General features: G+C 64.1%; 61 protein-coding genes (1 of these 61 running past the window's edge). 29 read left to right on the top strand and 32 right to left on the bottom strand.

All coding sequences use genetic code 11. From position 1 onward, the window contains the following. The 4 genes from FFS60_RS12165 to FFS60_RS12180 form a co-directional block, all read left to right on the top strand. Positions 1-413, top strand: the end of a protein-coding gene (locus tag FFS60_RS12165) for a PA5502 family lipoprotein (RefSeq protein ID WP_137822107.1). The gene continues 433 nt to the left of window position 1, outside the view; 413 of the gene's 846 nt are visible here — the last part of the coding sequence; its start codon lies beyond the left edge, outside the window; it ends in the stop codon at positions 411-413. Between the two features lie 164 nt (positions 414-577). Next, positions 578-1585 carry a methionine ABC transporter ATP-binding protein gene (locus FFS60_RS12170; RefSeq protein WP_028627075.1) on the top strand — a complete coding sequence of 336 codons (1008 nt, stop codon included), beginning with the start codon at positions 578-580 and terminating at the stop codon, positions 1583-1585. Next, a complete protein-coding gene (locus tag FFS60_RS12175) occupies positions 1585-2250 on the top strand; it encodes a methionine ABC transporter permease (protein WP_028627074.1) in 666 nt (221 codons plus the stop codon). The genes FFS60_RS12170 and FFS60_RS12175 overlap by 1 nt, the downstream gene beginning before the upstream one ends. Before the next feature lie 52 nt (positions 2251-2302). Next, the gene (locus FFS60_RS12180) at positions 2303-3079 is read left to right on the top strand and encodes a MetQ/NlpA family ABC transporter substrate-binding protein (protein WP_137822108.1); all 777 of its coding nucleotides are present in this window, start codon (positions 2303-2305) and stop codon (positions 3077-3079) included. A gap of 283 nt (positions 3080-3362) precedes the next feature. On the opposite strand, the gene FFS60_RS12185 is transcribed toward FFS60_RS12180, so the two are convergent. The 5 genes from FFS60_RS12185 to FFS60_RS12205 are packed head-to-tail and all read right to left on the bottom strand — an operon-like array spanning position 3363 to position 7292. Then, entirely contained in the window at positions 3363-3998 is a 636-nt protein-coding gene (locus tag FFS60_RS12185; protein WP_137822109.1) for an SCO family protein, read from the bottom strand. After that, on the bottom strand, positions 3995-4900 hold the full coding sequence (gene cyoE / locus FFS60_RS12190) for a heme o synthase (RefSeq protein ID WP_137822110.1): 906 nt from the start codon (positions 4898-4900) through the stop codon (positions 3995-3997). The genes FFS60_RS12185 and cyoE overlap by 4 nt, the downstream gene beginning before the upstream one ends. Positions 4901-4923: 23 nt before the next feature. Continuing rightward, positions 4924-5970: a heme A synthase gene (locus FFS60_RS12195; protein ID WP_137822111.1), complete on the bottom strand. Its 1047-nt coding sequence runs from the start codon at positions 5968-5970 to the stop codon at positions 4924-4926. Positions 5971-6007: 37 nt separating this feature from the next. Continuing rightward, positions 6008-6589, bottom strand: coding sequence for a hypothetical protein (locus tag FFS60_RS12200; protein WP_371926414.1), 582 nt, complete (start codon positions 6587-6589; stop codon positions 6008-6010). Next, complete coding sequence (locus FFS60_RS12205; RefSeq protein ID WP_137822141.1) at positions 6564-7292, bottom strand: SURF1 family protein; 729 nt, start codon at positions 7290-7292, stop codon at positions 6564-6566. Before FFS60_RS12205 ends, FFS60_RS12200 begins: the two co-directional genes overlap by 26 nt. A 69-nt stretch (positions 7293-7361) precedes the next feature. Here FFS60_RS12205 and FFS60_RS12210 point away from each other — a divergent pair, with 69 nt between their 5' ends. Then, a complete protein-coding gene (locus FFS60_RS12210; RefSeq protein WP_137822112.1) occupies positions 7362-7565 on the top strand; it encodes a twin transmembrane helix small protein in 204 nt (67 codons plus the stop codon). Between the two features lie 30 nt (positions 7566-7595). Here FFS60_RS12210 and FFS60_RS12215 read toward each other — a convergent pair whose 3' ends face one another. From FFS60_RS12215 to coxB, 4 genes are read right to left on the bottom strand one after another with little or no spacing between them, the layout of a single operon-like run. Further along, positions 7596-8483: a cytochrome c oxidase subunit 3 gene (locus FFS60_RS12215; protein WP_137822113.1), complete on the bottom strand. Its 888-nt coding sequence runs from the start codon at positions 8481-8483 to the stop codon at positions 7596-7598. A 25-nt stretch (positions 8484-8508) separates the two neighbouring features. After that, the gene (locus tag FFS60_RS12220) at positions 8509-9060 is read right to left on the bottom strand and encodes a cytochrome c oxidase assembly protein (protein ID WP_028627066.1); all 552 of its coding nucleotides are present in this window, start codon (positions 9058-9060) and stop codon (positions 8509-8511) included. A 1-nt stretch (position 9061) separates the two neighbouring features. Continuing rightward, positions 9062-10651 carry a cytochrome c oxidase subunit I gene (gene ctaD, locus FFS60_RS12225; RefSeq protein ID WP_028627065.1) on the bottom strand — a complete coding sequence of 530 codons (1590 nt, stop codon included), beginning with the start codon at positions 10649-10651 and terminating at the stop codon, positions 9062-9064. A gap of 29 nt (positions 10652-10680) precedes the next feature. Further along, a complete protein-coding gene (gene coxB / locus FFS60_RS12230; protein ID WP_028627064.1) occupies positions 10681-11808 on the bottom strand; it encodes a cytochrome c oxidase subunit II in 1128 nt (375 codons plus the stop codon). 385 nt (positions 11809-12193) lie between these two features. On the opposite strand from coxB, the gene FFS60_RS12235 reads away from it, so the two are divergent. Further along, a complete protein-coding gene (locus tag FFS60_RS12235; protein ID WP_028627063.1) occupies positions 12194-12853 on the top strand; it encodes a hypothetical protein in 660 nt (219 codons plus the stop codon). 151 nt (positions 12854-13004) lie between these two features. Here the strand turns inward: FFS60_RS12235 and FFS60_RS12240 are convergent, their stop codons facing one another. The 5 genes from FFS60_RS12240 to prlC all read right to left on the bottom strand — a co-directional run bounded on the left by FFS60_RS12240 (position 13005) and on the right by prlC (position 18080). Further along, positions 13005-13712 (bottom strand): carbonic anhydrase, encoded by a 708-nt coding sequence (locus FFS60_RS12240; protein WP_028627062.1) that lies wholly within the window; start codon positions 13710-13712, stop codon positions 13005-13007. Positions 13713-13823: 111 nt separating this feature from the next. Further along, positions 13824-14882 (bottom strand): PA0069 family radical SAM protein, encoded by a 1059-nt coding sequence (locus FFS60_RS12245; RefSeq protein ID WP_137822114.1) that lies wholly within the window; start codon positions 14880-14882, stop codon positions 13824-13826. 88 nt (positions 14883-14970) lie between these two features. Beyond that, entirely contained in the window at positions 14971-15747 is a 777-nt protein-coding gene (locus tag FFS60_RS12250; protein WP_137822115.1) for a DUF1835 domain-containing protein, read from the bottom strand. 21 nt (positions 15748-15768) lie between these two features. Next, on the bottom strand, positions 15769-16035 hold the full coding sequence (locus FFS60_RS12255; protein ID WP_028627059.1) for a YheV family putative zinc ribbon protein: 267 nt from the start codon (positions 16033-16035) through the stop codon (positions 15769-15771). Then, on the bottom strand, positions 16032-18080 hold the full coding sequence (gene prlC, locus FFS60_RS12260) for an oligopeptidase A (protein WP_137822116.1): 2049 nt from the start codon (positions 18078-18080) through the stop codon (positions 16032-16034). Before prlC ends, FFS60_RS12255 begins: the two co-directional genes overlap by 4 nt. Before the next feature lie 112 nt (positions 18081-18192). Here prlC and FFS60_RS12265 point away from each other — a divergent pair, with 112 nt between their 5' ends. The 3 genes from FFS60_RS12265 to FFS60_RS12275 are packed head-to-tail and all read left to right on the top strand — an operon-like array spanning position 18193 to position 20261. Beyond that, positions 18193-18738, top strand: a complete 546-nt coding sequence (locus FFS60_RS12265) for a gamma carbonic anhydrase family protein (RefSeq protein WP_137822117.1) — start codon at positions 18193-18195, stop codon at positions 18736-18738. A 36-nt stretch (positions 18739-18774) separates the two neighbouring features. Further along, complete coding sequence (dinD, locus tag FFS60_RS12270; protein ID WP_137822118.1) at positions 18775-19617, top strand: DNA damage-inducible protein D; 843 nt, start codon at positions 18775-18777, stop codon at positions 19615-19617. Beyond that, positions 19617-20261 carry an HAD family hydrolase gene (locus FFS60_RS12275; protein ID WP_137822119.1) on the top strand — a complete coding sequence of 215 codons (645 nt, stop codon included), beginning with the start codon at positions 19617-19619 and terminating at the stop codon, positions 20259-20261. Before dinD ends, FFS60_RS12275 begins: the two co-directional genes overlap by 1 nt. 290 nt (positions 20262-20551) lie before the next feature. Here FFS60_RS12275 and FFS60_RS12280 read toward each other — a convergent pair whose 3' ends face one another. Then, the gene (locus FFS60_RS12280) at positions 20552-20785 is read right to left on the bottom strand and encodes a DUF1161 domain-containing protein (RefSeq protein ID WP_028627054.1); all 234 of its coding nucleotides are present in this window, start codon (positions 20783-20785) and stop codon (positions 20552-20554) included. 58 nt (positions 20786-20843) lie between these two features. Continuing rightward, positions 20844-21920 carry an aminopeptidase gene (locus FFS60_RS12285; protein WP_137822120.1) on the bottom strand — a complete coding sequence of 359 codons (1077 nt, stop codon included), beginning with the start codon at positions 21918-21920 and terminating at the stop codon, positions 20844-20846. Positions 21921-21972: 52 nt separating this feature from the next. On the opposite strand from FFS60_RS12285, the gene FFS60_RS12290 reads away from it, so the two are divergent. Both FFS60_RS12290 and FFS60_RS12295 read left to right on the top strand, forming a co-directional pair. Continuing rightward, entirely contained in the window at positions 21973-22389 is a 417-nt protein-coding gene (locus FFS60_RS12290) for a hypothetical protein (RefSeq protein WP_137822121.1), read from the top strand. A 53-nt stretch (positions 22390-22442) separates the two neighbouring features. Further along, a complete protein-coding gene (locus tag FFS60_RS12295; RefSeq protein WP_137822122.1) occupies positions 22443-22868 on the top strand; it encodes a hypothetical protein in 426 nt (141 codons plus the stop codon). Between the two features lie 6 nt (positions 22869-22874). Here the strand turns inward: FFS60_RS12295 and FFS60_RS12300 are convergent, their stop codons facing one another. The 4 genes from FFS60_RS12300 to FFS60_RS12315 all read right to left on the bottom strand — a co-directional run bounded on the left by FFS60_RS12300 (position 22875) and on the right by FFS60_RS12315 (position 25575). Next, positions 22875-23873, bottom strand: coding sequence for an LLM class flavin-dependent oxidoreductase (locus FFS60_RS12300; protein WP_137822123.1), 999 nt, complete (start codon positions 23871-23873; stop codon positions 22875-22877). A gap of 168 nt (positions 23874-24041) precedes the next feature. Next, complete coding sequence (locus tag FFS60_RS12305; protein WP_028627049.1) at positions 24042-24266, bottom strand: DUF1161 domain-containing protein; 225 nt, start codon at positions 24264-24266, stop codon at positions 24042-24044. Positions 24267-24409: 143 nt separating this feature from the next. Continuing rightward, the gene (locus FFS60_RS12310) at positions 24410-24625 is read right to left on the bottom strand and encodes a dodecin (RefSeq protein WP_028627048.1); all 216 of its coding nucleotides are present in this window, start codon (positions 24623-24625) and stop codon (positions 24410-24412) included. 59 nt (positions 24626-24684) lie between these two features. Then, positions 24685-25575: a LysR family transcriptional regulator gene (locus tag FFS60_RS12315; protein WP_137822124.1), complete on the bottom strand. Its 891-nt coding sequence runs from the start codon at positions 25573-25575 to the stop codon at positions 24685-24687. Positions 25576-25724: 149 nt separating this feature from the next. Here FFS60_RS12315 and trpB point away from each other — a divergent pair, with 149 nt between their 5' ends. The 3 genes from trpB to FFS60_RS12330 all read left to right on the top strand — a co-directional run bounded on the left by trpB (position 25725) and on the right by FFS60_RS12330 (position 28347). Then, entirely contained in the window at positions 25725-26933 is a 1209-nt protein-coding gene (gene trpB, locus FFS60_RS12320) for a tryptophan synthase subunit beta (RefSeq protein ID WP_028627046.1), read from the top strand. Further along, on the top strand, positions 26930-27739 hold the full coding sequence (gene trpA, locus FFS60_RS12325; RefSeq protein ID WP_028627045.1) for a tryptophan synthase subunit alpha: 810 nt from the start codon (positions 26930-26932) through the stop codon (positions 27737-27739). Before trpB ends, trpA begins: the two co-directional genes overlap by 4 nt. Before the next feature lie 83 nt (positions 27740-27822). Further along, the gene (locus FFS60_RS12330; RefSeq protein ID WP_028627044.1) at positions 27823-28347 is read left to right on the top strand and encodes a transposase; all 525 of its coding nucleotides are present in this window, start codon (positions 27823-27825) and stop codon (positions 28345-28347) included. Between the two features lie 73 nt (positions 28348-28420). Here FFS60_RS12330 and FFS60_RS12335 read toward each other — a convergent pair whose 3' ends face one another. Continuing rightward, the gene (locus tag FFS60_RS12335) at positions 28421-28789 is read right to left on the bottom strand and encodes a DOPA 4,5-dioxygenase family protein (protein ID WP_137822125.1); all 369 of its coding nucleotides are present in this window, start codon (positions 28787-28789) and stop codon (positions 28421-28423) included. Continuing rightward, on the bottom strand, positions 28786-29739 hold the full coding sequence (locus FFS60_RS12340; protein ID WP_137822126.1) for a LysR family transcriptional regulator: 954 nt from the start codon (positions 29737-29739) through the stop codon (positions 28786-28788). The genes FFS60_RS12335 and FFS60_RS12340 overlap by 4 nt, the downstream gene beginning before the upstream one ends. A gap of 111 nt (positions 29740-29850) precedes the next feature. Here FFS60_RS12340 and betC point away from each other — a divergent pair, with 111 nt between their 5' ends. The 3 genes from betC to FFS60_RS12355 all read left to right on the top strand — a co-directional run bounded on the left by betC (position 29851) and on the right by FFS60_RS12355 (position 33983). Then, positions 29851-31356 carry a choline-sulfatase gene (gene betC, locus FFS60_RS12345; RefSeq protein WP_137822127.1) on the top strand — a complete coding sequence of 502 codons (1506 nt, stop codon included), beginning with the start codon at positions 29851-29853 and terminating at the stop codon, positions 31354-31356. A 24-nt stretch (positions 31357-31380) separates the two neighbouring features. Further along, positions 31381-32307 carry a choline ABC transporter substrate-binding protein gene (gene choX, locus FFS60_RS12350; protein ID WP_137822128.1) on the top strand — a complete coding sequence of 309 codons (927 nt, stop codon included), beginning with the start codon at positions 31381-31383 and terminating at the stop codon, positions 32305-32307. Between the two features lie 71 nt (positions 32308-32378). Further along, positions 32379-33983: a SulP family inorganic anion transporter gene (locus tag FFS60_RS12355; protein ID WP_137822129.1), complete on the top strand. Its 1605-nt coding sequence runs from the start codon at positions 32379-32381 to the stop codon at positions 33981-33983. A 121-nt stretch (positions 33984-34104) separates the two neighbouring features. Here the strand turns inward: FFS60_RS12355 and aroE are convergent, their stop codons facing one another. Continuing rightward, on the bottom strand, positions 34105-34929 hold the full coding sequence (gene aroE, locus FFS60_RS12360) for a shikimate dehydrogenase (protein ID WP_137822130.1): 825 nt from the start codon (positions 34927-34929) through the stop codon (positions 34105-34107). Then, the gene (gene hemF, locus FFS60_RS12365; protein WP_028627037.1) at positions 34929-35849 is read right to left on the bottom strand and encodes an oxygen-dependent coproporphyrinogen oxidase; all 921 of its coding nucleotides are present in this window, start codon (positions 35847-35849) and stop codon (positions 34929-34931) included. The genes aroE and hemF overlap by 1 nt, the downstream gene beginning before the upstream one ends. 135 nt (positions 35850-35984) lie before the next feature. Between hemF and FFS60_RS12370 the strand changes: the two genes are divergently transcribed. Next, positions 35985-36962, top strand: a complete 978-nt coding sequence (locus tag FFS60_RS12370) for an NADPH:quinone reductase (protein WP_137822131.1) — start codon at positions 35985-35987, stop codon at positions 36960-36962. On the opposite strand, the gene FFS60_RS12375 is transcribed toward FFS60_RS12370, so the two are convergent. From FFS60_RS12375 to FFS60_RS12385, 3 genes are all read right to left on the bottom strand, one after another. Further along, a complete protein-coding gene (locus FFS60_RS12375) occupies positions 36952-37506 on the bottom strand; it encodes an L-threonylcarbamoyladenylate synthase (RefSeq protein ID WP_137822132.1) in 555 nt (184 codons plus the stop codon). The two genes, FFS60_RS12370 and FFS60_RS12375, sit on opposite strands and share 11 nt — an antisense overlap. 42 nt (positions 37507-37548) lie before the next feature. Next, complete coding sequence (gene dprA / locus FFS60_RS12380) at positions 37549-38643, bottom strand: DNA-processing protein DprA (RefSeq protein ID WP_028627034.1); 1095 nt, start codon at positions 38641-38643, stop codon at positions 37549-37551. An 84-nt stretch (positions 38644-38727) separates the two neighbouring features. Continuing rightward, a complete protein-coding gene (locus tag FFS60_RS12385) occupies positions 38728-39753 on the bottom strand; it encodes a LysM peptidoglycan-binding domain-containing protein (protein ID WP_028627033.1) in 1026 nt (341 codons plus the stop codon). A 141-nt stretch (positions 39754-39894) separates the two neighbouring features. Between FFS60_RS12385 and def the strand changes: the two genes are divergently transcribed. The 6 genes from def to FFS60_RS12415 all read left to right on the top strand — a co-directional run bounded on the left by def (position 39895) and on the right by FFS60_RS12415 (position 45362). Next, complete coding sequence (gene def, locus FFS60_RS12390) at positions 39895-40401, top strand: peptide deformylase (RefSeq protein ID WP_028627032.1); 507 nt, start codon at positions 39895-39897, stop codon at positions 40399-40401. A gap of 54 nt (positions 40402-40455) precedes the next feature. After that, positions 40456-41400, top strand: coding sequence for a methionyl-tRNA formyltransferase (gene fmt / locus FFS60_RS12395; protein ID WP_137822133.1), 945 nt, complete (start codon positions 40456-40458; stop codon positions 41398-41400). Next, positions 41397-42710, top strand: a complete 1314-nt coding sequence (gene rsmB / locus FFS60_RS12400; RefSeq protein WP_137822134.1) for a 16S rRNA (cytosine(967)-C(5))-methyltransferase RsmB — start codon at positions 41397-41399, stop codon at positions 42708-42710. The genes fmt and rsmB overlap by 4 nt, the downstream gene beginning before the upstream one ends. A gap of 11 nt (positions 42711-42721) precedes the next feature. Beyond that, complete coding sequence (trkA, locus tag FFS60_RS12405) at positions 42722-44095, top strand: Trk system potassium transporter TrkA (protein ID WP_028627029.1); 1374 nt, start codon at positions 42722-42724, stop codon at positions 44093-44095. Positions 44096-44106: 11 nt separating this feature from the next. Continuing rightward, a complete protein-coding gene (locus tag FFS60_RS12410) occupies positions 44107-44430 on the top strand; it encodes a tetratricopeptide repeat protein (protein ID WP_137822135.1) in 324 nt (107 codons plus the stop codon). A gap of 185 nt (positions 44431-44615) precedes the next feature. After that, positions 44616-45362, top strand: a complete 747-nt coding sequence (locus FFS60_RS12415; RefSeq protein ID WP_137822136.1) for an SDR family NAD(P)-dependent oxidoreductase — start codon at positions 44616-44618, stop codon at positions 45360-45362. A gap of 42 nt (positions 45363-45404) precedes the next feature. On the opposite strand, the gene FFS60_RS12420 is transcribed toward FFS60_RS12415, so the two are convergent. Further along, a complete protein-coding gene (locus FFS60_RS12420; protein WP_028627026.1) occupies positions 45405-46112 on the bottom strand; it encodes a cysteine hydrolase in 708 nt (235 codons plus the stop codon). A 149-nt stretch (positions 46113-46261) separates the two neighbouring features. On the opposite strand from FFS60_RS12420, the gene FFS60_RS12425 reads away from it, so the two are divergent. Next, positions 46262-47128, top strand: a complete 867-nt coding sequence (locus tag FFS60_RS12425; RefSeq protein WP_137822137.1) for an AraC family transcriptional regulator — start codon at positions 46262-46264, stop codon at positions 47126-47128. Here the strand turns inward: FFS60_RS12425 and FFS60_RS12430 are convergent. From FFS60_RS12430 to FFS60_RS12440, 3 genes are all read right to left on the bottom strand, one after another. Further along, entirely contained in the window at positions 47125-47391 is a 267-nt protein-coding gene (locus FFS60_RS12430; RefSeq protein ID WP_137822138.1) for a PilZ domain-containing protein, read from the bottom strand. The two genes, FFS60_RS12425 and FFS60_RS12430, sit on opposite strands and share 4 nt — an antisense overlap. Positions 47392-47518: 127 nt before the next feature. Beyond that, positions 47519-48406, bottom strand: a complete 888-nt coding sequence (locus FFS60_RS12435) for a lysophospholipid acyltransferase (protein ID WP_028627023.1) — start codon at positions 48404-48406, stop codon at positions 47519-47521. Between the two features lie 48 nt (positions 48407-48454). After that, entirely contained in the window at positions 48455-49006 is a 552-nt protein-coding gene (locus FFS60_RS12440) for a DNA-3-methyladenine glycosylase I (RefSeq protein ID WP_028627022.1), read from the bottom strand. A gap of 82 nt (positions 49007-49088) precedes the next feature. Here FFS60_RS12440 and glyQ point away from each other — a divergent pair, with 82 nt between their 5' ends. From glyQ to FFS60_RS12460, 4 genes are all read left to right on the top strand, one after another. Further along, complete coding sequence (gene glyQ / locus FFS60_RS12445; protein ID WP_028627021.1) at positions 49089-50036, top strand: glycine--tRNA ligase subunit alpha; 948 nt, start codon at positions 49089-49091, stop codon at positions 50034-50036. Continuing rightward, positions 50033-52078 (top strand): glycine--tRNA ligase subunit beta, encoded by a 2046-nt coding sequence (glyS, locus tag FFS60_RS12450; protein WP_137822139.1) that lies wholly within the window; start codon positions 50033-50035, stop codon positions 52076-52078. Before glyQ ends, glyS begins: the two co-directional genes overlap by 4 nt. Positions 52079-52143: 65 nt before the next feature. Further along, the gene (gene gmhB / locus FFS60_RS12455) at positions 52144-52680 is read left to right on the top strand and encodes a D-glycero-beta-D-manno-heptose 1,7-bisphosphate 7-phosphatase (RefSeq protein WP_171016519.1); all 537 of its coding nucleotides are present in this window, start codon (positions 52144-52146) and stop codon (positions 52678-52680) included. A 14-nt stretch (positions 52681-52694) separates the two neighbouring features. Beyond that, positions 52695-53459: a 1-acyl-sn-glycerol-3-phosphate acyltransferase gene (locus FFS60_RS12460; protein ID WP_028627018.1), complete on the top strand. Its 765-nt coding sequence runs from the start codon at positions 52695-52697 to the stop codon at positions 53457-53459. 133 nt (positions 53460-53592) lie between these two features. On the opposite strand, the gene FFS60_RS12465 is transcribed toward FFS60_RS12460, so the two are convergent. Beyond that, positions 53593-53787 (bottom strand): hypothetical protein, encoded by a 195-nt coding sequence (locus FFS60_RS12465; protein ID WP_137822140.1) that lies wholly within the window; start codon positions 53785-53787, stop codon positions 53593-53595. Between the last annotated feature and the right edge of the window lie 907 nt (positions 53788-54694).

The raw sequence follows: 54694 nt of genomic DNA on the forward strand, positions 1-54694 counted from the left end.
CCGCCAAGGAAAATGCGGCACGCCTGGAGCAGGCCCGCCAACTGCGCGAAGCCACCGAGCGCCAGGCCGCCGCCATCCAGGCGAACACCACACTGCCCAACGCCCCCGAGGGTGAGAAACCCGTCGTCCAGGCCGCCAAGCCGCTGCGCGCCCTGACGCCGCTGGTGGAAATGCCGCAACTCGACCGTGACGACAACGAGAACCTGCGTCGCCTGCTCGATGGTGTGGCCGCCGATATCGTCGCCCACGATTGTGCCGTGCAGATTCAGGTGCGCGAGGCCAAGGACTACCCCTGGGTCGCCGCCCTGTTGTCGGCACGGGTGAAGAAACTCGACCCCGGCTTCAAGGCGCAGTACAGCCAGGCCCTGAAGCCCGATCAGGTACCTCGCCTGGTACTCAGCCCCCGCCACTGAACGCCCCTGCGGGGTGGCGACTAGACTGCAGAAGATCCGCCTGTCGCTTATTCCCTATTGCTATAGCCATAGGTCCAGAAAGATTTTCTGTGCCTATGTACCAACAGGTAAACTTGCCGGTTTTTAGCCGATCCGGCTAACGACGAACCCACAAGGTTTCCGCAGTGATCGAATTTCATAACGTCCACAAGGCGTACCGCGTCGAAGGCCGCGAAATCCCAGCCCTGCAGCCGACCGACCTGGCCATCCAGAGTGGCGAAGTGTTCGGCCTGATCGGCCACTCGGGCGCCGGCAAGAGCACCCTGCTGCGCTTGATCAACCGCCTGGAAGAGCCCTCCGGCGGTCGCATCGTCATCGATGGCGAAGACATCACCGCCCTCGACAGCGAAGGCCTGCGCCGCTTCCGTCAGCGCGTAGGGATGATCTTCCAGCACTTCAACCTGCTGTCGTCCAAGACCGTGGCCGATAACGTCGCCCTGCCACTCAAGCTGGCCGGCGAACTGTCGCGCAGCGAGATCGATCGCCGCGTTGCCGAACTGCTCGCCCGCGTCGGCCTCAGCGACCATGCGCGCAAGTACCCGGCACAGCTTTCCGGCGGCCAGAAGCAGCGCGTCGGCATCGCCCGCGCGCTGGCTACCCAGCCGAAGATCCTGCTCTGCGATGAAGCCACCAGCGCCCTCGACCCGCAGACCACCGCCTCGGTTTTGCAGCTGCTGGCCGAGATCAACCGTGAACTGAAACTCACCATCGTCCTCATCACCCACGAGATGGATGTAATCCGTCGGGTCTGCGACCGCGTGGCAGTCATGGATGGTGGCGTGATCGTCGAGCAAGGTGCGGTGGCCGATGTGTTCCTGCATCCCCGACACGCCACCACCCAGCGCTTCGTGCTCGAGGACGAGCAAGTGGACGAGGGTGAGCAGCGCGATGACTTCGCCCACGTCGCCGGCCGCATCCTGCGCCTGACCTTCCGCGGCGAAGCGACCTACTCCCCGCTGCTGGGCACCGTCGCGCGCCAGACCGGCGTTGACTACAGCATCCTTGCCGGGCGCATCGACCGCATCAAGGACACCCCCTATGGCCAGCTGACCCTGGCCCTGACCGGCGGCGACATTGACGCCGCGCTCGTCTGCTTCCGCGAGGCCGACGTGCACCTGGAGATCCTGCGCTGATGGACGCCCTGCTCGCCAATATCGACTGGTACGAAATCTGGCTCGCCACCGTCGACACCTTCCTGATGCTGGGCGGCTCGCTGCTGTTCACCGTGCTGCTCGGCCTGCCGCTGGGCGTGCTGCTGTTCCTCACCGGCCCGCGCCAGCTGTTCGAACAGAAAGCCGTGTACGGCCTGCTGTCACTGCTGGTCAACGTGCTGCGCTCGCTGCCCTTCATCATCCTGCTGATCGTGATGATTCCCTTCACCGTGTTCATCACCGGCACCTCCCTGGGCGTCGCCGGCGCCATCCCGCCGCTGGTGGTCGGTGCCACACCGTTCTTCGCGCGCCTGGTGGAAACCGCCCTGCGCGAGGTGGACCGCGGCATCCTCGAAGCGACCCAGGCGATGGGTGCCACCACCCGGCAGATCATCGTCAACGCGCTGCTACCGGAAGCGCGGCCGGGCATCTTCGCCGCCATTACCGTCACGGCCATCACCCTGGTGTCCTACACCGCGATGGCGGGTGTGGTGGGCGCGGGCGGCCTGGGCGACCTGGCCATCCGCTTCGGCTACCAGCGTTTCCAGACCGACGTGATGGTCGTCACCGTGATCCTACTGCTGGTACTCGTACAAATCCTGCAAACCGTCGGCGACAAGCTGGTGGTGCACTTCTCTCGTAAATGACCCAGGCCGGCGCAGACCGCGCCGCCGAATGACTTCCCACAAGGAGCCGCTCATGAAAAAACTGCTGGTGGCGTTCGCCGCCCTGACCGCCCTCTCCGCCCAGGCCGACACCCTGACAGTGGCCGCCACCCCGGTGCCCCACGCAGAGATCCTCGAATTCATCAAGCCACAGCTGGCCAAAGAAGGCGTGGACCTGCAGGTGAAAGTCTTCACCGACTATGTACAGCCCAACGTACAGGTCGCCGAAGGCCGCCTGGACGCCAACTTCTTCCAGCATCAGCCCTACCTCGACGAGTTCAACAAGGCCCGTCAGACCAAGGTGAAACTGGTGTCCGTGGTGGGCGTGCACGTCGAGCCCTTCGGCGCTTACTCCAGCAAGGTGAAATCCCTGGCCGAACTGCCCGAAGGCGCCCAGGTGGTCATCCCCAACGACGCCACCAATGGCGGCCGTGCCCTGCTGCTGCTGGACAAGGCCGGCGTGATCAAGCTGAAGGACAACACCAGCATCACCGCCACCCCGAAGGACATCCTCGAGAACCCGAAGGGCATCAAGGTGCGCGAGCTCGAAGCCGCGACCCTGCCGCGCGTGCTGAATCAGGTTGACCTGGCGCTGATCAACACCAACTACGCCCTGGAAGCCAAGCTGAACCCCACCAAGGACGCCCTGGTGATCGAAGGTAGCGACTCGCCCTACGTGAACATCCTGGTTGCCCGCGAGGACAACAAGGCCAGCGCCGACATGCAGAAACTGGCCAAGGCCCTGAACAGCCCCGAGGTGAAGAAGTTCATCGAGGAGAAGTACAAAGGCGCCGTGGTGCCGGCGTTCTGATCACTTCGCGCTGAATGAAAAAGCCCGCTCGATTGAGCGGGCTTTTTTGTGGGTGTCGAGGTATCCGTGGGCAGCACCAACTGTAGGGGCGAACTCATTCGCTATGTCTGCATGACGTGTTGCAAGCAGCGCATGGTCCGTAGGAGCTGGCTTGCCAGCGAATGGCCCCGTTTCGCTGGCAAGCCAGCTCCTACAAGGCTCTTGGCCCGATGGTAGATCTCTCGTAACAGCTAACGCAGACATAGCCAATTCATTCGCCAAGGGCTGCGAAGCGGTCCCGAGCTCAGCCCTTCGGCGTCACCAGCCCCGGCAATTGCTCCTTGAGCTTCTGGTTGTTCAGCGGCGAGCGGATGAAACCACGCTGGGTGCCGTCCGGGCCCAGGACCACCAGGTTGCCACTGTGGTCCACGGTGTAGTTTTCCTTGCTGGTGTCAGCCGGGATGAAGGGGATGCTTACCGCATTGGAGAGTTTCTGCAGGGTCGGCAGGTCGGCGGTCAGGCCGATGAAGGCCGGGTCAAAGTAGCCCAGGTACTGCTTGAGCTGCTGCGGCGTGTCGCGGTTGGGGTCGACGCTGACGAGGATGATCTGCAGGTTGTTGCGCGCCTCCTCCGGCAGCAGGCCCTTGAGTTCGCGCATCTGCGCCAGCGTGGTGGGGCAGATGTCCGGGCAGAAGGTGTAGCCGAAGAACACCAGGCTCCACTTGTCCTTGAACTGGTCGACGCGCATCTTTTCGCCGTCCTGGTTGGTCATTTCCAGTTCCGGCAGGGTGCGGCTCTGCGGCAGCAGGACGATGCCGGCATCGAGCAATTTGGTCGGGTCGGCCTGAGCCTGGCCGGTCAGGACTTTGTGCACGGTGAGGCCAAGCACCACGGCAACCAGGGCGACGAGGACGAAGACGGTTTTCTGGATTCGGGTCATAGGTTCAGCATCAGGTAGTGGTCCACCAGCAGGGCGATGAACAGCAGGAAGAGGTAGGCGATAGAGTACTTGAAGGTCTTGATCGCGGCGTGCGGTCTGCTGTCACGGTACAGCACCCAGGCCCATTGCAGGAAGCGCGCACCCAGGGCCACCGCGCAAACCAGATAGAGCACGCCGCTCATGTGGATGGCATAGGGCAGCAGGCTCACCGCGAACATCACCAGCGTATAGAGCAGGATGTGCACCTTGGTGTAGTGCTCACCGTGGGTCACCGGCAGCATCGGGATATCGGCCTTGGCGTATTCCTCTTTGCGATGAATGGCGAGCGCCCAGAAGTGCGGAGGGGTCCAGGCGAAGATGATCAGTACCAGCAGCAGCGGTTCGGCGGACAGGTGGCCGGTGACCGCTACCCAGCCGAGGAGCGGCGGTGCGGCGCCGGCCAGGCCGCCGATAACGATGTTCTGCGGCGTGGCGCGCTTGAGGAAGCCGGTGTAGAGCACCGCATAACCCACCAGCGAAGCCAGGGTGAGCCAGGCCGTCAGTTCGTTGGTGAAGGCCAGCAGCAGGGCCTGGCCGACGAGCGCCAGGATGAAGGCGAACGCCAGGGCCGCGACCGGCGAGACACGCCCATTCACCACCGGGCGCTTCAGCGTCCGCGCCATGATCGAATCAATGCGCCGGTCCACCACATGGTTGACCGCCGCTGCTGCGCCCGCGCAGAGGCCGATGCCGAGGTTGCCGAACAGCAACACCGTCCAGGGCACGCCGGCGCGCGTGGCGAGGAACATGCCCACCAGCGAGGTGATCAGCATCAGCACCACTACCTTGGGCTTGGTCAGCTCCAGGTAGTCGCGCCAGCTGGCGTGGGCCTGGCTGTGTCCTTGGCTGAGCAGAGTGGCCATGGCGTCTCTCCTTCTTCTTGTGTTCAGGCAGGCTTGCCGGCGTGATGCCGAGCAGCCGTAGCGGACGTGTCGGCGGCCGGCGCCGGTGCACGCACCCGGTAATTCACTGAAACCAGCACCAGCAGCAAAAGGGCGCCACCGCCGTTGTGGGCGACCGCCACCGGCAGCGGCAGATGGAACAGCACATTGCTGATGCCCAGCCCCACCTGCAGGCAGAGTGCCGCCAGCAGCAGTCCGGCCAGTCGCGACAGTCCATTGCGATGGAGTTGCCAGGCAACACCCAGCAGCACGAGGGTCACGACCAGCGCACCGAGGCGGTGAGTCATGTGAATGGCGGTGCGGGCGTCGCTGTCGAGCTGGCCGCCCAGGTAGTTGGGGCCGATGTGCTGAGTCAGGTGGAAACCATTGGCGAAGTCCATCGCTGGCCACCACTCGCCGTGGCAGGTGGGCAGGTCGACGCAGGCTACCGCTGCATAGTTGGAGCTGACCCAGCCGCCCAACGCGATCTGCCCGATCACCAGTACCAGCCCCAAGGCTGCCCAGCGCCGAAGTCGGGAAGGCAGCTCGACGGCGGGGAAAGCGTTGGACAGCCGCAGACAGAGCAGCAATAACAGTGACAGGGTGGTGAAACCGCCCAACAGATGCGCGGTGACGACCTGGGGCCAAAGCTGCAGGGTCACCGTCCACATGCCGAACGCGGCCTGTGCGATCACCACGCCCACCAGCAGCAACGGCAACTTCAGTGGCTGTCCGTCGTGACCACGCTGGCGCACGGCATGGACGGCAAGGCCGAGGATCACCAGTCCCAGGGCACCGGCGAAATAGCGGTGGACCATTTCGTTCCAGCCCTTGTCGGCTTCCACCGGCGCGTGGGGGAAGTTGGCTTCGGCATGGGCCAGCTGGGCTTCGGTCTGCGGCACGGCGATGAAGCCGTAGCAGCCGGGCCAATCCGGGCAACCGAGGCCGGCATGGGTCAGGCGGGTGTAGGCGCCCAGTAGCACGACCACAACCGCCAGCAGGATGGCGAACAGCGCGAGGCGGAATCCGGGCAGGCTCTTGTACTTATCCACAGCAACCGCTCCTCACCTTTCCAGTGAAAGGGGTCGTTCAACCGATATTGGACAGCTTCAGCAGGTGGCGCAGGTCGTTGAGAATCTGCTTTCCCTTCGTGGTGCCGTCGTAGCGCAGGACCAGGTTGCCGTGGGGGTCGACTATCCACAGCAAGGCGCCGCCAAGGTTCTCGGTGCTCTTGCCGTAGGCGCCGGCATCCAGGCCATAGCGCTTGAGCTGGGGGTACTCCTGCTTGAGCTTGTCGGCGTAATCCGCTGGCAACCCGGTAACGGCCAGCGCGTGGCTGGCGCGGGAGGCATCGCGACCCAGGCCGATATGGATTTGCCGCGCGGCATAGACCAACGCCTGGCAATCGGCCTCGCAGCCGCCCGGAGCGGTCACCAGCAGTTGCCAGGTTTCCTGCGGCGCCGCGTCCTGCACGCCGAGGTTGGCCAGCGTCTGGCCATTGCCAATCAGGACACCGTGATAGCTGCGGCCCTCAGGCACCCAGAAGCTGAACTTGTACATGGCCGTGGCAAGCATCATCGGGCCGATCACCACCATCAGGATCAGCAGCAGTTGAATCCGCCCACGGCGGCGCGGAGGTGCGGCCTCAGGCATGGTGAGTGCTGGGTTCATTGTTGTTCTCCCGTCCTTTGCGCAATCCGAAATAGATGAAAAGGCCGAACAGGGCCGCCGCCAGGGCGAACCACTGCACGGCGTAGCCGAGGTGTTTTTCCGGCCCCATGGCGACCACCGCCCAGTCGGTGCGGTAAGCCGCCGCGCCTTCTTCCAGGCGCAGCTCCAGGGGCAGGCCGCTGCGACCGAGGTGCTGCCAGAGCCCCGCGGTATCCACCTGGTTGATCAGTTGCGGCCAGCCGCTCGCTTCCAGGTGCTTGAGTTCGAAGGCAGCGCCCGGCGGCACGTAGGCCCAGGCAACGAGTTCCAGCTCGCCTGCGGGGGTAGTGAAGGCTGGCGCCACGCGGCGGTCCGGCCAGGGCAGCCAGCCACGGTTGACCAGGAGCCATTGCCCGCTCGTGCTGTCCTGAAAGGGTTGCAGCAACTCGATGCCGGCCTTGCCGTCGCGGATGCGGCTGTCCAGAAACAGGCTGTGCGCCGCGTCGAAATGGCCGCGCAGGCGTACACGCAGGTAGGCGGGAGCGGGACTGGCGAGGAGCTGTTCGATCGCGACAGGCGAGGCGAGGCGGCGGGCATCGGCGGCAGCCAGTAGCTGGCGTTTCTCTTCCGCGCGCGCGAGCTGCCAGAAGCCCAGCCCGAGCAACACCGGCAGCATGGCCAGCACCACCAGGGTGGGCACCAGGCCGGGCCGGAAGGCGCTCAGGAGCGCCGTCCGTGAGGCTGAGCAGGGCTGGCTATACTGCACAACATCCCCCTTCCCCCGGAGTCACGCATGCTCAAGGCAGCGATCGTCCTCATGTTGCTTGCCACGGTGGTCAGCCTGTTCAGCGGCCTTTTCTTCCTGGTCAAGGACGAAGGCCGCAGCTCCCGCGTGGTCAATGCGCTAACGGTTCGTGTGGTCCTGGCCGCCCTGACCCTGGCGCTCATCGCCTGGGGTTTCTACAGCGGCCAGTTCGTTTCTCAAGTCTCCTGGTAGACCGGAAGCCCCCACCTCCGGCCACCGTTTTCACAGCACGTAGACGAAGGTGAACAGGCCGATCCACACCACGTCCACGAAGTGCCAGTACCAGGCCGCCGCCTCGAAGCCGAAATGGTGATCGCTGTCGAAGTGGCCACGCAGGATTCGGATCAGCATCACCGTCAGGATCAGCGCCCCCATGGTTACGTGGGCACCGTGGAATCCGGTGAGCATGAAGAAAGTGGCCCCGTAGATGCCCGACCCCAGGGTCAGCCCCAGCTCCTTGTAGGCATGGATGTATTCTTCGGCCTGGAAGCCCAGGAACACGAAACCCAACAGGATGGTCGCGGCCAGCCAGGCCTTGAGCGGACCACGCTTGTTCTTGCGCAGGGCATGGTGGGCGAAGGTCACGGTGAAACTGGACGTCACCAGCAGAAGGGTGTTGATCAGCGGCAGGTGCCAGGGGTCGATCACGGCCTTGGGCGGCGGGAACAGCTTGGAGTCCGGGTTCTCCAGCAGCGGCCAGGCGTACTCGAAACTCGGCCAGAGCATGTTGGAGATACCCTTGTCGCCCTCGCCTCCAAGCCAGGGGCCGGCGAAGTAGCGAACATAGAAGAGGGCGCCGAAGAAGGCGGCGAAGAACATCACCTCGGAAAAGATGAACCAGCTCATGCCCCAGCGGAAGGAACGGTCCATCTGCCCGCTGTACAGGCCCGAACGGCTCTCGCGGATCACCGCGCCGAACCAGCCGAACATCATGTAGGCGATCAACAGTCCGCCGACGAAGAAGATCATCGGCCCGTTGGATTCCGGGCGGTCGTACTTCAGGTCGTTGAACCAGGTTCCCAGCCCATAGACCGTGACCAGCAAGGCAATGGTGGCGATGATCGGCCACTTGCTCTGGGCCGGAACGTAATAGTGCTCGTGACTTGCCATCGTTGTTGTTCTCCTTATCGTCCCGTCAGCCGTCATTCCTGGCGACTGGTGGCTTGCGGGCGGTGATATCGAACAGCGTGTAAGCGAGTGTCAGGTGATGCACATCGGCCGGCAGGTCACGGTCGACGATGAAGCGCACCGGCATCTCGATGCGCTCGCCGGGCTGCAGGACCTGCTGGGTGAAGCAGAAGCATTCGGTCTTGTGGAAGAAGGCCGCCGCCTTGGACGGCGCCACGCTGGGAATCGCCTGGGCGGTCATTGGCTTGTCGGTCGGGTTGTAGGCGACGAACAGCATCTCGTTGCTCGCGCCCGGATGCACCACCAGGTCATCCGCCCTGGGGCGAAATTCCCAGCTCATCCCCGCCGCGTTGGTGGCGAGGAACTGCACCCGCACCTGACGTTGCTGGTCTTCGGACTGCGCGCCCTCGTAGGCCGAGCCCGTGGTCTTGCCGTTGATGCCGAAGGCCTGGCACATCACGTCGTAGATCGGCACCAGGGCAAAACCGAAGCCGAACATCGCCACCACCAGCACCAACAGGCGCTGGATCAGGCGGCGAGTGCTCAATTCCCCGCTCATCTCACTTCACTTCCGGTGGCGTGGTGAAGGTGTGGTAAGGCGCCGGCGAAGGCACCGTCCACTCCAGCCCCTCGGCGCCATCCCAGGGCTTGGCCGGGGCTTTCTTGCCGCCACGGATGCACTTGATGACGATGAACAGGAAGAGGAACTGGGTCGCGCCGAAGCTGAAGGCGCCGATGGACGAGATCATGTTGAAGTCGGCGAACTGCAGGTTGTAGTCCGGAATCCGCCGCGGCATGCCGGCCAGCCCCACGAAGTGCATGGGAAAGAAGGCCATGTTCATGCCGATGAAGCTCAGCCAGAAGTGCAGTTTGCCGAGGGTCTCGTCGTACATGTGGCCGGTCCATTTCGGCAGCCAGTAGTACGCCGAGGCGAAGATGCCAAAGATGGCGCCCGGCACCAGCACGTAATGGAAGTGCGCCACCACGAAGTAGGTGTCGTGGTACTGGAAGTCCGCCGGTGCGATTGCCAGCATCAGCCCCGAGAAGCCACCGATGGTGAACAGGATGACGAAGGCCACGGCGAACAACATCGGCGTCTCGAAGGTCAGCGAGCCTTCCCACATGGTGCTCACCCAGTTGAACACCTTCACCCCCGTGGGCACGGCGATCAGCATGGTGGCGAACATGAAGAACAGCTCACCGGTCAGCGGGATGCCCACGGTGAACATGTGGTGCGCCCAGACGATGAACGAGAGGAAGGCAATCGACGCCGTGGCGTAGACCATCGAGGTGTAGCCGAACAGCGGCTTGCGGCTGAAGGCCGGAATGATCGCGCTGACCGCACCGAAGGCGGGCAGGATCATGATGTACACCTCAGGATGGCCGAAGAACCAGAACACATGCTGGAACAGCACCGGGTCACCGCCGCCGGCAGCACTGAAGAAGCTGGTGCCGAAGTGGATGTCCATCAGCATCATCGTCACGCAGCCGGCCAGTACCGGCATCACCGCAATCAGCAGGAAGGCGGTGATCAGCCAGGTCCAGACGAACAGCGGCATCTTCATCAGGGTCATGCCTGGAGCGCGCAGGTTGAGGATGGTGGCGATCACGTTGATCGCCCCCATGATCGAACTGATGCCCATCAGGTGGATGGCGAAGATGAAGAACGTCACGCTCTCCGGCGCGTAGGTCGTGGATAACGGCGCGTAGAAGGTCCAGCCGAAGTTGGGCCCTCCGCCTGCGGAGAACAACGTGCTGACCAGCAGGCCGAATGCAGCCGGCAGCAGCCAGAAGCTGAAGTTGTTCATCCGCGGCAGCGCCATGTCCGGCGCGCCGATCATCAGCGGGATCATCCAGTTGGCCAGGCCGACGAACGCCGGCATCACCGCGCCGAAGACCATGATCAGGCCGTGCATGGTGGTCATCTGGTTGAAGAACTCGGGCTGGACGATCTGCAGGCCGGGCTGGAACAGCTCGGCGCGGATCACCATGGCCATCGAGCCGCCCAGCAGGAACGCGGCGAAGCTGAACCACAGGTACATGGTCCCGATGTCTTTGTGGTTGGTGGTCAACACCCAACGCATCAGGCCCTTGGCCGGACCGTGGTGGTGATCATGCCCGGCATGATCGTGGTCGATCACTGCACTCATGTCAGTCTCCCTATAGGCCGGTGTGTTCTTCATTGGCTTTCCGCCTGCTTCAGGGCGAGCACTTCCTTCGGCGTCACCATGTCGCCGGTGTTGTTACCCCAGGCGTTGCGCTCATACGTGATGACGGCGGCGATATCGACCTCGGAAAGCTGCTTGCCGAAGGCGGCCATGGAGGTGCCGGGCTTGCCGTGGAAGACAATGTTGAGGTGATCTGCCTTGGGTCCGGTGGCGATCTTCGAACCCTTGAGCGCCGGGAACATGGGTGGCATGCCCTGGCCCTCCGGCTGGTGACAGGCCGCGCAGCTGGTGTGGTAGACCTTGTCGCCGCGCTCGACCAGCTCTTCTAGCGTCCACTCCTTGTCGGTCAGCTCCTTGAGCTTGGCCGTCTCTTCCTTGCGCTGGGCCAGCCACTTGGCGAAGTCCTCCTGGGACTTTGCCTCGACCACGATGGGCATGAAGCCGTGGTCCTTGCCGCACAGTTCGGTGCACTGGCCACGGTAGAGGCCGGGCTTTTCGATGCGGGTCCAGGATTCGTTGACGAAGCCGGGAATCGCATCCTTCTTCACCGCCAGCGCAGGTACCCACCAGGAGTGGATCACGTCGGCCGCGGTGATCAGGAAGCGCACCTTGGTGCCCACCGGAACCACCAGCGGCTGGTCGACTTCCAACAGGTAGTGCTCGTCCTTCGGCGCCTTGTTGTGGATCTGATCGGCAGGTGTGGCCAGGTTGCTGAAGAACTCCACGTCCTGGCCCAGGTACTTGTAGTGCCATTTCCACTGGTAACCGGTGATCTGCACATCCAGTCCGGATTCGGAGGTGTCATAGATGTCGATCAGGGTCTTGGTCGCCGGCACCGCCATCAGCACGAGGATGACGAAGGGCACGACGGTCCAGAGGATTTCCACAGTGGTGCTCTCGTGGAAATGCGCCGGCTGTTGGCCGGTGGAGCGGCGGTGGATGATCATCGACCAGAACATGGCACCAAAGACCACAACGCCGATAACGACGCAGATCCAGAAGATGGTCATGTGCAGATCGAAAACGGTGCGGCTGACCTCGGTAGCGCCGGGCGCCATGTTGACTGTCCAGGCAGCCTCCGCCTGGCTGAGAATCGACCACAGCAGGAGTCCCATCCAGACTCGTGGATGTCGCATCATTGCGGGTTCCCCTTCTCGTTCTTGTTATCCCGCCGGCTGGGCCAACGGCTTGGGGACGGCTGTCCGGACTACCAAACTCAGACCGCCGACCTCGGCACGCAGGTGCACAGTCGGGTTCCATCAGGTAATGCCTTTCGAGTCGGAGTATAGACAGGGACTTCCGGCACGCAACGCGATCCAAGAAATGTCTGAAGGCGCGTAAGCCTTGTCCTAAACGCCACGGCTGGCGTGGGTCGGCAGCAGATGTCAAAGTGCCGTTATAGCGCGCCCGAATAACTGTTAAGCGATTATGACAATCCGGTCTTAGCGGTTTCGTCGGGCGAGCTAAGGTCTCTTCTTCACCTGTTAATCCCCGCAAACCGCCATGTCCTTTTCAGGAGCAGTCATGAACACCGCCGCACTGCGCGAAGTCATCCAGCGCGCCCTCAAGAACGAAGCAGCCTCTAGCCAACTGACCCAGATTCTCGAAACCCAGATCGACAGCCTGCACCCCGCCATTCGCCTGCCGGCGGACGACGCGCAGGGCGTGCTCGCCCGTTTCATCGCCGCCTATGTGGAACAGGTTCCGGACGTGCTGGATGCCGCCGCCACCGTCGCCCGCGAAGCCGGCATCGAGTCCCACATCAAGCCAGTACTCAAGGTCGCCGAACAATTCTTCCTGCAACCGCCTGCCCTGATGGCCGGCCACGAGGGCCTGGAAGGCCTGCTCGATGAGGCCTACCTGGCCCATCGCCTGGTGGAAGAAGTCAACGACCGCTACATCGTCCACTTCGGCCAGCCACTGATTCCGCTGGATACCACAGTGGCCAACCTGATCGCCCACCAGTTGATCGGCGAACCCTTCGCCAACCAGTTGGATGAAGCCGTGCACCACGCCGTGGAGGGACTTCTCGATGAAGAAGTGTTCAACCTGCCCTCGGCCCAGACCTATCGCCAGCAGTTGCACGATCCCAAGGTGGAAGAGGCCTGGAAGCGCTGGCCGTGCCTGTCCCAGCAACTGGGCGTCGGGCTGGAACTCAACCCGGGCCAGCGTGCGGCAAGCTGAATGGTGAATGACTCACCCTTCTCGGAGGAAGTTGGCAAATCGTAGCCCGGATGAAATCCGGGAGCGGTGGCTGGACTCTACCCCGGATTCATCCGGGCTACTGACTGACCCAGGCAATGAAAAAGGGGCTGCATCAGCAGCCCCTTTTGCATCACTCCGACAGGTAGCGCGGCCGTGGCGTGGCCATTGGCAGCGGACCATCACCAATCACCCGGAAGCGACCCTGCTCGGCGTCGTAAGCCTTGATCACCGAGGTCTCGATGTCATAGACCCAGCCGTGGATGAACAACTGGCCGCTGGCCAGGCGCGCCGCCACCGAGGGGTGGGTACGCAGGTGGTCCAGCTGGGCCACCACGTTTTCCTCGGTAAGCACGCCCAGGGATTCGTGATTGGCGCAGCCGCAGTTCTCCTGCACCACCACCTTGGCCACCTCGGCATGACGCAGCCAGGCCTTGACCGTAGGCATGCGTTCCAGGGTCTGCGGGTCCATCACCGCCTTCATGGCGCCGCAGTCGGAGTGGCCGCAGATGATGATGTGGTGCACGCCGAGGGCCATCACCGCGAACTCGATGGCAGTGGAAACGCCACCGTTCATCTGGCCGTAGGGCGGCACCACGTTGCCGACGTTACGGGTGACGAACAGGTCGCCTGGGGAGCTCTGGGTGATCAGCTCGGGGACGATGCGCGAGTCGGCGCAGGTGATGAACATGGCGCGGGGTTTCTGCTCATGGGCGAGCTTCTTGAACAGTTCCTCCTGCTGCGGGAAGACCTCGTCGCGGAACCGCTGTAAGCCCTCGACGATGTTCCGCAGTGCCTCTTCCGCACTTTCACTGCCTTGCTTGTCATGCTCGTTGCTCATGCTGCCAACCTCGGTCATCGTAGGAATTGTCTTGTATGCCGCCCATTATCCATCTGATTGCCGGCATTTGAATTCCTACAGGACTGCCGCAACAGCCTCCCGAGTCACACCTCAAAGTAACGCCATTTGTCCGCCGGGCGGACAGAAGCGCGAGCAGTCCAGTTCGTAGCTGCGACGACGGTTCAGGCCCAACTTGCGGATGGCCACGCCAAAGCGCTGGGCCAGCAACTCGGCGAAGGGCCCCTCGCCCTTGAAGCGGTGCCCGAAGCGGCTGTCGTAGATCTCGCCTCCCCGGCACTGGCGGATGATGCTCATCACATGGGCGGCACGTTGAGGGTAGTGCGCCTGGAGCCACTCCTCGAACAGCGGCCCCACTTCCCGCGGCAGACGCAGCAACATGTAATTCGCCTGTCGCGCACCGGCATCACGGGCCGCTTCCAGCAGGCTTTCCAGCTCCATGTCATTGATCATCGGGATCATCGGCGAACAGAGCACGCCCACCGGAATACGGTTCTCGCTCAGCACGCGGATGGCCCGCAGTCGCGCCGACGGGGCCGCGGCACGAGGTTCGAGGGTACGTTTCAACTCATCGTCGAGGGTGGTGAGGCTGATCATCACCGCCACCAGGTTCTGTTCCGCCAGTTCGGTGAGCAGGTCGAGGTCGCGCAACACCAGCGAACCCTTGGTGACGATGGTCACCGGGTGGCGATAGCGCAGCAGCACTTCAAGCGTCTGGCGGGTGAGACGGTGTTCTCGCTCGATGGGTTGGTACGGATCGGTGTTGGAGCCAAGGTTGATCGGCGCGCACGGGTAGCCGGGCTTGGAGAGCTGCTGTTCGAGCAGGGCCACCGCGTTGGTCTTGGCGATCAGCCGGGTCTCGAAATCCAGCCCCGGCGACATATCCCAGTACGCATGGCTGGGCCGCGCGTAGCAGTAAATGCAGCCGTGCTCACAGCCGCGATAGGGATTCACCGAACGGTCGAAGGGCAGGTCCGGCGATTGGTTGCGGGTGATGATGCTCTTGGCGGTTTCCAGTCGCACCTCGGTGGCGCGGCTGGGCAGGACCTCCTGGAACCAGCCGTCATCCAGCGCCACCGAGGTGGTTGGCGCGTAGCGATTGAACGGATTACTGGCGGTACCGCGGCCACGGGGAGGGAGAGTGGCGGACATCGGGCGAACTCCACGCTAGCTGTATATTCATACAGTATATGCAGCTTTCTCCTACGTCTGGCCAGTTTCTGCCGGATGGCGGATCAACCTACACAAGGCGAACCGTCAGCGCGCCGTAGCCCTGCTGGCCGGCAGTCCCGCCCAGTTCGATGCGCCCCTGGCCGGCCAGTTCGCGAGCGCGCCAGAAGGCGAAGAAGTCCGTGACGAAGAAACCGTCGCTACTGGCCATGAGCTCGGCCATCACCCGTGGCAGCGGTTGCCATTCCGGGGTGCAGGCGGCGAGGAGCATGGCATCCACTGCGGCGTGGCCCTCGCCGTGGAAATCGCCATCGTGCCAGCGGCGAATATCGGCGTTGGCCGCCACGGCGGCGAGCCATTGTGCGGCGAGCTGTGCCTTGCGCCCCGCCTCGACCTGCACCGGCAGGTAGTAGGCGCCGAGCGCGGTGGGCTCGATCATGCCCACCGCGCGACGCGTACGTACGCTGCTGTCCCCAGTACCGCACGGCACCTCCCAGAGCGGCAAATCGCTGCCCTCCAGGGCGGCGGCCACGCGGGCCAGCAGGAGCTGCTCGGAGCAGCTGTCGCCATGCCAGACGGTGACCGGCTGATCCTGACGCGCCAGCCCGGCGAGCCAGTCGGCATCGGCACTGAGCCCGGTAGCGAAATCCGGCCTGGGTGTCACCACCTCGGGCCAGACATCCAGCCAGAACTGCGCCCGGACGGTGCAGGGCGGTTGCTCGACATCCACCAGCGGGCCGACCGCAAGATCATCGCGCAACACACGCAGATGGCTCGCGGCAGCCGCATCGCCAATGACTCTACCAACACCGACAGCCGCCACGTCCCCACACACCAGATGCCACATACGCCCTCCTTGGCTTGCGCGTTATTCGCTGGGTTTCTTCAGCTTGGGATTGGGGAAGAACTGCACGCCCTGGACCTTGGGATCGGCCGGCTTGGGCTTGGGCTGGTTGACCCGCGTGCCAAGCTCCTTCGGCACCGACTGGCCCTGGGCGTTGAGGGTGTCGGCGTAACCGCAGGCCACGCACTCGCGGTGCGGCACACCGTCTTCGTCCCACATCTGGATCTTGTCCATTTCGCTGCACGCCGGGCACACGGCACCGGCAATGAAGCGTTTCGGTGTCGCCGTCATGCCGCGTCCTCCGTCAGGCCGCTGTGGCGCAGCAGGGCGTCAATGGACGGCTCGCGACCACGGAAATCGACGAACAGCACCATCGGCTCCTGAGAGCCACCACGGGCCAGGATGGCGTCGCGGAAGGCACGGCCGGTGGCCGGGTTGAGCACGCCTTCTTCCTCGAAACGGGAGAAGGCATCGGCAGATAGCACTTCCGCCCACTTGTAGCTGTAGTAACCAGCCGCGTAACCGCCAGCGAAGATGTGCGCAAAGCTGTTGGCGAAGCGGTTGAACAGCGGCGGTCGCATCACGGCCACCTCGTCGCGGATCGCTTCCAGCACGTCGAGCACGCTGCGTCCGTCGCCGTGGGTGGCGTGCAGCTCGAAGTCGAACAGGGAGAACTCCAGCTGGCGCACCATCATCAGGCCGGACTGGAAGTTCTTCGCCGCCAGCATCTTGTCCAGCAGGTCCTGGGGCAACGGCTCACCACTCTGGTAGTGGCCGGAGATCAGCGCCAGGCCCTCGGGCTCCCAGCACCAGTTCTCCATGAACTGGCTCGGCAGTTCCACCGCGTCCCAGGCCACGCCATTGATGCCCGAAGCACCGGCGTGTTCGACACGGGTCAGCAGGTGGTGCAGGCCATGACCGAACTCGTGGAACAGGGTGGTGACTTCGTCGTGGGTCAGCAGCGCGGGCTTGTCGCCGACGGCGGGGGTGAAGTTGCACACCAGGTTGGCCACCGGCGCGATCAGCTCGCCGCGGGTGTTGCGGCGCTTGTCGCGGGCCCCATCCATCCAGGCACCGCCACGCTTGTTGGCACGGGCGTAGAGGTCGAAGAAGAAGCGCCCGACATGCTGGCCGTTCTCGCTGATTTCGAACAGGCGCACGTCAGGGTGCCAAGTATCGAAACCGGACAGCTCCTTGATCTCGATGCCGTAGAGCTTCTGCACGATGGCGAAGAGCCCGGACAGCACCTTGTCGATGGGGAAGTAGGCCCGCAGGATCTCCTGGGAAATGCTGTAGCGCTGCTCGCGCAGCTTCTCGCTGAAGTAACCCACGTCCCAGCTCTTGAGGTCAGCCACGCCCTGCTCGGCGGCGAAGGCCTTCAGCTCTTCCAGGTCCTTGGCGGCGAAGGGCTTGCTGCGCTGGGCCAGGTCGCGGAGGAAGCCCAGCACCTGCGGAGTGGACTCGGCCATCTTGGTGGCGAGGCTCAGGTCGGAGAAGTGCACGAAGCCCAGGAGCCGGGCCAGCTCCTGGCGCAGATCGAGGATTTCGGCCATCACCGGGCCGTTGTCATTCTGCCCGGCGTTGGGGCCCTGGTCGGAGGCGCGGGTGCAATAAGCGGTGTAGACCTCTTCACGCAGGGCACGGTCGTCGGCGTAAGTCATCACCGCGTAGTAACTGGGAAACTCCAGGGTGATCAGCCAGCCGTCCAGGCCCTTGGCCTCGGCAGCCTGCTTCATCTGCGCCTTGGCCGAGTCGGTAAGGCCGGCCAGCGCCGCTTCGTCGTGGATTTCCTTGGTCCAGGCCTGGGTGGCGTCCAGCAACTGGTTGGAAAAGCGACTGCCCAGCTCGGACAGCTTCATCTGGATTTCACCGTAGCGCTGCTGCTTGTCGGCCGGCAGGTCGATACCGGACAGGCGGAAGTCACGTAGGGCGTGGTCGAGAATGGTCTTCTGCGCCACCTCGTAGCCGGCCGCTTCAGGGCTGGCGGCCAGGGCCTCGTAGGCCTGGAACAGCGCGCGGTTCTGGCCGATCTCGGTCCAGTACTCGGACAGTTTGGGCAGGCAAGCCTCATAGGCGTTGCGCAGTTCGGCGTTGTTGCACACGGCATTCAGGTGGCTCACCGGGCTCCAGGCGCGGCCCAGGCGCTCGCCCAGTTCGTCCAGCGCCAGCACCAGGCCCTTCCAGGTCGGCGTACCGTCCTGGCGCACCAGCAGGTCGGCGATGGCGGCGCGGTTGTCGGCAAGGATCTGGTCGACCGCAGGCTCGACGTGTTCCGGACGAATGGCGGAGTAGGGCGGCAGATCGAAGTCTTGCAGGAGGGGATTGCTCAGGGTCACGGCATTCACCTGTATTCGGGAAAGGGCGCGGGCTGCGCGAGGAGACGAGACACAACCCGGATGTTGGCCATCTTAATTACAATCGCCGCCAGACGCAGCCTCAGGAATCGCTATGAACCCGATCAGAACCTACCAGGGCATCACCCCTCAGCTCGGCGAACGAGTCTTCGTCGATGCCTCCGCCGTGATCATCGGCGACGTGCAACTGGGCGATGACAGTTCCGTCTGGCCGCTGGTGACCGTCCGCGGCGACATGCACCGCATCCGCATCGGCGCGCGCACCAGCGTGCAGGACGGCAGCGTGCTGCACATCACCCATGCCGGTCCCTTCAACCCGGACGGCTACCCGCTGGAGATCGGCGATGACGTGACCATCGGCCACAAGGCCTTGCTGCACGGCTGCAAGGTCGGCAGCCGGGTGCTGATCGGCATGGGCAGCATTGTCATGGACGGCGCGGTCATCGAGGACGACGTGGTGCTGGGCGCCGGCAGCCTGGTGCCACCAGGCAAGCGCCTGGAGAGCGGCTACCTCTACGTCGGCAGCCCGGTGAAGCAGGCCCGCCCGCTGACCGACAAGGAAAAGGCCTTCTTCACTTACAGCGCCGCCAACTATGTGAAGCTGAAGGATCTGCATATCGCCGAAGGCTACGGGCTCTGATCATGTGTGACCCGTCACCATGAAAGGAGTCTTCTCATGAGCACGAAGATGACCGCGTCGCACCACACCACCTTCGAGAGCATCCGCCAACAGGATGCCAACGGTAGCGAATACTGGCTGGCTCGCCAGCTGGCTGGGGTGCTGGAGTACTCGCAGTACCGGCACTTCATGCCGGTGGTCGAGCGCGCGGAGGAGGCCTGCCGACGCAGTGGCCAACCCGTCGAGGACCATTTTGAGGAGGTCCTCACTATGGTCGAAATCGGCTCCAATGCCCGGCGACAGATTGCGGACATCCGCCTCTCCCGCTACGCCTGCTACCTGATCGTGCAGAACGGCGACCCTGCCAAGCCCGTCATCGCCAACGGCCAGACGTACTTCGCCATCCAGACGCGCCGTCAGGAGCTGGCGGATAACGAACAGTTCGCCCGGCTCGACGAAGACCAAAAGCGTCTGGCTATCCGCAATGAGTTGGCGCAGCACAACAAGTACCTGGCAGCCGCCGCGCGGGATGTCGGCGTGGAAAGCGGCCTGGACTACGCCATTTTCCAGGACCACGGCTATCGCGGACTCTACGGCGGCCTGTCAGCACGCGAGATCCACGCGCGCAAGCGACTGAAGAAGAGCCAGAAAATCCTCGATCACATGGGCAGCACCGAACTGGCGGCCAACCTGTTCCGCGCTACCCAGGCCGAAGAAAAGCTGCGCCGTGACGATGTACAGGGCAAGCAACAAGCCAACCAGGTGCATTTTGAGGTCGGCCAGAAGGTGCGCCAGACCATCCAGGACCTGGGCGGAACCATGCCCGAGGAACTGCCGACACCCGAGCGCAGTATCCAGCAGCTCGAAAACGAGCGGAATAAGCTCAAGAAGGACCCCTGATGCACTACCAGAACATCCTCTTCGACCTCGACGGCACCCTCACCGACCCGCGTGAGGGCATTACCCGTTCGGTGCAGTACGCGCTGGCCAAGCTCGACATCCACGAACCGGACCTGGCCAACCTGGAACACTTCATCGGCCCGCCGCTGCTGCAGTGCTTCATGCAGACTTACAGCCTCTCGGAGGAGCGCGCCTGGGATGCGGTGAACCACTACCGCGAACGTTTCAAGGTCACCGGGCTCTACGAGAATCGCGTGTTCGACGGTATCGATGCGCTGCTCGGGCGCCTGCGCGAGCAAGGCCGCACGCTTTACATCGCCACCAGCAAGCCGACGGTCTTCGCCTGCGAGATCGCCCGGCATTTCGGTTTCGACCGGCACTTCAAGCACATCTACGGCAGCGAGCTGGACGGTACCCGTACCAACAAGGTCGAGCTGATCGCTCACCTGCTGGAAGAGGAAGGCCTGGACCGCGACAACACCCTGATGATTGGCGACCGCAAGCACGACCTGATCGGCGCCAGCCGCAATGGCCTGCACGGTGCAGGAGTGGGTTACGGCTTCGGCAGCCACGAGGAACTGATGGGAGAGGCGCCGGCCTATTACTTCACCAGCCTGGATGAGCTGAGCCGGGCGTTCGGGTAACGCGATCTCCCTGCAGGGGCGATTTCAATCGCCAAGGGGCACGCAGTGCGCCTTGGAAGGCCACAGGGGCAACCCTTCGGCTTGCTTGGTGAATGTGTTGGCTATGTCTGCGTAAAGTGTTGAAGGTCCTGGAATCCCTTGTAGGAGCTAGCTTGCTAGCGAACGCGGACATTTTCGCCAGCAAGCTGGCTCCTACAGGCGTCCAGGTTCACCGGTTGCCCTCTAGCAACAGCTAACGCAGACACAGCCAATGTGTTCGCCCCTGCAAACGTTCGCTTGGCGTTTTCAGATCAATCCCCATTGCGCTGGTAGATGATCTTCCGGGTGCCATTCTCGCAGGAGCCGACCACCATGTTCTGGTCCTTCACTTCGGCATTGGGGACTATCTCCAGGGTGTAGCTGGTCACCCCGGCGGCCTGGATCTTCACTTCGATCTCCTGCTTCAGCTCCTCGCAGGGCTTGGGCGCCGCCAGGGCGGTACCTGCCAGCGCACTCAGCATCAGGACTACAGCAACTCTCTTCATCGCCTGCTCCATTTCCTTGGTGTCCTGGCCGTTTGACTGGCAGCCAGCCTGGCAAGTTCTAGCGGTTTGCCACCAGGCTTTCCAGTGCCTTCGTACGCGCCTGCAGCGGTAGCTCACCCAGCTCACGAGCCCGCTGGTAGAAAGCCGGCCAGTCCCCGCCCACCTCCCGGAACAACGCGGCGAAGGCCGGCACCCACTGGTCATACAGACCGAAGGGCAGCAGCTTTGCGTTGTTCATCGGCCCCTCCACCCATGCGTCGTAGCGGTTGTAGCCGCCCCACTCGCGGTCGCGCAGCGCACGGTAGTCGCGGCGCATACGCTCGAAAGTCTCGGCCTTGGCCTGACGCATCCGCTCGGGGGGCAGGCCGCTGGCGTAAAGACGCGTCAGGCGCTCGCGGGTATCCAGCACCAGGCGGGTGAGGGCGTCCCGGCGCTCGGAGACGTCATCGCCTTGGCTCGACAGGCCACGTCTTGTGCGCCATTGGTTCAGACCTTCACGCTCGACGAAGCTGGCGAAAGATTCGTTGAAAGCGGTATCCCCCGGCACGTAAAGCCGCTGGTGGGCCAGCTCGTGGAAGATCAGCGCGGCGAGGCGGTCGTCGTCCCAACGCAGCATGGTGTTAAGCAGCGGGTCATCGAACCAGCCAAGGGTGGAATAGGCCTCGACGCCCCCGACCCAGGTGTCCAACCCCTGCTGCCTGAGTAGCGCCGCAGCGCCACGGGCACGGCCCAACTGGTAGTAACCGCGATAGGCGACGCAGCCGGCGATGGGGAAGCAGTGCGTCTCCGGTTGCAGGGAGAACTCCGGCGTGGCGAACAGGTTCCAGACCACAAAGGGACGCTGGATATCGGCATAGACCCGGTAGCTGCCGTTGTCCGGCAGCCCCAGCGCCACGCTGGCGAAGGTCCGCGCTTGCTGGGTAAGGGTAAGGCGTTGGCGCAGCTGCGGCGGCTGGGCCGGATCGTCGATCAGGCTCTGCACCGGCTGACGGGCGTACAAAAGCGCCATCTGCCCACGGGCCAGTTGGCTGTAGTAATCCAGGCTGGAACAACCGCTCAGCAGCCAGGCGCCCAACAGGGGAACCCAAGGCCGGCGGATGCGGTCAAGCAATTCGATAAGAAAGGTGGTCGGCATGCCGCGACACTAGCGCATTGGAACCACCTACTGCCATTGAACGGAGTCCTGCATGCGCCTTCTGCTGCTTTCCCTGCCGCTGCTCAGCCTTGGTGGCTGCGCCCTGCTGATGCCCAGCCCCGACCCGGACCAGGCGTGGATTTCCTTGCGCAAGCAGGAGGGCCAGGTGGTGCAGGCCAACCGGGTAGACGACCAGGCCCTGGCCGATCCGCGCTACTTTCAGGTCACGCCGGGGCGGCATGAACTGGAGGTTCGCCTGGAGTTCGAGGTCGGCGGACACGATATCGGCCAGGAGAGTCCGAGCTACCGGCGCACCTGCCTGCTCAAGCTGGCCTACGCGGATTTCGCCGCAGGCGAGCGCTACCAGCTGGAAGCCGGCGGCATCGGCTTTCGCCCCTGGGCGCGGCTGTATGACGAACAGAACAAGGAGGTCGCCAAGGCTCGGGAAAGTCGCTGCGGCGATGTCTGAAATCTCCGACAAGGAGGTATTCTGGGATCATCCGCCCCTCAAGGAGTCTCGCCATGCGCACGCTGTTCGCCCTGACGCTGCTGGCTAGCCTCGCCGCCTGTGCCAGCCAGTTGCCTGACCCCGACCCGCGAATGGCCTGGATCGATATCGTGCCTGACCCCAGCGACACCCTCATGGCCAACCGCCTGGACGACAGGCGCTGGGATGACGGCCGTTACTACCAGGTGCTGCCCGGCAAGCATGAGCTGGAGCTGCGCTATCAGTTCGAGGTTGGCGGCGCGGGCGGAGGCTTTGGCATGAATGCCGAGCCCAGCCGCATCACGTGCTACATGATTCTGCGCTATGACGGTTTCGAGGCCGGCAAGCGCTACCGCGTGGAAGCGCGCAACGCCGCCAACCAGCCGATGGCCTGGCTCTATGGCGAGAACCGCGAAGTGCTCGCCAGGCACGAGATCTTCCCGCGCTGCGGCCCCTTCTGATCCCGCTTAGTCACGCAGGCTGGCGAGGATGTCGAACGCCCGCAGCCGATGTTCGTGCTGGTAGAGATCGCAGGTGAAGATCAGCTCATCGGCATCGGTCTGGTCCAGCAGCACCTGCAGTCGCGCGCGAATCTTCTCCGGCCCACCCACCATGGCCATGGCCAGGAAACTGCCCACGGCATCCTTCTCATGGGGCAGCCAGCGACCGGCCATGCTTTCAACCGGCGGGCGCAGCACCAGGCTTTCGCCACGAATAAGGGCAAGTACCCGCTGATACACCGTAGTGGCGAGGAACTCCGCCTCTTCGTCCGTGGGTGCCGCCACCAAGGGCACGCCGAGCATCACATAGGGTTTATCGAGCACCGCCGAGGGGCGGAAGTGGTTGCGGTAGACACGAATCGCCTCGTGCATGTGGCGCGGCGCGAAGTGCGAGGCGAAGGCATAGGGCAACCCCTTCTGCCCGGCGAGCTGTGCACTGAACAGGCTGGAGCCGAGCAGCCAGATGGGCACATTGGTATCCGCCCCCGGCATGGCAATCACCTTCTGATCCGGCTGGCGCGGGCCAAGGAGCATTTCCAGTTCTTCGACATCCTGCGGGAAGTCGTCGGCGCTACCCAGGCGATCACGGCGCAGCGCACGAGCGGTGAGGTGGTCGGCACCCGGCGCGCGGCCCAGCCCCAGTTCGATTCGCCCCGGGTAGAGGCTGGCGAGCGTGCCGAACTGCTCGGCGACCACCAGCGGCGCGTGATTGGGCAGCATGATGCCGCCAGAGCCCAGGCGAATGCGGGAGGTACCACCGGCGAGGTAGGCGAGCAACACGGCGGTGGCGGAGCTGGCGATGCCATCCATGTTGTGGTGCTCGGCCACCCAGAAGCGCGAGAAGCCCAGGTGTTCGACATGGCGCGCCAGCGCCAGGGAGTTGTGCAAGGCCTGGGTGGCGCCGCCGTGGTCGCGGACGGGCGCCAGATCGAGGACGGAAAGGGGCAGATTGGACAGGGCAGACATGGGCAAGACCTTGGCAGGGGATAGGCCGGAGACTTATCCGAGTGAATCAGTAGGTCTTACTCTAGGGATTGGCGTCCAAGGCCGCTAGAAGGCACTTTTCGGTAACCAGGGCACCAGAAGGTAAGGATTGGGCCGGCAGGGGATGCCGGCCCCGGAACCGCGGCGCGATCAATTGCGCTGGTAGACGATCTCCTTGCTGCCACCCTCGCAGGTGCCCACCACCTGCTTGCCGGCCGCGCTGCCCTTGTCGACGACTTCCAGGCTGTAGGAGACAACGCCCTTGGCCTTGAGCTTGGCGTCGATCTCGGCCTTGAGCTCCTCGCAGGGTTTCACGGCGGCGAAGGCCGAGCCGGCCAGGGCAAACAGGCCAAGGCCCAACAGCAATTTCTTCATGGATGACGCTCCCTCGTAATGGATGATGGACTCGCATGAGCCATCCGCTCCCGCCTGGTTCCAGCAAGGCCAGGGGCGGACGGTCAGAGCCTAACCGAAATCAGGAGCGGGGGTGTGCATCACCTCGCTCGCCCGGATGGGTGTCAGCTGTCGCTGATCCGGAAACCGACTTTCAGGGTCACCTGGTAATGGCCGACCCGGCCATTCTCGATATGTCCACGGGTTTCCACCACCTCGAACCATTCCAGGTTACGGATAGTCCGCGACGCCTCGGTGAGGGCATTGTTGATCGCCTCATCGATGCTGGTGCGTGAGGAACCGACGATCTCGATCTTCTTGTAGGTGTGGTGATCAGACATGGCGTATCTCCTGTGGCAGGCACGGGTGGGTTCCCCAGCAAGGCTAGCCAAGAATGCCGCTATCGGCCCGTCAGCTCCTCACGCAACCAGTGGGCCAGGCGCTCGGCGCGGCGATCCAGCTGCCGCGCCTGCACCCAGAGAGAAAGGCGTGCCGGCGTCTCGACGAAGCCCCAGGGCGCCACCAGGCGGCCGGACGCCAGTTCGTCGGCGACCAGTTGCTGCGGGGCGATGGCCACCCCGAGGCCAGCCACGGCCGCTTCCAGCAGGTAGTAGAGATGCTCGAAGCCCTGGCCCAGGCGCAGGCGCTCGATCGCCAGCCCCTGCGCCACCGCCCACTGGGGCCAGGCCTGGGGCCGCGACACGGTGTGCAACAGCGGTTCCTCCAGCAATGCGGCCGGTGCGGCGCAGACCAGGGCGTCGTGCTGGGCGTAGCGCGGGCTCAGCACCGGGCCGATGGATTCCGCTGCCAGCTCGAACACCCGCATGTCCGCCGGCCAGGGCGGCTCGGCGAAGCAGAGGGTGGCGTCGACGCCAGGGCGGCGCGGGTCCAGTTCGCCCTCGCTGGCCGAGAGCTGCAGACGCAGTTCGGGGAGCTCGCGGTTGAGTCGGTCCAGGCGCGGGATGAACCAGCGCGCCAGCAGGCTGCCTGGGCAGCCAAGGACGAAGGGCGCATCCTCGCTGCGCCTCTGCAGGTCGGCGCAGACACCGCGCAGGCGCTCGAAGGCATCGCCGGTGGCATCTCGCAGGCGCTGGCCGGCATCCGTGAGTTTTACGCCGCGGCCGTCCTTGCTGAACAAGGCGACGCCCAGTTCCTCCTCAAGCAACCGCACCTGACGGCTCACTGCGCCATGGGTGACGTGCAGCTCGTCGGCCGCACGACTGATGCTCTGCAGGCGGGCCGCCGCTTCGAAGGCACGCAGGGCGTTCAGGGGAGGCAGGTCTCGGCTCATGACAATCCGTGAGTTTTACTGACAGATTCAAGCAATCTAATCGCTTTTCCGCTGGCCAGCCAGCGGTAGAATGGCTGCCATCACCCATTTCTCCCTCATCCCCCGGCCCCTCTCCCGGTGGGAGAGGGGAGCAAGAGCAGGAGCACACCATGACCTCATTGCGCACCGGCCCTGACGCCAAGGGCCTGTTCGGCGCCTTCGGCGGCCAGTATGTCGCCGAGACCCTGATGCCGCTGATCCACGACCTGGCCCGCGAATACGAAAAGGCCAAGGACGATCCAGAATTCCAGAAAGAACTGGCCTACTTCCAGCGCGACTACGTCGGCCGCCCGAGCCCGCTGTACTTCGCCGAACGCCTGACCGAACACTGCGGCGGCGCGAAGATCTACCTCAAGCGCGAAGAGCTGAACCACACCGGCGCACACAAGATCAACAACTGCATCGGCCAGATCCTCCTGGCCCGGCGCATGGGCAAGAAACGCATCATCGCCGAGACCGGCGCCGGCATGCACGGCGTGGCCACCGCCACCGTGGCCGCCCGCTTCGGCCTGCAATGCGTGATCTACATGGGCACTACTGACATCGACCGCCAGCAGGCCAACGTCTTCCGCATGAAGCTCCTGGGCGCCGAAGTGATTCCGGTCACCGCCGGCACCGGCACCCTGAAAGACGCGATGAACGAGGCCCTGCGCGACTGGGTGACCAACGTCGACACCACCTTCTACCTGATCGGCACCGTTGCCGGCCCGCACCCGTACCCGGCCATGGTCCGCGACTTCCAGGCCGTGATCGGCAAGGAAACCCGCGAGCAGTTGGCCGAGCAGGAAGGTCGCCTGCCCGACAGCCTGGTCGCCTGCATCGGCGGCGGTTCCAACGCCATGGGCCTGTTCCACCCCTTCCTCGATGACCAGAGCGTTGCCATCATCGGCGTCGAAGCCGCCGGCCACGGCATCGAGACCGGCAAGCACGCGGCCAGCCTGAACGGCGGCGTCCCTGGCGTGCTGCACGGCAACCGCACTTTCCTGCTGCAGGACGAGGACGGCCAGATCATCGACGCCCATTCGATTTCCGCCGGCCTGGATTACCCCGGCATCGGCCCGGAACACGCCTGGCTGCATGACATCGGCCGCGTCGAGTACACCTCGATCACCGACGACGAAGCCCTGGCGGCCTTCCACCAGTGCTGCCGCCTTGAAGGCATCATCCCGGCGCTCGAGAGCTCCCACGCCCTCGCCGAAGTGTTCAAGCGCGCCCCGAACCTGCCGAAGGACCACATCATGGTGGTCAACCTGTCCGGTCGTGGCGACAAGGACATGCAGACCGTTATGCACCACATGCAACAGGAGCAGAAAGCATGAGCCGCCTGCAGACCCGCTTTGCCGAACTGAAGGAACAGAACCGTGCCGCCCTGGTGACCTTCGTCACCGCCGGCGACCCGAACTACGACGCGTCGCTGGCCATCCTCAAGGGCCTGCCGGACGCCGGCGCCGACGTGATCGAGCTGGGCATGCCCTTCACCGACCCGATGGCCGACGGCCCGTCCATCCAGCTGGCGAATATCCGTGCCCTGGGCGCCAAGCAGAACCTGGCCAAGACCCTGCAGATGGTTCGCGAATTCCGCGCCGGCAACCAGACCACACCGCTGGTGCTGATGGGTTACTTCAACCCCATCCACTACTACGGCGTGGAACGTTTCATCGGCGACGCCAAGGAAGCCGGCGTCGATGGCCTGATCGTGGTGGACCTGCCGCCGGAACATAACGAAGACCTCTGCCACCCGGCCCAGGCCGCGGGCATCGACTTCATCCGCCTGACCACCCCGACCACCGACGACAATCGCCTGCCCACCGTGCTCGAAGGCAGCTCCGGCTTCGTCTACTACGTCTCCGTGGCCGGCGTGACCGGCGCCGGCTCCGCCACCCTGGAGCATGTGCAGGAAGCGGTTACCCGCCTGCGCCGCCACACCCAGCTGCCGGTGGCTATCGGCTTCGGCATCCGCACCGCCGAGCACGCCGCCAACATCGCCAGGCTGGCCGACGGCGTGGTGGTGGGCTCCGCCCTGGTGGATCAGATCGCCAAGGCCGAGACTCCGGAACAGGCCGTGGACGGCGTCCTCAGCCTCTGCAAGACCCTCGCCGAAGGCGTACGCGGCGCCCGCGCCTGAGCAACCAGCCCACCCATGCGGAATGATCCGTAGGGTGGGCTTCAGCCCACCAAGCAGACGCGAACACGAGGCAACGGATTGCCATGTCGAACTATCGCCGCAGCCTGGTTCCAGGCGGCACTTACTTCTTCACGGTCACCTTGGCCGACCGACGTTCCACTCTGCTGACCGACTCCATCGACCAACTCCGACAGGCCTACACCCTGGCCGTTGAGCGATCGCCATTCAAGACCACCGCCATTTGCGTCCTGCCGGACCATCTGCATGCGATTTGGACCTTGCCGGAAGGGAACGCCGACTACTCCCACCGCTGGAGCCTGATCAAGAGTCAGTTCTCAATGGCCATTCCCGCCACCAATCGTTCCGAGAGCAAGGCAAGGAAACGGGAGAAAGGCATCTGGCAACGACGCTTCTGGGAGCACCAGATTCGCGATGAAGCCGACCTGAATCGCCATATCGACTACATCCATCACAATCCGGTGAAACATGGGCTGGTCGCTCGCGTCAAAGCGTGGCCTTACTCGAGTTTCCACCGTTATGTCCGCGCTGGCTTGCTACCGGAGGATTGGGCAGGTATCGGTGAGCTGAACGGGAAGTTCGGTGAGTAATCGAATTTCTTCGGTGGGCTGAAGCCCACCCTACCCAGGTGCCGGCCGTAGGGTGGGCTTCAGCCCACCACGATCAGAGGTCGTACTCGATCGCGCCGTCCTCGAGACCCGACAAGTCCAGCGGCCGCATCGTACCCATCCACATCGGGTAGTCGCGGTGGTCGCGCAGGTCGCTGCCGGTAATGGGGTGCACCAGCACGGTGAGTCCGTCGCGGTGCAGCGCCAGCCAGGGGATCACCTCGCCAAACAACTCGGGCTTGAACGCCAGCTGGCAGCTCCAGTCGGGATGCGGGCCAACGGGCTTTTCGTGGACACGGCCCATCTTCAGCGGAAAGCGCCTGGCAGCCTCCTCGCAGAGCGCGCGGGCCTGGTCGAGGCTGTCGGCATCGAAGTAGACATGGGCGTGGAAACCCTTGATCCGGGGGGTGAGTGTCTGGGTCATATGGCGATTCCGTCCCGATGCCTGATGAGTTGGGCCTGGCGGGCTTCGTCACCCAGTTCCTGCTGTAGCCAGTCGACGAAGCACTTCATCAGCCGTGCACGGCGCTTGCGCTCAGGCTGCACCAGGTAATAACCGAATTCCGAGCTGACGCTGGTGTCCAGCACGCGCGCCAGAAGGCCCTGGTCGAGCAGGTCATCCACCAGATAGCGCCAGCCGATGGCCACGCCCTGGCCGGCGATGGCGGCCTGGATCAACAGGGTGTAGTTGTCGAAGCGCAGCATGCCGGAACCTGGCGGCTGGGCAATGCCCAGTTCGCGGAACAGTGCATTCCAGTCGAACCAACGGGTACGCACTTCGGGCTTCAGGTGCAGCAGCGGCAACTCAGCCAGGGCCGCCACTGGCAGCGGCTGGTCACGCCCGGCCAGCAGGCGCGGGCTGGCGATGGGGAAGACCTCCTCGCGGAACAACAGCAGCGCCTCGCCGTGCTTGAAGCGGCCGTCGCCAAAGGCAATGGCGATGTCCACTTCCGAACGCAGCATGTTCATGGTGCGGTCACTGGTGACGATGCTGACATCGATTTCCGGGTTGGCCTCGTGAAAGCGATGTAGACGCGGCATCAGCCAGTAGGCGGCGAAGGCGAAGTCGGTGGCCACTTGCAGTACCTCATGCTGCGGTCGCGATCCGATGGCATCGAGTCCGGCATTGATGCTTTGCAAGCCCTCCTGCACATGCAGGAACAACAGGCGGCCGGCGTCAGTGAGTTCGATGCCGCGGTAGACGCGGTCGAACAGGCGGGTCGCCAACTGCTTTTCCAGACGCTGGATCTGCTGGCTCACCGCAGGCTGCGTAGTGCCCAGCTCCACGGCGGCAGCGGTGAAACTGAGATGGCGGGCAGCGGACTCGAACACCCGCAGCAGGTCCAGGGACAGTTCAGAGTGAAGCTCTACCATAACGTTTGCTTATCCGAGTCATGTTCCGCTGTGCGGTTTACCAGTTGGATCGCTGACGCAATCATCGTCTCCAGCACTTTCGCATAATTCGACGGTATGGATAAGCGAGCGATGAAACGTCCCAACATCCTCTTCATCATGGCCGACCAGATGGCAGCGCCGATGCTGCCCTTCTACGCCCCTTCCCCCATCAAGATGCCGAACCTGTCGCGCCTCGCCGCGGAAGGCGTGGTGTTCGACTCGGCCTACTGCAACAGTCCGCTGTGTGCGCCCTCGCGCTTTACCCTGGTAAGCGGTCAGCTGCCGTCGAAGATTGGCGCCTACGACAACGCGGCCGACTTCCCGGCCGACGTGCCCACTTACGCCCACTACCTGCGCCGACTGGGTTATCACACGGCACTGTCGGGCAAGATGCATTTCTGTGGCCCGGACCAGTTGCACGGCTACGAGGAGCGCCTGACCAGCGACATCTACCCCGCCGACTACGGCTGGGCCGTGAACTGGGACGAACCGGACGTTCGCCCGAGCTGGTACCACAACATGTCCTCCGTGCTGCAAGCTGGCCCCTGCGTGCGCACCAACCAGCTGGATTTCGACGACGAGGTGGTGTTCAAGGCGCGCCAGTACCTCTACGACCATGTTCGCGAGCGTGCCGGGCAGCCCTTCTGCCTGACCGTCTCGCTGACCCATCCCCACGACCCTTACACCATCCCGGCCGAGTATTGGGACCGCTACGACGACGCTGACATCCCGTTGCCGCGCGTGCAGTTCGCCGATGCCGAGCAGGACCCGCACAGCCAGCGCCTGCTCAAGGTCATCGACCTCTGGGGCAAGCCGCTGCCGGAGGCGAAGATCCGTGATGCACGCCGTGCCTACTTCGGTGCCTGCAGCTATGTGGACGACCAGATCGGCGCATTGCTGAAGACCCTGAGCGAGTGCCAGCTTGCCGAGGACACCATCGTCGTCTTCTCCGGCGACCACGGCGACATGCTTGGCGAGCGCGGCCTCTGGTACAAGATGCACTGGTTCGAGATGGCGGCCCGCGTGCCGCTGCTGGTCCACGCCCCTGGCCGCTTCCAGGCGCAACGGGTGAGAGAATCCGTCTCCACGGTCGACCTGCTGCCCACCCTGGTAGAGCTGGCCGGCGGTGAACTCGACAACAGCCTGCCGCTGGATGGCCGCTCGCTGCTGTCCCACCTCCAGGGCCGGGGCGGGCACGACGAAGTGCTGGGCGAGTACATGGCCGAAGGCACCACGAGCCCGCTGATGATGATCCGCCGCGGCCAGTACAAGTTCATCTTTTCCGAAGAAGACCCCTGCCTGCTCTTCGACCTCGCCAACGACCCGCAGGAGCTGGAGAATCTGGCCACCTCAGCGGATCACCAGACGCTGCTGACGGCCTTCCTCGACGAGGCGTGGGCACGCTGGGACCTGGCAGCTATCGCCGAGGCGACCATTGCCAGCCAGCGCCGCCGCCGCTTCGTCGCCGAAGCACTGACCCATGGCAAGCTGAAGAGCTGGGACCACCAGCCCTTCGTCGACGCCAGCCAGCAGTACATGCGCAACCACATCGACCTGGATGACCTGGAACGCCGCGCGCGTTTCCCCCAACCCTGACCCACTCTTGCGAGGAACGAAGGCATGAAGACGATCAATGCGGTGCTTGCCGGCGGCGTGCTGCTGGCTGGTCTGGCGTTCAACGTCCAGGCGGAGGACGCCAGTTGCGCCACGGTGAAGTTGGGCGATCCGGGCTGGAGCGATATCGCCGTGACCAATGGCGTGGCGCGCTTCCTCCTCGACGGCCTGGGCTATCGCACCGAAACCTCGACCTTAGCGGTGCCGATCATCTTCGCGGGTCTGCACAAGGGGCAGATCGACGCCTTCCTCGGCAACTGGATGCCAGCCCAGCAGAGCAACTACGACAAATTCGTCGCCGCCGGCAGCGTCGACAAAGTGGCGCAGAACCTCTCCGGCACCGAGTACACCCTGGCCGTTCCGCGTTATGCCTTTGATGCGGGCGTGAAAACCTTTGCCGACCTGGACAAGTTCGCCGACAAGTTCGACCGCAAGCTCTACGGCATCGCTTCTGGCTCACCCGCCAACGAATCGATCCGGCAGATGATCGCCAAGGATGAGTTCGGTCTGGGCGACTGGAAGCTGGTGGAGTCCAGCGAGCAGGCGATGCTGGTGCAGGTAGGCCGGGCGGTAAAGCGTGAGCAGTTCGTGGTGTTCCTCGGCTGGACACCACACCCGATGAACGTGCAGTACGACATGGCCTACCTCAAGGGCGGTGAGAAGTACTTCGGCGAGAGCGGCAGTGTGAACACCCTGGCGCGCAAGGGCTTCGCCGCCCAGTGCCCGAACGTGGGCAAGCTTCTGGCCAATTTGCAGTTCACCCAGGAGATGGAGAACGCCATCATGGACCAGGTGCTCAACAGCAACGCCGACAACGACGCGGCCATCAAGACCTGGCTCAAGGCCAACCCGGCGGTGATTGACGGCTGGTTGCAGGGCGTCACCACCCGCGATGGTGGTGATGGGTTGGCAGCGGTGAAGGCAAAGCTCTGAACGACGAACTGACCCTGTAGGGGAAAATTCATTCGCCAAGGGCGGCGCGGTTGCCACCCCGTTGATCCCGAATGGCAGGCCTTCGGCAATTCGCCCCTACAAGAGCCTCACCCGACGTGAAATTCGCCGACCTCTTTCCCTTCCTGCACTGGCTACCCGCAACGCGTCCCCGCAGCCTCGGTCGCGACGCACTGGTGGGCCTGACCGGCGCCATCCTCGCCCTGCCGCAGTCCATCGCCTACGCGCTGATCGCCGGGCTGCCGGCGGAGTACGGGCTCTATGCTGCGGTGGTGCCGGTGATCATCGCCTGCCTCTGGGGGTCGTCGCGGCACTTGATCTGCGGACCGACCGCAGCCATTTCGGTCGTGCTCTTCGCCAGCGTCAGCCCGCTGGCCCTGCCGGGCAGCCAGGACTACATCGGGCTGGTGCTGTTGCTGACGTTTCTCGCCGGCGCCTTCCAATGGCTGCTGGGCATTCTGCGTTTCGGCTCCCTGGCCAACTTCGTCTCCCAATCGGTGGTACTCGGCTTCACCCTGGGTGCGGCATTGGTGATCGCCCTCGGCCAGGTACCCAACCTGCTCGGCCTGGCCAATCTGGAGGGGCGCGCCACGGCCTGGCAGAGCGCTCTGGAGTTGGCCAGACATGTGCGCGAAGTGCACTGGCCATCGCTGGCAGTGGCGGCCTTCACCCTCGGTCTTTCCGTCCTGGTGCGCAGCCTGTGGCCGCGCCTGCCGGCGCTGCTGATCGGCATTATCGGCGGCAGCCTCCTGGTGCTGGCGCTGCCCACCACCTTCGCTGGCGTCGAACGGGTGCACCCCTTCAGCGGTAGCCTGCCGCCGCTTGCCTCGATTCGTATCGACGCCGAGGACGTGCTGCACCTGCTGCCATCGGCCGTGGCGTGCGGCCTGCTCGGTCTGGTCACCAGCCTGTCCATCGCCCGCGCCCTCGCCAGTCAATCGCGACAGGTGCTGGATGCCAACCAGGAAAGCCGTGGCCAGGGCCTGTCCAACCTGATCGGTGCCTGGTTCTCCGGCTACCTCTCGGCAGGCTCTTTCACACGTTCCGCGCTGAATCTCCAGGCCGGCGCCCAATCGCCGCTGGCCGGCGTGTTTTCGGCGCTCTGGGTGGCACTGTTCGCCTTGCTGGGTGCTCGGCTGATCGCCCACATCCCACTGCCGGCGATGGCGGCGAGCATCCTGCTGATTTGCTGGGGGCTGCTGGACAGGCGCAGTGTTCGCCAGCTCTGGCGGGTCAGCCGGGCAGAGTTCGCGGTAATGGCGCTGACCTGCATCGCGACGCTGCTGCTGGAGTTGCAGACGGCCATCTACGCCGGGGTGCTGGCCTCGTTGTTCTTCTACCTGAAACGCACTTCGCAGCCACGGGTGCTGCAGGCGAAGGAGGGGGATGCCGAAGTACTGCGCATCGAAGGGTCGATCTTCTTCGGCGCCTGTCCGTACCTGCAAAAGCTGATTCAGCGCAGCCGCGCCGGGCGCCTGGTGCTGGACGCCCACCATGTGAACTTCATCGACTACGCCGGCGTGAGCATGCTCCACGACGAAGCGCGGCGCCTGGGCGGGGAAGGGCGCAGCCTGGTGCTGCGCCGGGCCAGGCCACAAGTGGAGCGAGAGCTGCGCAAGCTGGAAGGCGAGAGCAGCGGCCTGCTGATCGAGAGTTGACCTGTAGGCTGGGTGGAGCCTGCGATACCCATCAAACTCTGCGCAGCAGCATGGGTATCGCTCCGCTCGCGGAACGCCGCCCGACCCATCCAAAAGCTCAGCCTAACCCTCGCTCCTGCAGTCAGCCTTGCGCCAGCTGCCGACGCAGTTCGGCCAGCACCGGGCCGCTGTCGGGCAGTACGCCGCGCCAGAGCAGGAAGGCTTCGGCCGCCTGCTCCACCAGCATGCCCAGGCCATCCAGGGTACGCGCGGCACCATGCTCGGCGGCCCAACGGTTGAAGGCGGTCATTTCCTTGCCGTACATCATGTCGTAGCAGACGGTGTGACCTGGCTTGATCAGGCTGGGCGAGATGGGCGGCAGATCACCGGCAAGGCTTGCCGAGGTGCCGTTGATGATCAGGTCCACCGGCTCTTCCAGCCAGTCGAAACCACTGGCGGAAACAGGGCCCAGTTCAGCGAACAACTGAGCCAGGGCTTCGGCCTTTTCCACGGTGCGGTTGGCAATCACCAGAGCCGCCGGCTTTTCCGCGAGGATCGGCTCGATCACCCCGCGCGCGGCGCCACCGGCGCCCAACAGCAGGATGCGTTTACCGCTGAGACTCAGACCGGCGTTGCGGGTGAGGTCGCGCACCAGCCCGGCGCCGTCGGTGTTGTCACCGAGCAGGCTGTCGTCATCGAGCTTTTTCAGGGTGTTCACCGCACCGGCACGTTGGGCGCGGGCGCTGAGGCTACCGGCCAGTTGATAGGCCTGTTCCTTGAACGGCACGGTGACGTTGCCGCCCTTGCCGGTTTCGAAGAACTGGCGGGCACAACCGGTGAAGTCGTCCAGCGGCGCCAGTACGGCTTCGTACGTAAGCTGCTGGCCAGTCTGCTCCGCGAACAGGCGGTGGATCAGCGGCGACTTGCTGTGGCCGATGGGGTTGCCGAAGACGCAGTAGCTATCCATCAGAGACCTGCCTCCTTCAGCCAGTCGCGGTCCTTGAGGAAATACTCGGTCAGGCGCGCCTCTTCGCTGCCCGCTTCCGGCTTCCAGTCATAACCCCAGCGCACCTGCGGCGGCAGGGACATGAGGATGGACTCGGTACGGCCGCCGGACTGCAGGCCGAAAAGGGTGCCGCGGTCGAACACCAGGTTGAACTCCACATAGCGGCCACGACGGAACGCCTGGAACTCGCGCTGCTGCTCGGTGTAGGGCGTGTCCTTGCGCTTCCTCAGGATCGGCAGGTAGGCCTCCAGGTAGGCATCGCCGATGGCGCGCATGAAGGCGAAACTGGTGTCGAAGTCCCACTGGTTCAGGTCGTCGAAGAACAGGCCGCCAATGCCGCGCGGTTCGTTGCGATGCTTGAGATGGAAGTAGCGGTCGCACCATTCCTTGTAGCGCGGGTAGACGTCGGCACCAAAGGGCGCGCAGGCGTCGCGGGCGACCTTGTGCCAGAACACGCAGTCTTCCTCGACGGCGTAATAGGGGGTCAGGTCGAAGCCGCCGCCGAACCACCAGACGGGTTCTTCGCCTTCCTTCTCGGCGCAGAAGAAGCGCACGTTGGCGTGGGAGGTGGGCACATGGGGGTTTTCCGGGTGGATCACCAGGGACACACCGAGGGCCTGGAAGCCGCGACCGGCCAGTTCCGGGCGGTGGGCACTGGCCGACGGCGGCAGGTTGGCGCCGAACACATGGGAGAAGTTCACGCCGCCCTTCTCGATCAGTCCGCCGTTCTCGATCACCCGGGTGCGGCCGCCGCCACCAGCGGGACGAGTCCAGGCATCTTCGTAAAAGTCGGTCTTGCCGTCTTCGGCCGCGAGTGCGGCGCAGATGCGGTCTTGCAGATCGAGCAGGTAGGCCTTCACGGCCTCGATACGGTCAGTCACGTGGTCAACCCTGGCAGCGGTTAGGTGGCGGAAAAATGAGCAGGCAAGCATACCACCGCCCAAGGGCCCGGGCAGCTTGACGGAAATCAAGGGGAGGCGTTGGATGAGAGCTTTTCCGACCAGGAGGTTGCAAGCATGACCAGACGCATCCAGTTCTCCGCCTATGGCGGTCCGGAGGTCCTCGAGTACGCGGAGTACCAGCCGGAGGAACCGGGGCCGCAGGAAGTGCGGGTGCGCAATCGCGCCATCGGCCTCAACTTCATCGACACCTATTACCGCAGCGGCCTCTATCCGGCACCGAATTTCCCCACCAGCCTGGGCACAGAAGGCGCGGGCGAAGTGGAAGCGGTCGGCAGCGCGGTCACCCAGTTCAAGGTGGGCGACCGCGTCGCCTACGCCACCGGTCCGCTAGGCGCTTACAGCGAGCTGCATGTGCTGCCTGCGGACAAGCTGGTGCGTCTGCCGGACAGCATCAGCTTCGAGCAGGCCGCCGCCGTGATGCTCAAGGGCCTGACCGTGCAGTACCTGCTGCGCCAGACCTACGAACTCAAAGGCGGAGAAACCATTCTCTTCCATGCCGCCGCCGGTGGGGTCGGCCTCATCGCCTGCCAGTGGGCGCGCGCGCTGGGCGTGAAGCTGATCGGTACCGTCAGCTCCGCGGAGAAAGCCGCGCAAGCCAAGGCCAACGGCGCTTGGGCGACCATCGACTACAGCCATGAAAACGTCGTTCAGCGCGTGCAGGAACTCACCCACGGCGCCAAGTGCCCGGTGGTCTACGACTCGGTGGGCAAGGACACCTGGGAAACGTCGCTGGACTGCGTGGCCCCACGCGGCCTGATGGTGAGCTTCGGCAACGCCTCGGGGCCGGTCACCGGGGTCAATCTGGGCATCCTCGCGCAGAAAGGCTCGCTCTTCGTCACCCGGCCGACGCTGTTCGGCTACGCCAGCACGCCGGAGCGCCTGCAGGCGATGGCGGATGAGTTGTTCGGGCTGATCGCCGATGGCCGCATCAAGGTGGAGGTGAACCAGCGCTTCGCCCTGGCCGACGCGGCCAAGGCACACACGACCCTGGCCAACCGCCAGACCACCGGATCGACTGTGCTTATCCCCTGAGCACGCGGCCGCTGACCAGGTCGCGGATCACGCTGGGATTGCGACGCCCGCCAAGGGCGCCGCCCAGCACCGCGTCCAGCTCGTCGCCGAAATACTGCTGCACGCGCAGGCGCGAGTAGGCGGCGGGGCGGCCAGACGGGTTGGCGGAAGTGGATACCAGCGGCCCGGTGTGGGCGCAGAGGTCGCGTACCAAGGGGTGGTCGCTGACGCGCAGGGCGACGCTGTCGTGCTGGCCGGTAATCCATTCGGGCAGCAGGTCCTGGTGCGGCACCAGCCAGGTGTTCGGGCCGGGCCAGCTGCTGGCGAGCCGGTCGATCCAGGCGTCCGGCAGGCCTTCGAGAAGGAAGTCGAACTGGCGGATGTTGTCCGCCACCAGGATCAGCCCCTTCTCCACGGGACGCTCCTTGAGCGCCAGCAGCCGATACACCGCGTCTTCGTTCCAGGGATCGCAACCCAGCCCCCAGACCGCCTCGGTCGGATAGGCGATCACACCACCTTCACGCACGACCCGCGCCACTTGCTGCACACGCCAATTGCTGACCATCAACCGCTCCCCGTAATACTGGATCGGCAAAGTGTACAGGGCTCAACCTTGGCGATGCACCCAGCAGCCGGCCTCACGGGCGACGCGGCCCAGCAGCTCCAGATCGGTGAGTTCGGCGAGCAGGCGCGGCAGCTCCCAGCCACTGGCCGCGGCCAGCCCTTCGCTGCTGTAGGGCGCAGCACGCAGCAGTTCGAGTAGCGGATGGTCGCCCTGCGTCGGGGCATCGGACTGGGGCTCCGAAGGCATGACCTGCCAGCCGCGCAGCGCCTCAAGGATGTCCTCCACCTTTTCCACCAGGGTCGCGCCTTCGCGGATCAATTGGTGACAGCCGCGCGCGCCGGGATGGTGGATGGAGCCGGGAATGGCGTAGACCTCACGGCCCTGTTCAGCGGCCAGGCGTGCGGTGATCAGCGAGCCGCTGGAGGGGCTGGCCTCGACGACCAACACGCCGAGGGATAGTCCGCTGATAATGCGATTGCGCCGGGGGAAGTTGGCCGGTTGCGGCGGGCAGTCCAACGGCAGTTCGGATACCAGCGCACCGCCTTCATCGACGATGCGCGCCGCCAGGCTGCGGTGGCGGTTGGGGTAGATGCGCTCTAGGCCAGTCCCGAGCACCGCCACCGTTGCGCCTCCGACCTCCAGCGTCCCCTGGTGGGCCGCGCCATCGATGCCCAGGGCCAGTCCGCTGGTGATGACGAATCCTCCGCCCGCCAGGCTGCGGGCAAAGGCACGGGCAGTATCCAGGCCGGCAGCCGAGGCGCGGCGGCTGCCAACCAGCGCCAGCTGCGGACGCTCCAGTAGCGTGGCGTCGCCGGCGACATAGAGCAGTGGCGGCGCGTTGCTCAGTTCAGCGAGCAGGGCGGGGTAGGCGGGGTCATCCCAACACAGCACCTGGTGGCCGGGCTGCTCCAGCCAGGCCAAGGCGCGCGCCGCGGCATCACGGATTTCCGGGCTGCGCCGCGGGTCGGCGGAGGCTCCCGGCAGGCCCAGGGAACGCCACGCGGCAGCCGGCGCGCTGAGGGCAGCGGACGCGGAGCCGAAGGCTTCCAGCAGGCGACGGAAACGGGCAGGGCCGAGTTCGGGGAGGTGGTGCAGACGCAGTCGAGCTTCCAGCTCGGCAGGGGAGATTGATGGCACGTCGATCGGTCCTTGATCGCGCCGCGATTGCGGCAGGACCGCCATCAATACAACAAGCCCCCGCAGGGCGGGGGCTTGGAGGTGTTACGGGTTGTGTACCTTGTCCAGCACCGCCAACTGGCGGGTGGCAGCGAGGACCAGGCCGTAGCTGAGCTTGTCGTAGGTGCGGAACACCATCAGCAGGCCAGCGCGCTCGTCGGGGATCTTGATGAATTCGTCGGTGACGCGGTCACGTACGGTTTCGCCGGTTTTGTAGACCGCCAGCACGTTGCCTTCCACCAGGCCGTCGCGCTTGCCCTTGTTGATGGTCACCACATCGAACTGGCCGATCTGGGTCACACCACGCGGTACGTCGAGGATCACGCCGTTGATGTCACGCTCCGGCGCGCTGGGCATGAACGTGGAGTTGATCGCGCGTTCCTCGGTTGGGAACAGGCGGTCGCCCAGGCGCACTTCCTGGGTGGAACGGGACAGTAGCAGGGTGCCGATATCGCCTTCGTCGGCCACCATCTCGCCGCCGCCGATGTCGTCGGCGTTAACACCGAGGAACTCCTTGGATTCCGGGTCCACGTAGGTCTTGCCCTGGCGGAAGATGCCGTAGACCGGCTGTTCCTGGGAGAAGTTGCCACGGGCATAGACACGATCACCGGCGCCGCTGACCACGCGCTCGGCATTGCCGGCGACGATGTAGGGAGCGGTTTCGAATTCCTTGGGATCGTCGATGATGCGGTTGGTCAGCAGGAAAGCGTTGATGGCTTCCAGCGGGATCGTCGGAATGGCTTCCGCCATCGGCGTGCTGCGCACCTGGGGCGAGAGCTTGATCGTGCCGCGGGAAGCGCCGCGGTTCAGCATCAGGCGCGGCTGGCCGTCGACATAGACCAGGCTCAGCATGTCGCCGGGATAGATCAGGTGCGGGTTTTCGATCTGCGGGTTGGCGTGCCAGATTTCCGGCCACTTCCACGGCTGGCGCAGGAACTTGCCAGAAATATCCCAGAGCGTGTCGCCCTTGACGACGGTATAGCGCTCCGGATGCCCTTCCTTGAGTTCCACCGCAGCCTGGGTCAGGCCACTGGCGGCCAGGAGCAGCAGGGCGAGTAGTGATTTCCTCATGCGGTGAATCCCTTTATTATGTTCATTCACATGCAACGCCCTGAGAGCCGCCCCAACCGGGCTCTTCAGCCGTTTTTCGATGCTGCTCACCATCTTAGCAGCGGATTTTTAACTTATTCCACAAGTGCATCACAAACGCATATGGCGATTCTGAACATTCTCGAGTTCCCCGATCCGCGGTTGCGCACCATTGCCAAACCGGTTGAGGTGGTCGACGACTCCATCCGCCAGCTGATCGACGACATGTTCGAAACCATGTACGACGCTCCGGGTATCGGCCTGGCCGCCACCCAGGTGAACGTTCACAAGCGCGTGGTGGTGATGGACCTGTCCGAAGACAAGTCCGAGCCGCGGGTCTTCATCAACCCCGAGTTCGAAACCCTGACCGACCAGATGGACCAGTATCAGGAAGGCTGCCTTTCGGTACCGGGCTTCTATGAAAACGTCGATCGTCCGCAGAAGGTGAAGATCAAGGCCCTGGACCGCGACGGCCAGCCCTATGAGCTGATCGCCGAGGGCTTGCTGGCCGTGTGCATCCAGCACGAATGCGACCACCTCAACGGCAAGCTCTTCGTCGACTACCTGTCGTCCCTCAAGCGCGACCGCATCAAGAAGAAGCTGGAAAAGCAACATCGCCAGCAGGCTTGATTCCCTCGATCCCAAAGGCTTGCTCCGGCAAGCCTTTTTCTTTAGCGAGTACCCATGACTGAGCCCTTGCGCCTCGTCTTCGCCGGCACCCCGGAATTCGCCGCGGAGCACCTCAAAGCCCTGCTCGACTCCCGCCACCAGGTCATCGCCGTCTACACCCAGCCGGACCGCCCGGCCGGTCGTGGGCAGAAGCTGATGCCGAGCCCGGTGAAACAGCTGGCCGTGGAACATGGCATCCCGGTGCTGCAGCCGCCGACCCTGCGCGACCCGACCGCCCAGGCCGAGCTCAAGGGCCTCGATGCAGACCTGATGGTGGTGGTTGCCTATGGCCTGATCCTGCCTCAGGTGGTGCTCGATACCCCGCGCCTGGGCTGCATCAACAGCCACGCCTCGCTGCTGCCACGCTGGCGCGGCGCCGCCCCGATCCAGCGCGCGGTGCAGGCGGGCGATGTGGAGAGCGGTGTCACCGTGATGCAGATGGAAGCCGGCCTCGACACCGGTCCGATGCTGCTCAAGGTCACCACACCGATCAGTGCAGAAGACACCGGCGGCAGCCTCCATGACCGCCTCGCCCAACTCGGCCCGAAGGCCGTGCTGGAAGCCATCGAAGGGCTTGCCGCCGGCACCTTGCAGGGTGAAGTCCAGGCCGATGCGCTAGCCAATTACGCCCACAAGTTGAACAAGGACGAGGCGCGCCTCGACTGGGGTCGCCCGGCAGTTGAGCTGGAACGCCTGGTGCGCGCCTTCAACCCTTGGCCCATCTGCCACAGCACGCTCGATGGCGAACCCTTGAAGGTGATAGCCGCTGTGCTCGGTGAGGGCAAGGGCCAGCCCGGCCAGATACTCGCCGCCAGCAAGGACGGCCTGACCGTCGCCTGTGGCGAAGGTGCCCTGCGCCTGACCCGCCTGCAATTGCCCGGCGGCAAGCCACTGAACTTCGCCGACCTTTACAACAGCCGCCGCGAGCAGTTCGCCCTGGGCAAGGTACTGGGCGCATGAACCCCCGTCTCGCCGCTGCCCGCGCACTGACCGCGGTACTCTCCGGCAAAGCCTCCCTGGGCGGCAGCCTACCGCCCCAGTTGGACAAGGTGGAGCCCCGCGACCGCGCACTGGCCCAGGACCTCGCCTTCGGCGCCGCCCGCTGGCAACCACGCCTTGCCGCCCTGGCCGAACGCCTCTTGCAAAAGCCTTTCAAGGCCGCTGACAAAGATGTGGAAGCCCTGCTGCTGGTGGGCCTCTACCAGCTCTTCTACACCCGCATTCCCGCCCACGCAGCCATCGGTGAAACCGTCGGCTGCGCGGACAAGCTGAAGAAGCCTTGGGCCAAGGGATTGATCAACGCCGTGCTGCGCAACGCCCAGCGCGAGGGCGAGACGATCTTCGCCGAGCTGGAACGCGACCCGGCAGCGCGCACCGCCCACCCACGCTGGCTGCAGAAAGCACTCAAGGCCGCCTGGCCGGAGCACTGGGAAGCGGTCTGCGCAGCGAACAACGCCCACCCACCGCTTATCCTTCGCGTCAATCGCCGCCATGGCAGCCGCGACGCCTACCTGGCTGAACTGGCCGCCGCCGGCATCGCCGCCGAGCCCTGCACGTTCAGCCGCGACGGCATCCGCCTGGCCGAAGCCTGCGATGTGAAGACCCTACCGGGCTTCGCTGAAGGCCGCGTCAGTGTGCAGGACGAAGCCGCGCAACTGGCCGCCGACCTGCTGGAACTGGCCCCCGGCCAACGCGTGCTGGATGCCTGCTGTGCACCGGGCGGCAAGACTTGCCACCTGCTGGAAGCCGAGCCCGGCCTGGCCGAAGTGCTGGGCGTGGACCTGGAGGAAAGCCGCCTGGTGCGCGTGCGCGAAAACCTCGCACGCCTCGGCCTGGATGCCCGCCTGATCGCCGCCGACGGCCGCGACACCGCAAGCTGGTGGGACGGCAAACCGTTCCAGCGCATTCTTCTCGACGCGCCCTGTTCGGCCACCGGCGTGATCCGCCGTCACCCGGATATCAAGTTGACACGCAAGGAAGAGGACATCGGCGCGCTGGCCAAGCTCCAGGGCGAGCTGCTAGACGCTCTCTGGCAGACCCTGGAGGTGGGCGGCGTGCTGCTCTACGCCACCTGCTCCATGCTGCCCCCGGAAAACAGCGACAATATCGCCGCCTTCCTTGCTCGCACCCCGGGGGCCCGCGAACTGGACATCCCCGGTCCGTTCGGATTGAAACAACCCCATGGCCGCCAATTGCTGGCACAAGAAGACAGCCATGACGGTTTCTACTATGCCAAGCTGGTCAAGATCGCCGCTTCGCCCCGCGGCTAAGGGAGTCTGCAGTGAAGATCATCATTCTCGGCGCCGGCCAGGTTGGCGGCACCCTCGCCGAACACCTGTCGGGGGAAGCCAACGACATCACCGTGGTCGACACCGACGGTGACCGCCTGCGCGATCTCGGCGATCGCCTGGACATCCGCACCGTCCAGGGCAAGGGGTCCTTCCCCACCGTGCTGCGCCAGGCCGGTGCCGACGACGCCGACATGCTGGTGGCAGTGACCAACAGCGACGAGGTGAACATGGTTGCCTGCCAGGTGGCCTACACCCTCTTCCACACGCCCACCAAGATCGCCCGGGTGCGTGAAGCGGCCTACCTGACCCGTACCGGCCTGTTCGACAACGAAGCCATCCCGGTGGACGTGTTGATCAGCCCCGAACAGGTGGTCACCAACTACATCAAGCGCCTGATCGAGTATCCCGGCGCGCTGCAGGTGATCGACTTCGCCGAGGGCAAGGCCCAGCTGGTGGGGGTCAAGGCGTACTACGGCGGCCCGCTGGTGGGGCAGGAGTTGCGACAGATCCGCGAGCACATGCCCAACGTGGATACGCGCGTGGCCGCCATCTTCCGCCGCAACCGGCCGATCCTGCCCAAGGGCGACACCGTGATCGAGGCCGACGACGAAGTCTTCTTCATTGCCGCCAAGGCGCATATCCGTGCCGTGATGAGCGAACTGCGCCGCCTGGAAGACAGTTACAAGCGCGTGGTGATCGCGGGCGGCGGGCACATCGGCGAACGCCTGGCCGAGGCCATCGAAAGCCGTTACCAGGTGAAAATCATCGAGATGAGTCCGGCACGCTGCCGTCATCTCTCGGAAGTCCTCGACAGCACCATCGTGCTGCAAGGCAGCGCCTCCGACCGCGACCTGCTGGTGGAAGAGAACATCAACGATGCGGATATCTTCCTGGCGCTGACCAACGACGACGAGGCCAACATCATGTCCTCGCTGCTGGCCAAGCGCCTGGGTGCGCGGAAGGTGATGACCATCATCAACAACCCGGCGTACGTGGACCTGGTGCAGGGCGGCGATATCGACATCGCCATCAGCCCGCAGCTGGCCACCATCGGCACCCTGCTGACCCACGTGCGCCGTGGCGATATCGTCAGCGTGCACTCCCTGCGCCGCGGCGCGGCCGAGGCCATCGAAGCCATCGCCCATGGCGACGCCAAGTCGAGCAAGGTAGTGGGCAAGATGATCGAGGACATCGCCCTGCCGCCAGGTACCACCATTGGCGCCATCATCCGCGACGAGGAAGTGCTGATCGCCCACGACGATACGGTGATCGAGTCGGGCGACCACGTGATCCTCTTCCTGGTGGACAAGAAGTACATCCGCGACGCCGAGCGCCTGTTCCAGGTTGGCCTGACCTTCTTCTAAGGGGACACAGCATGCTCGAAGGACTGGAAAAGATGCTGGCCAAGGGCGTGGACAACGCCCTGTTGCGCTTCGGCCTGGGCAAGGGCTACCTCGACCAGGGCGATGCCGCCATGGCTGCCCAGCACCTGCGTCGCTGTGTGGAGCAAGACCCGAAGTACTCCGCCGCCTGGAAGCTGCTGGGCAAAGCCCTGGAGACGCAGGGCGACATCCCCGCTGCACGTGAAGCCTGGACCCAGGGCCTGGATGCCGCCCGCGCCCACGGCGACAAGCAGGCGGAAAAGGAGATGACCGTATTCCTCAAGCGCCTGGACAAGCGCGGGGACGCTTCGGCCTGATCAACAGGCCGTGAGTCATTAAGACTCCACAAAATGTCCTAATGACTACGAAAGGTCGCAGTCATTATGACACAGTTAATTCCAAGTAATTGATTTTATTGGCCAGATCGAATGGCTCGATTCTTGTTTTCCAGCCCGGGTCGCGGCGAAGCCGCGTTCTTTCCTCTGGAACAGGAATCCCCGTCATGTCACAACAACCCTTCGAAGATCGCCTTGCCGTGGTCACCGGAGCCAGCTCGGGCATCGGTTTGTCCGTCACCGAGAAACTGCTGGCGCAAGGTGCGCGCGTCCTGGCCATGAGCCGAACCCTGGGGGAGCTGGGCAGCCTCCTGACGCGCTACGACCAAACCCTGACCTGGCAACCTGGCGATGTCACCCGCGCTGCCGATCTGGCCGCTTTGGCGGAAGTGGCCGAGAGTCTGGGCCAGGTCGACTGCCTGGTGCCCAATGCGGGTATCGCACGCCTGGCCGACGGTCTGGACACCGCAGCCTTCGCGGCGCAGTGGGCCGTGAATGGCGCCGGTGCCCTCGATACGCTCGCCGCCCTACGCGAGCGGTTAGCGCCATCAGCCTCGGTGGTGTTCATCGGCACCTTCTTGTCGCATGTGACCTTCCCCGGTCTCGCCGCCTATATCGCCTCGAAGGCCGCACTGAAAGCCCAGGTCCGCACGCTGGCTGTGGAAATGGCCGAGCGCCAAGTGCGGCTGAACCTGGTGTCGCCGGGCCCCACCGATACGCCGATCTGGTCGACCTTGGGCTTGGGCAGCGACGATCTGGCGGCAGTGGCCGGCACCGTGAACCAACGCCTGCTGGGGGGTCGCTTCCTCGATCCCGCGGCCGTGGCCGATGTCATCCTCTTCCTGCTCTCGCCCGCTGCGCGCGGTCTGTACGGCCAGGACCTGGTGGTGGACAGCGGCTATACGCTGCGCTGAAAGGCCCTTCACCCCGCCGCCCGGAGGCGGCGGGGCTCCGGATTATTGGCCGCGCAGGTAGCCAAGGGTCTGCTCGGTGGTCCACAGCGCATTGGCGATGAAACGGAAGTTGATCAACGCGGCCAGGTAGCCGTCGCCTTCCGGGGTCGTCGGGCCCGCCGTGGCGTCACGCACCACCGCGACTTCAAACCCGGTTTCCAGCAACTCTCGCAGGTGGGATTCGACACAGAGGTTGGCGGCCATACCGGCCAGGATCACCTGCGACACGCCGTGCTTGCGCAGTTGCAGCGCCAGGTCATTGGTTTCCGGGCCATAGACTTTGTGCGGCGAGGTGATGATGGTCTTTCCGTCGAGGATGTAGGGCTTGTACTCGGGCAGGAAGTCCGCGCCGGAGTTCTCGAAGCCCTCCAGGTTCAACGGACCCTTGCGGTCGAACATGCCGATGTTGTGCATGACTTTCTCCAGCGGTCCGCCGAACTGCCACTGGTGGTCGCTGGGGTAGTAGTAGTGCGGCGATACGGCAACCGTGATGCCGGCCGTCTTGGCGGCGGCGAAGAGCTGGCCGATGTGCTTGACCGTATCGTGCTCGGTGATGCTCTTGCCGAACACACTCCAGCTCACCCCTTCAGGACTGAGGAAGTCGATCTGCGGGTCGATGACCACCAGCGCGGCGCGGGACAGGTCGAGCTTCATGCCCGGGTCGGGCAGCGCGGGTTCGAGGGGATCGGCGTAGGGGGATGTCTGGCTCATGAGGGTGAACTCCTGTGGGCTGTGGATAAATCGCGCAAGGCCATGGCAGCCGGTCTTCTGGATGGCTACCATCGGCTTGAGTTCATCCTATGGCCGTGCCCCCGACGGCTTTTCCCAGGACGTACAGGATCTTTGCCAGGTTGTCCCCGATGGATGTCCTTTCCGAGTTCTTCGAACGCACCAATCTCCAGGGCCGACTGTTCTTCGCCGGCCGCGTGGACGGCGCCCTGATGCTCGACAAGCCGCCCGGGATGGCATTCATCCATCTGGTGGAGCGTGGCGGCCTCGACTTGATCCAGCCGGGCATGCCGAAAGTGTCGATCAGCCAGCCAAGTGTGCTGTTCTGCCCGAGTAGCTGCCGTTACCAGTTGCGTTCCAGCTCCACGGAAGGAGCCGAGCTGATCTGCGCTTCCTTCCAGTTCGGCAAGGGCACGGCGCAGCCTCTTCCCCTCGGGCTGGAAGAAACCCTGGTGTTCCCGCTCGACGCCCTGGGCCACGCGTTGCCGGTAATCCGTGCCCTGGTGGAGGAGTTCCAGGACCAGGCGCCAGGTCGCGCCAAGGCGCTGAACCTGCTGTTCGAGTATCTCTTCGTGCTGCTGGTGCGGCGGGCAGTCCAGGACGGCAGGATCGCCGGTGGTCTGTTCTACGCGTTGCAGGACCCTCGCCTGGGTGCCGTATTGAGCCGGCTGCATGGCGAGCCCGAAGCGGACTGGAGCGTGGAACGGATGGCGGGGCTGGCGGCGATGTCACGCTCGAAGTTCTCCGCCTGGTTCAGCCGGGTGCTGGGCGTCTCGCCCATGGGCTATCTAAGCGGCTGGCGCATGAAAGTCGCCCAGGACCTACTGCGAGACGGCGTGCCGATCAAGGTGGTAGCAGACGCTGTGGGCTACAGCTCGCAAGCGTCCTTTTCCAGAACCTTCGCCAGCCTGGTGGGATGCCCGCCGGCGGAATGGCTGCGCCAGGACGCGCGCGAGGCACCAACAGTAAAGGCGCGCCTCACCGCTGCGGACGACTAGTCGCTGTCGAGGAAACAGAACCCGGCGCCCTCCGTGTCCACGCGCATCACTTCCATCTGCAGGATCGGCGCCTCGATCGGCAGATCCTGCACCTGGCCGCAAACAATGCTGCCGACGGACAGGGCGGCCAGATCGGGATGGCGGACATAGACGCCGCCATCGGACAGGTCGCGGGTCTGGGCAATCAGGTCGCCGAAGCTCGGGTGGCTGATCTTGATCCTGCATTTCATCGGAGTTCGGGGAAATTGACGCTGGTTCGCCATGGGATCGCATCATCCTGAGCCGTTTTTGCTGCCGTCGTTAATACGGCGAATTGCGCCCGGATTCAACCCTTCTGCGGGCGAGCGATGATCCGACCCATGAAAAAGGCGCCTTCCGGCGCCTTCTTCGTCAGTACCACTTCGTCTCGCCCTCGGGACGTTTCTTGAAGCGCTTCATGCTCCACATGTACTGGGTCGGGTAGGCCCGCACGTACCTCTCAACGACCTGACTCATGGCGGCGACGCCTTCCTCGACATTCTCGCTGTACATCCCTTCGGGGGCGGCTTCGAGGATCACCTTGAAACCCGAACCATCGGGCAGGCGCAAGGCATGGAGGAACACGCCACGCGCCTTGCCACCGGCGAGCATGCCGGGGACGAACTTGCTGGTCAGCGCCTGGGTACCGAGGAAGGGCACGAAGACGCCCGCCGACAGACTCGGCTCCGGGTCCGCGGGAATGCCCACGGCACCGCCCTTGCGCACTTCCTTGATGACGCTGAGGATGCCTTCCTTGGTCGACGGTGCCACGCGATTCCCCAACTGCACACGCTGCTTCTGCAGCAGCTCGTCCACCGCCTTCAGCTTCGGCGGGCGGTAGAAAATGATGGGTTTGCACTGGGCGCAGTAGAAGTGGTTGAGCACTTCCCAGTTACCCAGATGGCTGGTGATGCCGACTACACCCTTGCCGCTGGCCAGCGCCTCGTGCAGCACATCCAGGCCTTCCACTTCGCGCACCAGGCCGATGGACTTTTCCGCGGGCCAGATCCAGGCGCAGGCGCTTTCGGTGAAGGTCTTGCCGATGTCCTTCAGGCTCTGGCCAACCCGCTGATCCAGCTCGGCCGGCGACCACTCGGGGAAGCACTTGGACAGGTTGATCCGCACCACGTCGCGGGAACGGTTCGGCAGCTTCCACATCAGCCAGCCAATGGTCGCGCCAACCGCTTGCACGGCGCGCCAAGGCAACATCGCGAAGAGGCGCAGGAAGCCGACAATCAGCGCACCTTTCAACTTATCCACAGGCAACTCCAGGACGTTCGAAAGCGCGCATTCTACCCTCGCACCGGATCACAGGGTCAGCTCGCGATAACGGTCGCAGTCGGTGGTGTGATCCATGACCATGCCGGCGGCCTGCATGAAGGCGTAGCAGATGGTCGGGCCGACGAAGGTGAAGCCGGCCTTCTTCAGCGCGCGGCTCATGGCTTCGGCCTCAGGGGTGACCGCAGGGACCTGGCCGCGCTCGCTGAAGTGGTTGACCTTCGGTTTGCCGCCGACGAACGACCAGAGCAGCGTCACCGGGTCTTCCTGGCGCAGCCAGGCCTGGGCGTTCTGCCGCGCGGCCTTGAGCTTGAGGAAGTTGCGGATGATGCCCGGGTCCTGCATCAGCTTCTCGATCTCCTCATCGCTCATCACCGCCAGGCGTCGGGGGTCGAAACCGAACATGACCTCGCGGTAGCGCTCGCGTTTCTTCAGCACGGTGATCCAGGACAGGCCAGCCTGGAAGCCCTCCAGCAGAAGCAGTTCGAAGAGCGCCGCCGGGTCCTTCAGCGGTACGCCCCATTCGGTGTCGTGGTAGGCGATGTAGAGGGGGTCGTCATTGCACCAGAAGCAGCGTGGCATAAGGCTTTCCATGCGGTTGCGGCGAGGTCGGATCGGGTATACTCCGGCATTTTCCGTCGAAGACCCAGCACAGGTGAATTTCGTGAGCCAGACTACGCCCGCCGTGCGCACCTTCCAAGACCTGATCCTCGCCCTGCAGCAGTACTGGGCCGAGCAGGGCTGCGTGGTGCTCCAGCCCTACGACATGGAAGTGGGCGCCGGTACTTTCCACACCGCCACCTTCCTCCGCGCCATCGGTCCGGAGACCTGGAACGCCGCCTATGTGCAGCCGTCCCGCCGCCCGACCGACGGCCGCTACGGCGAAAACCCCAACCGCCTGCAGCACTACTACCAGTTCCAGGTGGTCTTGAAGCCCAACCCGGAGAACTTCCAGGAGCTGTACCTCGGCTCGCTGAAAGCCATCGGCATCGACCCGCTGGTGCATGACATCCGCTTCGTCGAGGACAACTGGGAATCGCCGACCCTTGGCGCCTGGGGCCTGGGCTGGGAAATCTGGCTGAACGGCATGGAAGTGACCCAATTCACCTACTTCCAGCAGGTCGGTGGCATCGAGTGCTACCCGGTCACCGGCGAGATCACCTACGGCCTGGAGCGCCTGGCCATGTACATCCAGGGCGTCGATTCGGTGTACGACCTGGTCTGGGCCGACGGCCCGTTCGGCAAGGTCACCTACGGCGATGTGTTCCACCAGAACGAGGTGGAACAGTCGACCTACAACTTCGAGCACGCCAACGTCGAGAAGCTGTTCGAACTCTTCGACTTCTACGAAAGCGAGGCCAACCGCCTGATCGAGCTGCAGCTGCCGCTGCCGACCTACGAGATGGTCCTCAAGGCTTCCCACACCTTCAACCTGCTGGACGCCCGCCGTGCGATCTCGGTGACCGAGCGCCAGCGCTACATCCTGCGCGTGCGCACCCTGGCCCGCGCCGTGGCGCAAAGCTACCTGCAGGCGCGCGCACGCCTCGGCTTCCCCATGGCCACTCCCGAACTGCGTGACGAAGTACTGGCCAAGCTGGAGGCTCAAGAATGAGTGCACAAGATTTCCTGGTAGAGCTGGGCACCGAAGAGCTGCCTCCCAAGGCCCTGAAATCCCTGGGTGATGCCTTCCTCGGCGGTATCGAGCAAGGCCTCAAAGCCGCCGGCCTCGGCTATGCCAAGGCCCAGGTATTCGCCGCCCCGCGCCGCCTGGCGGTAGTGGTCGAGCAACTGGCGACCCAGCAGCCCGATCGCAGTGTCAATCTCGACGGCCCGCCGGTCCAGGCCGCCTTCGATGCCGAAGGCAAGCCGACCCAGGCTGCCCTGGGCTTCGCCCGCAAATGTGGCGTCGACCTGGAGCAGATCGACAAGAGCGGCCCGAAGCTGAAGTTCAGCCAGACCATCCCCGGCCAGCCCGCCTCAGGCCTGCTGCCCGGCATCGTCGAAACCTCCCTCGCCGCCTTGCCGATTCCCAAGCGCATGCGCTGGGCCGCGCGCCGCGAAGAGTTCGTCCGCCCGACCCAATGGCTGGTCATGCTGTTCGGCGAAGAAGTTGTCGACTGCGTGATCCTCGCGCAGAAGGCCGGCCGTGAATCCCGTGGCCATCGTTTCCACAACCCGGACAATATCCGCATCAGCAAGCCTTCCACCTATCTGGAAGACCTGCGCAGCGCCCACGTGCTGGCCGACTTCGCCGAGCGCCGCGAGATCATCGCCAAGCGCGTTGCCGAGCTGGCCGCCGAGCAGAAGGGCACCGCAGTGGTTCCCGCTGACCTGCTGGACGAGGTGACTGCCCTGGTCGAGTGGCCAGTGCCGCTGGTGTGCTCCTTCGAGGAACGCTTCCTCGAAGTGCCGCAGGAAGCCCTGATCACCACCATGCAGGACAACCAGAAGTATTTCTGCCTGCTGGACGCCAACGGCAAGCTGCTGCCGCGCTTCATCACCGTGGCCAACGTGGACAGCAAGGACCCGGCACAGATCATCTCCGGCAACGAAAAGGTGGTGCGCCCGCGCCTCACCGACGCCGAGTTCTTCTTCAAGCAGGACAAGAAGCAGAAGCTGGAAAGCTTCAATGAGCGCCTGAAAAACGTCGTGTTCCAGGCCCAGCTCGGCACCGTGTTCGAGAAGGCCGAGCGCGTATCCCGCCTGGCAGGCTTCGTGGCGGAGCAGATCGGCGCCGACCCGGCCCGCGCTGCCCGCGCCGGTATCCTCGCCAAGTGCGACCTGGCCACTGAAATGGTCGGCGAGTTCCCGGAGATGCAGGGCATCGCCGGCTACTACTACGCGATCAACGATGGCGAGCCGGAAGATGTCGCCCAGGCGCTGAACGAGCAATACATGCCCCGTGGCGCTGGCGCCGAGTTACCGCAAACCCTCACCGGTGCCGCGGTAGCCGTGGCCGACAAACTGGACACCCTGGTCGGCATCTTCGGCATCGGCATGCTGCCCACCGGCAGCAAGGACCCCTTCGCTCTGCGTCGTCAGGCCCTGGGGGTGCTGCGCATCCTGATCGAGAAGCAGCTCAACCTCGACCTCGCCGCCGCCGTCGCCTTCGCTGTCGACCTCTATGGCGCCAAGGTGAAGTCCGAAGGGCTGGCCGACCAGGTGCTGGAGTTCGTCTTCGACCGCCTGCGGGCCCGTTATGAAGACGAAGGCGTGGACGTGGCCGTGTACCTCTCCGTACGCGCCCTGCAGCCGACCTCGGCGCTGGACTTCGACCAGCGCGTGCAGGCCGTACAAGCCTTCCGCAAGCTGCCTGAAGCTGCCGCCCTGGCCGCCGCCAATAAGCGTGTCTCCAACCTGTTGAGCAAGGCTGAAGGTAGCGTGCCGGGCAGCGTGGACAATGCGCTGCTGCAGGAAGCCGCCGAGCAGGCCCTGGCCAAGGCCGTGGCCGACGCCGAGGTGGCCCTGGCGAACGCCGGCAGCTACCGCGAGGCGCTGGAGCGCCTGGCCAGCCTGCGTGAGCCGGTGGACAGTTTCTTCGAGGCCGTACTGGTCAACGCCGAAGACGCCGCTGTACGCAGCAACCGCTACGCACTGCTGGCCAAGCTGCGCGGCCTGTTCCTGGGCGTAGCGGACATCTCGGTACTGGGCTGATATAAGCCCGCGGAACGGATACCCGAAGCCTGGTGCTTCGGGTATCCGGCTCTGCGCTTCAGGCAATGTTCATGAAACTACTGATTCTCGACCGCGACGGCGTTATCAATGAAGACTCCGACGCTTACATAAAATCCCTCGATGAATGGATCCCCATTCCGAGCGCGATCGCGGCCATCGCCCGTCTGAGCAAGGCTGGCTGGACCGTTGCCGTGGCCACCAACCAGTCGGGCATTGCCCGCGGTTACTACGATCTCGCGACCCTGGACTCCATGCATGCCCGCTTGCGCGAACTGGTGGCGGAGCAGGGCGGTGAACTCGGCGTTATTCAGTTCTGCCCCCACGGCCCTGACGAAGGTTGCAATTGCCGCAAACCGCGCCCCGGAATGCTTGAGCGCATCGCCGAACACTATGGCGTGGACCTTGCTGGCACCTGGTTCGTTGGCGACAGCAGTGGTGACCTGGAAGCCGCGCGGGCCGTCGATTGTCAGCCCGTTCTGGTGAAGACCGGCAAGGGCGAACGCACCCTGGCCAAGCCGTTGCCAGCGGGAACCCTGGTATTCGACGATCTGGCGGCAGTCGCCACACATCTACTTCAGTAAGGTCAACAGCTCCCATGACGACAGTGCAGGCCATCAGAACCTTCCTCTTTTACCTGCTGCTGTCGTTGAGCGCCTTCATCTGGGGCACGCTCAGTCTCTTCTTCGCACCGTTCATGCCCTTCCGGGCACGCTACCGTTTCATTGTCTGGCGCTGGTGCCGTTTCGCCGTCTGGCTCGCCAAAGTGATGGTCGGCATTCGCTACGAGGTGAAGGGACTTGAGAATGTGCCTGATCGGCCCTGCGTGATCCTCGCCAAGCATCAGAGCACCTGGGAGACGTTCTTCCTCTCGGGTGCCTTCGAGCCCCTCAGCCAGGTGGTCAAGCGCGAGCTACTGCGCGTGCCCTTCTTCGGCTGGGCCATGGCACTGATGAAGCCCATCGCGATTGATCGAAGTAATCCAAAGGCTGCCCTCAAGCAACTGGCGGCGCAGGGCGACGAGCGCTTGAAGCAGGGTGCCTGGGTGCTGATTTTCCCCGAAGGCACTCGAGTTCCGGTCGGGCAGATGGGCAAGTTCTCCCGCGGCGGCTCAGCGCTGGCAGTCAATGCCGGACTACCCGTCCTACCGGTAGCGCACAACGCCGGGCATTTCTGGCCCAAGGAAGGCTGGGCCAAGCGCCCCGGGACCATCCAGGTCGTCATTGGCCCCGCGATGCAGGCAGAGGGAGAGGGCCCGCGTGCGATCGCCGAGCTGAACGAGCGAGCCTTCGCCTGGGTGGAAGCCACTCAGCGCGAACTCGAGGGCCCGCAATCCGCAGCGACTCTGGATCAACCGGCCTGATCTGTGGATAAGCTGTTAACAAAATTTTGGCTAATCGCCGAAATCACTGCGCAAACCCCTGATCTAAAAGGGTTTACCTTTTACGCTAAGGCTTAGCGAGAAAGTGCATAACGATTTCTGCCAGCCCCCAGCGTTACCCCTTCAGATACTTCGAATCCAGGGCGTTGAAACAACGGATGATCCGTTCGCGAGCGACGCCCGGGAAGTTCTTCTCAGTCAGCACCACCAGCACAGCAGGCTTGACCCGGCCTGAACGCAGCTGCCGTGTCATGTAAGCGCTGATCTCTTCATCGGAGATGCCCGAAGCATCCCCCTTGCTCTCATCCATCCCGCTGCTCCTGTATGGCCTTCTGGGCCTCTGCAAGCGCCTCCAGACTACGCTTCCCAATCAGTCACCGACACACCCAACGGCCACGGGAACGCGCAACCGCGTCTCAACCGGATCGATATGGGGATCAGAAAAGGAATGGAGTTTTCGCAAACCAGAAAGCACTGAGGGGAGCCGAAGCTCCCCTCAAATGTTTTTTCTTTTTTGTTGTTGTTCTTATCGCGTATTCGTTGTTGTTTTTTGCTACTGGCTACTAGCGAGCCAGAATTGGCTGGTCCCAACATGGACCGAGGGCAAACGGATTTTTTTGGACGCTGATCATGCCATCGTCATTAACTGAACCAACCAGAGCGCCGCTACCTCGAGGTAGTTTTATTGTTCTGTTGCTCTAGCCACCGGGTATGGAACGACACACCCTGTCCAAAAAAATCGGTTTGCTTCTTCTCTGGGCTGTTGTTGTTGTTCTGTCAGAGTCGAAAACATTCTTTTTGCAGCTTGTTATTGTTGTTGTACCGTCTATAGAGCATGAGTCGTGCCATGTTTTTGTAAACCCTTATAAATCAACATCTTACAAAAATAATGTCCTCGAGAGCGCTCTGTCCAGGCCCTGAAATGTTCCGATACGACCCGCCCAAATGCTCCAAAGCCGGACCCTGGGTAACACTCCTCACACTGGATTGCCACCGTAGTGTTACCCCCTGTTTCACGCGTGTAACCCATTGCCCTGAAAAGGAAAACTCCTCAGGTTCAAGCTGACGCCAGCAACGATCTGATCCACCCCAGCTGGCGTTCATTGTCGGCGCTGATTGAAAATTGACCCACCCTGCCGATTGAAAAATGACCCAGGGCGGCTTGCCGATTTTCACCTCGGCAATTGTGGATAAGCCTAGCAGTCGACAAACCTGCA

It is taken from the genome of Pseudomonas sp. D(2018) (genome assembly GCF_005502555.1).
In the GTDB taxonomy this organism is placed as follows: domain Bacteria; phylum Pseudomonadota; class Gammaproteobacteria; order Pseudomonadales; family Pseudomonadaceae; genus Metapseudomonas; species Metapseudomonas resinovorans.

Bases quoted from the DNA above. Each gene is read 5' to 3' on its own strand.
- FFS60_RS12175 (WP_028627074.1), top strand. From the start codon at position 1,585: ATGGACGCCCTGCTCGCCAATATCGACTGGTACGAAATCTGGCTCGCC.
- FFS60_RS12180 (WP_137822108.1), top strand. From the start codon at position 2,303: ATGAAAAAACTGCTGGTGGCGTTCGCCGCCCTGACCGCCCTCTCCGCC.
- FFS60_RS12185 (WP_137822109.1), bottom strand. From the start codon at position 3,998: ATGACCCGAATCCAGAAAACCGTCTTCGTCCTCGTCGCCCTGGTTGCC.
- cyoE (WP_137822110.1), bottom strand. From the start codon at position 4,900: ATGGCCACTCTGCTCAGCCAAGGACACAGCCAGGCCCACGCCAGCTGG.
- FFS60_RS12200 (WP_371926414.1), bottom strand. From the start codon at position 6,589: ATGAACCCAGCACTCACCATGCCTGAGGCCGCACCTCCGCGCCGCCGT.
- FFS60_RS12210 (WP_137822112.1), top strand. From the start codon at position 7,362: ATGCTCAAGGCAGCGATCGTCCTCATGTTGCTTGCCACGGTGGTCAGC.
- FFS60_RS12215 (WP_137822113.1), bottom strand. From the start codon at position 8,483: ATGGCAAGTCACGAGCACTATTACGTTCCGGCCCAGAGCAAGTGGCCG.
- FFS60_RS12220 (WP_028627066.1), bottom strand. From the start codon at position 9,060: ATGAGCGGGGAATTGAGCACTCGCCGCCTGATCCAGCGCCTGTTGGTG.
- ctaD (WP_028627065.1), bottom strand. From the start codon at position 10,651: ATGAGTGCAGTGATCGACCACGATCATGCCGGGCATGATCACCACCAC.
- coxB (WP_028627064.1), bottom strand. From the start codon at position 11,808: ATGATGCGACATCCACGAGTCTGGATGGGACTCCTGCTGTGGTCGATT.
- FFS60_RS12235 (WP_028627063.1), top strand. From the start codon at position 12,194: ATGAACACCGCCGCACTGCGCGAAGTCATCCAGCGCGCCCTCAAGAAC.
- FFS60_RS12240 (WP_028627062.1), bottom strand. From the start codon at position 13,712: ATGAGCAACGAGCATGACAAGCAAGGCAGTGAAAGTGCGGAAGAGGCA.
- FFS60_RS12245 (WP_137822114.1), bottom strand. From the start codon at position 14,882: ATGTCCGCCACTCTCCCTCCCCGTGGCCGCGGTACCGCCAGTAATCCG.
- FFS60_RS12250 (WP_137822115.1), bottom strand. From the start codon at position 15,747: ATGTGGCATCTGGTGTGTGGGGACGTGGCGGCTGTCGGTGTTGGTAGA.
- FFS60_RS12255 (WP_028627059.1), bottom strand. From the start codon at position 16,035: ATGACGGCGACACCGAAACGCTTCATTGCCGGTGCCGTGTGCCCGGCG.
- FFS60_RS12265 (WP_137822117.1), top strand. From the start codon at position 18,193: ATGAACCCGATCAGAACCTACCAGGGCATCACCCCTCAGCTCGGCGAA.
- dinD (WP_137822118.1), top strand. From the start codon at position 18,775: ATGAGCACGAAGATGACCGCGTCGCACCACACCACCTTCGAGAGCATC.
- FFS60_RS12275 (WP_137822119.1), top strand. From the start codon at position 19,617: ATGCACTACCAGAACATCCTCTTCGACCTCGACGGCACCCTCACCGAC.
- FFS60_RS12280 (WP_028627054.1), bottom strand. From the start codon at position 20,785: ATGAAGAGAGTTGCTGTAGTCCTGATGCTGAGTGCGCTGGCAGGTACC.
- FFS60_RS12285 (WP_137822120.1), bottom strand. From the start codon at position 21,920: ATGCCGACCACCTTTCTTATCGAATTGCTTGACCGCATCCGCCGGCCT.
- FFS60_RS12290 (WP_137822121.1), top strand. From the start codon at position 21,973: ATGCGCCTTCTGCTGCTTTCCCTGCCGCTGCTCAGCCTTGGTGGCTGC.
- FFS60_RS12295 (WP_137822122.1), top strand. From the start codon at position 22,443: ATGCGCACGCTGTTCGCCCTGACGCTGCTGGCTAGCCTCGCCGCCTGT.
- FFS60_RS12300 (WP_137822123.1), bottom strand. From the start codon at position 23,873: ATGTCTGCCCTGTCCAATCTGCCCCTTTCCGTCCTCGATCTGGCGCCC.
- FFS60_RS12305 (WP_028627049.1), bottom strand. From the start codon at position 24,266: ATGAAGAAATTGCTGTTGGGCCTTGGCCTGTTTGCCCTGGCCGGCTCG.
- FFS60_RS12310 (WP_028627048.1), bottom strand. From the start codon at position 24,625: ATGTCTGATCACCACACCTACAAGAAGATCGAGATCGTCGGTTCCTCA.
- FFS60_RS12315 (WP_137822124.1), bottom strand. From the start codon at position 25,575: ATGAGCCGAGACCTGCCTCCCCTGAACGCCCTGCGTGCCTTCGAAGCG.
- trpB (WP_028627046.1), top strand. From the start codon at position 25,725: ATGACCTCATTGCGCACCGGCCCTGACGCCAAGGGCCTGTTCGGCGCC.
- trpA (WP_028627045.1), top strand. From the start codon at position 26,930: ATGAGCCGCCTGCAGACCCGCTTTGCCGAACTGAAGGAACAGAACCGT.
- FFS60_RS12330 (WP_028627044.1), top strand. From the start codon at position 27,823: ATGTCGAACTATCGCCGCAGCCTGGTTCCAGGCGGCACTTACTTCTTC.
- FFS60_RS12335 (WP_137822125.1), bottom strand. From the start codon at position 28,789: ATGACCCAGACACTCACCCCCCGGATCAAGGGTTTCCACGCCCATGTC.
- FFS60_RS12340 (WP_137822126.1), bottom strand. From the start codon at position 29,739: ATGGTAGAGCTTCACTCTGAACTGTCCCTGGACCTGCTGCGGGTGTTC.
- betC (WP_137822127.1), top strand. From the start codon at position 29,851: ATGAAACGTCCCAACATCCTCTTCATCATGGCCGACCAGATGGCAGCG.
- choX (WP_137822128.1), top strand. From the start codon at position 31,381: ATGAAGACGATCAATGCGGTGCTTGCCGGCGGCGTGCTGCTGGCTGGT.
- FFS60_RS12355 (WP_137822129.1), top strand. From the start codon at position 32,379: ATGGCAGGCCTTCGGCAATTCGCCCCTACAAGAGCCTCACCCGACGTG.
- aroE (WP_137822130.1), bottom strand. From the start codon at position 34,929: ATGGATAGCTACTGCGTCTTCGGCAACCCCATCGGCCACAGCAAGTCG.
- FFS60_RS12370 (WP_137822131.1), top strand. From the start codon at position 35,985: ATGACCAGACGCATCCAGTTCTCCGCCTATGGCGGTCCGGAGGTCCTC.
- FFS60_RS12375 (WP_137822132.1), bottom strand. From the start codon at position 37,506: ATGGTCAGCAATTGGCGTGTGCAGCAAGTGGCGCGGGTCGTGCGTGAA.
- FFS60_RS12385 (WP_028627033.1), bottom strand. From the start codon at position 39,753: ATGAGGAAATCACTACTCGCCCTGCTGCTCCTGGCCGCCAGTGGCCTG.
- def (WP_028627032.1), top strand. From the start codon at position 39,895: ATGGCGATTCTGAACATTCTCGAGTTCCCCGATCCGCGGTTGCGCACC.
- fmt (WP_137822133.1), top strand. From the start codon at position 40,456: ATGACTGAGCCCTTGCGCCTCGTCTTCGCCGGCACCCCGGAATTCGCC.
- rsmB (WP_137822134.1), top strand. From the start codon at position 41,397: ATGAACCCCCGTCTCGCCGCTGCCCGCGCACTGACCGCGGTACTCTCC.
- FFS60_RS12410 (WP_137822135.1), top strand. From the start codon at position 44,107: ATGCTCGAAGGACTGGAAAAGATGCTGGCCAAGGGCGTGGACAACGCC.
- FFS60_RS12415 (WP_137822136.1), top strand. From the start codon at position 44,616: ATGTCACAACAACCCTTCGAAGATCGCCTTGCCGTGGTCACCGGAGCC.
- FFS60_RS12420 (WP_028627026.1), bottom strand. From the start codon at position 46,112: ATGAGCCAGACATCCCCCTACGCCGATCCCCTCGAACCCGCGCTGCCC.
- FFS60_RS12425 (WP_137822137.1), top strand. From the start codon at position 46,262: ATGGATGTCCTTTCCGAGTTCTTCGAACGCACCAATCTCCAGGGCCGA.
- FFS60_RS12430 (WP_137822138.1), bottom strand. From the start codon at position 47,391: ATGGCGAACCAGCGTCAATTTCCCCGAACTCCGATGAAATGCAGGATC.
- FFS60_RS12440 (WP_028627022.1), bottom strand. From the start codon at position 49,006: ATGCCACGCTGCTTCTGGTGCAATGACGACCCCCTCTACATCGCCTAC.
- glyS (WP_137822139.1), top strand. From the start codon at position 50,033: ATGAGTGCACAAGATTTCCTGGTAGAGCTGGGCACCGAAGAGCTGCCT.
- gmhB (WP_171016519.1), top strand. From the start codon at position 52,144: ATGTTCATGAAACTACTGATTCTCGACCGCGACGGCGTTATCAATGAA.
- FFS60_RS12460 (WP_028627018.1), top strand. From the start codon at position 52,695: ATGACGACAGTGCAGGCCATCAGAACCTTCCTCTTTTACCTGCTGCTG.
- FFS60_RS12465 (WP_137822140.1), bottom strand. From the start codon at position 53,787: ATGGATGAGAGCAAGGGGGATGCTTCGGGCATCTCCGATGAAGAGATC.